Origin of the sequence: Arthrobacter sp. NPDC057013 (genome assembly GCF_042674585.1) — a bacterium.
Taxonomy (GTDB): Bacteria; Actinomycetota; Actinomycetes; order Actinomycetales; family Micrococcaceae; genus Arthrobacter.
The window spans coordinates 1-57,671 of the sequence record NZ_JBHUSE010000015.1 but is presented as its reverse complement, the minus strand read 5'-3'; the positions used below and the strand labels follow the sequence as shown (position 1 = coordinate 57,671).

At 66.7% G+C, this 57,671-nt stretch carries 49 protein-coding genes, 5 tRNA genes and 1 riboswitch (1 of these 55 running past the window's edge); of the genes, 13 read left to right on the top strand and 41 right to left on the bottom strand.

What is annotated here, in order from left to right; genetic code table 11:
- Positions 1-79 carry the 5' portion of a TetR/AcrR family transcriptional regulator gene (locus tag ACFTSA_RS17430; protein WP_377952857.1) on the bottom strand. The gene continues 515 nt to the left of window position 1, outside the view, so the window shows 79 of its 594 coding nt (coding positions 1-79); it begins with the start codon at positions 77-79; its stop codon lies beyond the left edge, outside the window.
- Positions 80-433: 354 nt separating this feature from the next.
- Here ACFTSA_RS17430 and chvE point away from each other — a divergent pair, with 354 nt between their 5' ends.
- Entirely contained in the window at positions 434-1,558 is a 1,125-nt protein-coding gene (gene chvE / locus ACFTSA_RS17425) for a multiple monosaccharide ABC transporter substrate-binding protein (RefSeq protein WP_331572515.1), read from the top strand.
- An 82-nt stretch (positions 1,559-1,640) separates the two neighbouring features.
- On the opposite strand, the gene metE is transcribed toward chvE, so the two are convergent.
- Both metE and ACFTSA_RS17415 read right to left on the bottom strand, forming a co-directional pair.
- On the bottom strand, positions 1,641-3,983 hold the full coding sequence (gene metE, locus ACFTSA_RS17420; RefSeq protein ID WP_377952856.1) for a 5-methyltetrahydropteroyltriglutamate--homocysteine S-methyltransferase: 2,343 nt from the start codon (positions 3,981-3,983) through the stop codon (positions 1,641-1,643).
- A gap of 67 nt (positions 3,984-4,050) precedes the next feature.
- Positions 4,051-5,016 carry a methylenetetrahydrofolate reductase gene (locus ACFTSA_RS17415; RefSeq protein ID WP_377952855.1) on the bottom strand — a complete coding sequence of 322 codons (966 nt, stop codon included), beginning with the start codon at positions 5,014-5,016 and terminating at the stop codon, positions 4,051-4,053.
- A gap of 681 nt (positions 5,017-5,697) precedes the next feature.
- On the opposite strand from ACFTSA_RS17415, the gene ACFTSA_RS17410 reads away from it, so the two are divergent.
- Complete coding sequence (locus ACFTSA_RS17410; protein WP_377952854.1) at positions 5,698-6,777, top strand: hypothetical protein; 1,080 nt, start codon at positions 5,698-5,700, stop codon at positions 6,775-6,777.
- A gap of 91 nt (positions 6,778-6,868) precedes the next feature.
- Positions 6,869-7,066, top strand: coding sequence for a hypothetical protein (locus ACFTSA_RS17405; protein ID WP_003800990.1), 198 nt, complete (start codon positions 6,869-6,871; stop codon positions 7,064-7,066).
- Positions 7,067-7,085: 19 nt separating this feature from the next.
- Here ACFTSA_RS17405 and ACFTSA_RS17400 read toward each other — a convergent pair whose 3' ends face one another.
- The 18 genes from ACFTSA_RS17400 to ACFTSA_RS17315 all read right to left on the bottom strand — a co-directional run bounded on the left by ACFTSA_RS17400 (position 7,086) and on the right by ACFTSA_RS17315 (position 26,001).
- A complete protein-coding gene (locus ACFTSA_RS17400) occupies positions 7,086-8,339 on the bottom strand; it encodes an ROK family protein (RefSeq protein WP_377952853.1) in 1,254 nt (417 codons plus the stop codon).
- 120 nt (positions 8,340-8,459) lie between these two features.
- Positions 8,460-9,608: a class I SAM-dependent methyltransferase gene (locus tag ACFTSA_RS17395; protein ID WP_377952851.1), complete on the bottom strand. Its 1,149-nt coding sequence runs from the start codon at positions 9,606-9,608 to the stop codon at positions 8,460-8,462.
- A gap of 57 nt (positions 9,609-9,665) precedes the next feature.
- Entirely contained in the window at positions 9,666-10,823 is a 1,158-nt protein-coding gene (locus ACFTSA_RS17390; RefSeq protein WP_377952849.1) for an NAD(P)-binding domain-containing protein, read from the bottom strand.
- A gap of 163 nt (positions 10,824-10,986) precedes the next feature.
- Complete coding sequence (locus ACFTSA_RS17385; RefSeq protein ID WP_377952847.1) at positions 10,987-11,583, bottom strand: hypothetical protein; 597 nt, start codon at positions 11,581-11,583, stop codon at positions 10,987-10,989.
- Between the two features lie 177 nt (positions 11,584-11,760).
- The gene (locus ACFTSA_RS17380) at positions 11,761-12,273 is read right to left on the bottom strand and encodes a hypothetical protein (protein ID WP_377952846.1); all 513 of its coding nucleotides are present in this window, start codon (positions 12,271-12,273) and stop codon (positions 11,761-11,763) included.
- Positions 12,274-12,410: 137 nt separating this feature from the next.
- Positions 12,411-12,486: transfer RNA gene (locus ACFTSA_RS17375), tRNA-Ala, on the bottom strand.
- Between the two features lie 188 nt (positions 12,487-12,674).
- A tRNA-Ala gene (locus ACFTSA_RS17370) sits at positions 12,675-12,747 on the bottom strand.
- A gap of 100 nt (positions 12,748-12,847) precedes the next feature.
- Positions 12,848-13,249: a ribosome silencing factor gene (gene rsfS / locus ACFTSA_RS17365; RefSeq protein WP_377952845.1), complete on the bottom strand. Its 402-nt coding sequence runs from the start codon at positions 13,247-13,249 to the stop codon at positions 12,848-12,850.
- A gap of 48 nt (positions 13,250-13,297) precedes the next feature.
- Positions 13,298-14,599, bottom strand: coding sequence for a hypothetical protein (locus ACFTSA_RS17360; protein ID WP_377952844.1), 1,302 nt, complete (start codon positions 14,597-14,599; stop codon positions 13,298-13,300).
- A 7-nt stretch (positions 14,600-14,606) separates the two neighbouring features.
- Entirely contained in the window at positions 14,607-15,263 is a 657-nt protein-coding gene (gene nadD / locus ACFTSA_RS17355) for a nicotinate-nucleotide adenylyltransferase (RefSeq protein ID WP_377952925.1), read from the bottom strand.
- A 13-nt stretch (positions 15,264-15,276) separates the two neighbouring features.
- On the bottom strand, positions 15,277-15,501 hold the full coding sequence (locus tag ACFTSA_RS17350) for a hypothetical protein (protein WP_331573004.1): 225 nt from the start codon (positions 15,499-15,501) through the stop codon (positions 15,277-15,279).
- A gap of 78 nt (positions 15,502-15,579) precedes the next feature.
- Positions 15,580-16,929: a glutamate-5-semialdehyde dehydrogenase gene (locus tag ACFTSA_RS17345; protein ID WP_377952843.1), complete on the bottom strand. Its 1,350-nt coding sequence runs from the start codon at positions 16,927-16,929 to the stop codon at positions 15,580-15,582.
- A gap of 26 nt (positions 16,930-16,955) precedes the next feature.
- Entirely contained in the window at positions 16,956-18,053 is a 1,098-nt protein-coding gene (gene proB / locus ACFTSA_RS17340) for a glutamate 5-kinase (protein ID WP_377952924.1), read from the bottom strand.
- Between the two features lie 64 nt (positions 18,054-18,117).
- Entirely contained in the window at positions 18,118-19,707 is a 1,590-nt protein-coding gene (gene obgE / locus ACFTSA_RS17335; protein WP_377952842.1) for a GTPase ObgE, read from the bottom strand.
- Positions 19,708-19,825: 118 nt separating this feature from the next.
- A complete protein-coding gene (rpmA, locus tag ACFTSA_RS17330) occupies positions 19,826-20,089 on the bottom strand; it encodes a 50S ribosomal protein L27 (RefSeq protein ID WP_003803426.1) in 264 nt (87 codons plus the stop codon).
- 59 nt (positions 20,090-20,148) lie between these two features.
- Positions 20,149-20,457, bottom strand: a complete 309-nt coding sequence (rplU, locus tag ACFTSA_RS17325) for a 50S ribosomal protein L21 (protein ID WP_003803420.1) — start codon at positions 20,455-20,457, stop codon at positions 20,149-20,151.
- 327 nt (positions 20,458-20,784) lie between these two features.
- Complete coding sequence (locus tag ACFTSA_RS17320; RefSeq protein ID WP_377952841.1) at positions 20,785-22,380, bottom strand: bifunctional hydroxymethylpyrimidine kinase/phosphomethylpyrimidine kinase; 1,596 nt, start codon at positions 22,378-22,380, stop codon at positions 20,785-20,787.
- Positions 22,363-22,459: riboswitch (TPP riboswitch) on the bottom strand. (Overlaps the previous gene by 18 nt.)
- Positions 22,460-22,635: 176 nt before the next feature.
- A complete protein-coding gene (locus ACFTSA_RS17315) occupies positions 22,636-26,001 on the bottom strand; it encodes an Rne/Rng family ribonuclease (protein ID WP_377952840.1) in 3,366 nt (1,121 codons plus the stop codon).
- 456 nt (positions 26,002-26,457) lie between these two features.
- Between ACFTSA_RS17315 and ACFTSA_RS17310 the strand changes: the two genes are divergently transcribed.
- Positions 26,458-27,141 (top strand): vitamin K epoxide reductase family protein, encoded by a 684-nt coding sequence (locus tag ACFTSA_RS17310; RefSeq protein WP_377952839.1) that lies wholly within the window; start codon positions 26,458-26,460, stop codon positions 27,139-27,141.
- A gap of 91 nt (positions 27,142-27,232) precedes the next feature.
- Here ACFTSA_RS17310 and ndk read toward each other — a convergent pair whose 3' ends face one another.
- The 4 genes from ndk to ileS are packed head-to-tail and all read right to left on the bottom strand — an operon-like array spanning position 27,233 to position 32,909.
- Positions 27,233-27,652 (bottom strand): nucleoside-diphosphate kinase, encoded by a 420-nt coding sequence (gene ndk / locus ACFTSA_RS17305; protein WP_003803412.1) that lies wholly within the window; start codon positions 27,650-27,652, stop codon positions 27,233-27,235.
- 41 nt (positions 27,653-27,693) lie between these two features.
- A complete protein-coding gene (locus tag ACFTSA_RS17300) occupies positions 27,694-28,215 on the bottom strand; it encodes a DUF4233 domain-containing protein (protein WP_377952837.1) in 522 nt (173 codons plus the stop codon).
- Positions 28,215-29,576, bottom strand: a complete 1,362-nt coding sequence (locus ACFTSA_RS17295; RefSeq protein ID WP_377952836.1) for a bifunctional folylpolyglutamate synthase/dihydrofolate synthase — start codon at positions 29,574-29,576, stop codon at positions 28,215-28,217. The genes ACFTSA_RS17300 and ACFTSA_RS17295 overlap by 1 nt, the downstream gene beginning before the upstream one ends.
- A gap of 3 nt (positions 29,577-29,579) precedes the next feature.
- Positions 29,580-32,909, bottom strand: coding sequence for an isoleucine--tRNA ligase (gene ileS / locus ACFTSA_RS17290; protein ID WP_377952835.1), 3,330 nt, complete (start codon positions 32,907-32,909; stop codon positions 29,580-29,582).
- A 349-nt stretch (positions 32,910-33,258) separates the two neighbouring features.
- Here ileS and ACFTSA_RS17285 point away from each other — a divergent pair, with 349 nt between their 5' ends.
- The gene (locus tag ACFTSA_RS17285; RefSeq protein ID WP_377952833.1) at positions 33,259-34,347 is read left to right on the top strand and encodes an endonuclease/exonuclease/phosphatase family protein; all 1,089 of its coding nucleotides are present in this window, start codon (positions 33,259-33,261) and stop codon (positions 34,345-34,347) included.
- A gap of 1 nt (position 34,348) precedes the next feature.
- On the opposite strand, the gene ACFTSA_RS17280 is transcribed toward ACFTSA_RS17285, so the two are convergent.
- On the bottom strand, positions 34,349-35,128 hold the full coding sequence (locus ACFTSA_RS17280) for an SDR family oxidoreductase (protein WP_377952832.1): 780 nt from the start codon (positions 35,126-35,128) through the stop codon (positions 34,349-34,351).
- A 60-nt stretch (positions 35,129-35,188) separates the two neighbouring features.
- Positions 35,189-35,563: a DUF488 domain-containing protein gene (locus ACFTSA_RS17275; protein ID WP_377952830.1), complete on the bottom strand. Its 375-nt coding sequence runs from the start codon at positions 35,561-35,563 to the stop codon at positions 35,189-35,191.
- 83 nt (positions 35,564-35,646) lie between these two features.
- On the opposite strand from ACFTSA_RS17275, the gene valS reads away from it, so the two are divergent.
- Positions 35,647-38,268, top strand: a complete 2,622-nt coding sequence (gene valS, locus ACFTSA_RS17270; protein WP_377952829.1) for a valine--tRNA ligase — start codon at positions 35,647-35,649, stop codon at positions 38,266-38,268.
- A gap of 338 nt (positions 38,269-38,606) precedes the next feature.
- On the opposite strand, the gene ACFTSA_RS17265 is transcribed toward valS, so the two are convergent.
- From ACFTSA_RS17265 to ACFTSA_RS17240, 6 genes are all read right to left on the bottom strand, one after another.
- Positions 38,607-39,221, bottom strand: a complete 615-nt coding sequence (locus ACFTSA_RS17265; RefSeq protein ID WP_377952828.1) for a DsbA family protein — start codon at positions 39,219-39,221, stop codon at positions 38,607-38,609.
- Between the two features lie 119 nt (positions 39,222-39,340).
- Entirely contained in the window at positions 39,341-40,627 is a 1,287-nt protein-coding gene (gene clpX / locus ACFTSA_RS17260) for an ATP-dependent Clp protease ATP-binding subunit ClpX (RefSeq protein WP_377952827.1), read from the bottom strand.
- 223 nt (positions 40,628-40,850) lie between these two features.
- A complete protein-coding gene (locus ACFTSA_RS17255; protein WP_377952825.1) occupies positions 40,851-41,510 on the bottom strand; it encodes an ATP-dependent Clp protease proteolytic subunit in 660 nt (219 codons plus the stop codon).
- Positions 41,511-41,548: 38 nt separating this feature from the next.
- On the bottom strand, positions 41,549-42,163 hold the full coding sequence (locus ACFTSA_RS17250) for an ATP-dependent Clp protease proteolytic subunit (RefSeq protein ID WP_003803391.1): 615 nt from the start codon (positions 42,161-42,163) through the stop codon (positions 41,549-41,551).
- Between the two features lie 243 nt (positions 42,164-42,406).
- Positions 42,407-43,798, bottom strand: a complete 1,392-nt coding sequence (gene tig / locus ACFTSA_RS17245) for a trigger factor (RefSeq protein ID WP_377952824.1) — start codon at positions 43,796-43,798, stop codon at positions 42,407-42,409.
- 79 nt (positions 43,799-43,877) lie between these two features.
- Positions 43,878-43,952 (bottom strand) — tRNA-Pro (locus tag ACFTSA_RS17240).
- Between the two features lie 154 nt (positions 43,953-44,106).
- On the opposite strand from ACFTSA_RS17240, the gene ACFTSA_RS17235 reads away from it, so the two are divergent.
- Positions 44,107-44,180, top strand: a tRNA-Gly gene (locus tag ACFTSA_RS17235).
- 74 nt (positions 44,181-44,254) lie between these two features.
- On the opposite strand, the gene ACFTSA_RS17230 is transcribed toward ACFTSA_RS17235, so the two are convergent.
- The 4 genes from ACFTSA_RS17230 to ACFTSA_RS17215 form a co-directional block, all read right to left on the bottom strand.
- On the bottom strand, positions 44,255-45,412 hold the full coding sequence (locus tag ACFTSA_RS17230; RefSeq protein WP_377952823.1) for a winged helix DNA-binding domain-containing protein: 1,158 nt from the start codon (positions 45,410-45,412) through the stop codon (positions 44,255-44,257).
- 25 nt (positions 45,413-45,437) lie between these two features.
- Positions 45,438-46,367 carry an Fpg/Nei family DNA glycosylase gene (locus ACFTSA_RS17225; protein WP_377952822.1) on the bottom strand — a complete coding sequence of 310 codons (930 nt, stop codon included), beginning with the start codon at positions 46,365-46,367 and terminating at the stop codon, positions 45,438-45,440.
- Positions 46,367-46,861, bottom strand: coding sequence for a ribose-5-phosphate isomerase (locus ACFTSA_RS17220; protein WP_377952821.1), 495 nt, complete (start codon positions 46,859-46,861; stop codon positions 46,367-46,369). Before ACFTSA_RS17220 ends, ACFTSA_RS17225 begins: the two co-directional genes overlap by 1 nt.
- 140 nt (positions 46,862-47,001) lie before the next feature.
- Positions 47,002-48,015 carry a hypothetical protein gene (locus tag ACFTSA_RS17215; protein WP_377952820.1) on the bottom strand — a complete coding sequence of 338 codons (1,014 nt, stop codon included), beginning with the start codon at positions 48,013-48,015 and terminating at the stop codon, positions 47,002-47,004.
- A 212-nt stretch (positions 48,016-48,227) separates the two neighbouring features.
- On the opposite strand from ACFTSA_RS17215, the gene pepN reads away from it, so the two are divergent.
- The 4 genes from pepN to ACFTSA_RS17195 all read left to right on the top strand — a co-directional run bounded on the left by pepN (position 48,228) and on the right by ACFTSA_RS17195 (position 52,506).
- Complete coding sequence (pepN, locus tag ACFTSA_RS17210) at positions 48,228-50,780, top strand: aminopeptidase N (RefSeq protein WP_377952818.1); 2,553 nt, start codon at positions 48,228-48,230, stop codon at positions 50,778-50,780.
- 3 nt (positions 50,781-50,783) lie between these two features.
- Complete coding sequence (locus ACFTSA_RS17205) at positions 50,784-51,263, top strand: OsmC family protein (RefSeq protein WP_377952817.1); 480 nt, start codon at positions 50,784-50,786, stop codon at positions 51,261-51,263.
- A 107-nt stretch (positions 51,264-51,370) separates the two neighbouring features.
- Entirely contained in the window at positions 51,371-52,030 is a 660-nt protein-coding gene (locus ACFTSA_RS17200; RefSeq protein WP_377952815.1) for a mechanosensitive ion channel family protein, read from the top strand.
- 2 nt (positions 52,031-52,032) lie between these two features.
- Entirely contained in the window at positions 52,033-52,506 is a 474-nt protein-coding gene (locus ACFTSA_RS17195; protein WP_377952814.1) for a globin, read from the top strand.
- Between the two features lie 18 nt (positions 52,507-52,524).
- Here the strand turns inward: ACFTSA_RS17195 and ACFTSA_RS17190 are convergent, their stop codons facing one another.
- Entirely contained in the window at positions 52,525-53,187 is a 663-nt protein-coding gene (locus ACFTSA_RS17190) for a hypothetical protein (RefSeq protein ID WP_377952813.1), read from the bottom strand.
- Positions 53,188-53,250: 63 nt separating this feature from the next.
- Here ACFTSA_RS17190 and ACFTSA_RS17185 point away from each other — a divergent pair, with 63 nt between their 5' ends.
- Positions 53,251-54,222 carry an acyl-CoA thioesterase gene (locus ACFTSA_RS17185; protein ID WP_377952812.1) on the top strand — a complete coding sequence of 324 codons (972 nt, stop codon included), beginning with the start codon at positions 53,251-53,253 and terminating at the stop codon, positions 54,220-54,222.
- A gap of 104 nt (positions 54,223-54,326) precedes the next feature.
- Here ACFTSA_RS17185 and ettA read toward each other — a convergent pair whose 3' ends face one another.
- The 3 genes from ettA to ACFTSA_RS17170 all read right to left on the bottom strand — a co-directional run bounded on the left by ettA (position 54,327) and on the right by ACFTSA_RS17170 (position 57,291).
- Positions 54,327-56,009: an energy-dependent translational throttle protein EttA gene (gene ettA, locus ACFTSA_RS17180; RefSeq protein WP_377952811.1), complete on the bottom strand. Its 1,683-nt coding sequence runs from the start codon at positions 56,007-56,009 to the stop codon at positions 54,327-54,329.
- Positions 56,010-56,070: 61 nt separating this feature from the next.
- Positions 56,071-56,661, bottom strand: coding sequence for a DUF6993 domain-containing protein (locus tag ACFTSA_RS17175; protein WP_377952923.1), 591 nt, complete (start codon positions 56,659-56,661; stop codon positions 56,071-56,073).
- Between the two features lie 60 nt (positions 56,662-56,721).
- Entirely contained in the window at positions 56,722-57,291 is a 570-nt protein-coding gene (locus tag ACFTSA_RS17170; RefSeq protein ID WP_377952809.1) for a single-stranded DNA-binding protein, read from the bottom strand.
- 208 nt (positions 57,292-57,499) lie between these two features.
- Here ACFTSA_RS17170 and ACFTSA_RS17165 point away from each other — a divergent pair.
- Positions 57,500-57,572, top strand: a tRNA-Arg gene (locus tag ACFTSA_RS17165).
- The last annotated feature ends 99 nt before the right edge of the window (positions 57,573-57,671 follow it).

Sequence of the window (57,671 nt, the reverse complement as noted above, 5' to 3'; positions counted from 1 at the left end):
CATAGAAGAGCCTAGCCGCAGCCTCCAGGAGGGATGCGCGGGCAGGCCGCTTTACGGACCTTCCTTCAGGTGAAACCACAGGGAACCTCCTATGAGAAACGGCGAGTAGGTAGTCCAGTCTACCTACTCGCCTGACGGACGTAAATCACCCCAGATGGCGGGTCATAAAGCACTGCCGGGCATCGCCGTCGTTCTCTTCAATTTGTGTCTTGCTTCACAGCCCCGGCGGGGATAACATAGTCCATGATTGTTAGCGCTAACAGTGATGTTGGGGCAACCGGGGTCTCTGCTCCGGTGATGACAGCCTCCGGCGCCGGTCCTCAGGATCGGCCTCGGTACGCCGGACACCAGTGGCCGGCCCTGGCGGAAAGTACATACGCTTTCCGCTCAAGCACCGATTCGTGGCTTAACCAGGCCACGGAAGGAGAATAACGTGAGAATCAAGAAACTCCTGGGCGCCGTCGCCGTCGTCCTGGCTGTGACGGTGGGAGCCACCGGCTGCGGCAGCCGCCCCGGCGCCGCCACCAGCTCCAGCAGCGCCGATGCTGCCGGTGCCCTGGTAGGAATCTCCATGCCGACGCAGACATCGGAACGCTGGATCGCGGACGGCAAGAACGTCTCCGAATCCCTGGCCAAGCTCGGCTACAAGACTGACCTGCAGTACGCCAACGACGACATCCCCACTCAGGTCTCGCAGATCGAGAACATGCTGACCAAGGGCGCCAAGTCCCTGATCATTGCGGCGATCGACGGCACCACGCTGACGGACGTCCTGGCCAAGGCCAAGGAGCAGAACGTCAAGGTCATCGCCTACGACCGGCTGATTAACGGCACCCCGAACGTGGATTACTACACCACCTTCGACAACTATGAGGTGGGCGTCCAGCAGGCCACATCGCTGCTGACCGGGCTGGGCCTGGTGGATGCCTCCGGCAAGAAGGTCGAGGGCAAGGGCCCGTTCAACGTCGAACTTTTCGCGGGCAGCCCGGACGACAACAACGCCAACTTCTTTTGGACCGGCGCCATGGACACCCTGAAGCCGTACCTGGACGCCGGCACACTGAAGGTGCCCAGTGGCCAGACCAAGTTTGAGCAGGCCGCCATCCTGCGCTGGCAGGCGGCCACCGCCCAGAAGCGGATGGAAGACATCCTCACCGCCGCCTACGGCTCGGGCAAGAAGCTCGACGGCGTGCTGTCACCCTATGACGGCCTCTCCATCGGCATCATCTCGGCACTGACCAGCACCGGCGGCTACTCCAAGGGCGCCCTGCCTGTGGTGACCGGCCAGGATGCGGAAAAGGGCTCGGTGAAGTCCATCGTCGCCGGCGAGCAGTACTCCACGATCTTCAAGGACACCCGCAAGCTCGGCGAGCAGGCCGTGAAGATGGTGGACGCTGTCCTGAAGGGCCAGCAGCCCGAGACCAATGACACCAAGACCTACAACAACAAGGTCAAGGTGGTCCCGGCCTTCCTGCTGAAGTCCGTCATCGTCACCAAGGACAATTACAAGAAGGAACTCATCGACTCCGGTTACTACACCGACGCCGACATCAAGTAGCAGCGCTCCTCCCAGTAGCACGGCGGTGGGGGGGGGGGCCCCCCGGGCCCCCCCCCCCGCCGTCGTACGTGGTGCCTTTTTACTACTTGGCTTCCTGCAGCAGTTCGGCGCGGACCGTCCTGGTGGCCGCTACCAGATTGCGCAGGGACGCTTCGGTCTCAGCGTAGCCGCGGGTCTTCAGACCGCAGTCCGGGTTGACCCAGAGCTGGCGGGACGGAACGTGCTTCACGGCGGTGCTCAGCAGTTCGGTGACTTCCTGCTCGCCCGGAACGCGCGGCGAGTGGATGTCGTAAACGCCGGGTCCGACGCCGCGGCCGAAGCCGTGGGACTCGAGGTCGTGGACGACCTCCATGCGGGAGCGGGCGGCCTCGATCGAGGTCACGTCGGCGTCCAGGCCGTCGATCGCGTCGATGATCACGCCGAACTCGGAGTAGCACAGGTGGGTGTGGATCTGCGTTGCGTCCGCTGCACCGGCGGTGGCCAGGCGGAAGGAGTTGACGGACCAGTCCAGGTACGCGGGCTGGTCAGCCTTGCGCAGCGGGAGCAGTTCGCGCAGGGCAGGCTCGTCAACCTGGATGATCTTGATGCCGGCAGCTTCGAGGTCGGCGATCTCGTCGCGCAGCGCCAGGCCCACCTGGTTGGCGGTCTCGCCCAGCGGCTGGTCGTCGCGGACGAAGGACCAGGCCAGGATGGTGACTGGACCGGTCAGCATGCCCTTCATCGGCTTGCTGGTCAGCGACTGGGCGTACTCGGCCCAATCCACCGTGATGGGGGCGCTGCGGGTGACGTCACCCCAGAGGATGGACGGACGGGTGCAGCGGGAGCCATAGGACTGGACCCAGCCGTGGACCGTGACGTCAAAGCCTTCCAGGTTCTCGGCGAAGTACTGGACCATGTCGTTGCGCTCGGGCTCGCCGTGCACCAGGACGTCATAGCCGAGCTCTTCCTGCAGTTCGACGACGCGCTTGATCTCGTCCTTCATGAGCTGCTCGTACTGCTCGTTGGTCAGGTCGCCCTTGTTGTTGCGGGCGCGGGCCGAACGGATTTCCGAGGTCTGCGGGAAGGAGCCGATGGTGGTGGTGGGCAGCGGCGGCAGCTGCAGTGCTGCTTCCTGGGCGGCTTCGCGGACCGAGTACTCGGAGCGGTTGAAGTCGGCCGGGGTCAGGGCCTCGGTGCGGGCGCGGACGTCGGCGCGGCGGACACCCTCGGCTGCGGCACGGGAGGCGATGATGCGGGTGGCCTCGTCGATGGCCGGCTGAACTGCTGCAGCGTCGGTCAGCAGGCCGGCGAGGGTAACAACCTCAACGGCCTTCTGGTCGGCGAAAGCCAGCCAGCTGCGCAGCTGCTCGGACAGCTGGACCTCTTCCTCGACGTCGTGCGGGACGTGCTGGGTGGAGGTGGAGGTGCTGATGGCCAGCTTGGCGACCCCCTTCTGCAGCTCGGCGATCTTGTAGGCCGAGGCCTGCAGGTCGTTGCGCCAGATGTTGTGGCCGTCCACGACGCCGGCAACGAGGGTCTTGGTGCCCAGCGCAGCCAGTGCTGCGGCGGAGGGAACCTCGCCCTTGAAGACGTCGATGTGCAGGGCGTCGATGTTGGTGGCGGCGAGCGTGCCGAGCTGGCCGTTCAGTGCGCCGTACGGCGTGGAGACGAACAGCTGCGGGCGGCCGGCGGCAGCGGTGAGGACCTCGTAGGCGCGGGCAACGGCGGCCTGGATTTCCTGCTCGGGGGTGTCCTGGTCCACAACCAGGGCAGGCTCGTCCAGCTGGACCCAGCTGGCGCCGGCAGCTGCCAGCTTCTGGAGCAGTGCGGTGTAGACCGGGAGGACGTCCTCGAGGCGGGACAGCGGGCTGAAGCCGGCGGGGGCATCGTCAGAAGCCTTGCTCAGCAGCAGGAAGGTGACCGGGCCCACGATGTACGGGCGGGTCTCCACGCCGTTGGCGAGCGCGTATTCGAACTCCTCAACGATGCGGTTGGAGGTGAGTGCGAAGTTGGTCTCCGGGCCGATTTCCGGCACCAGGTAGTGGTAGTTGGTGTCGAACCACTTGGTCATTTCCAGCGGCTGCTGTTCCTTGTTGCCGCGTGCCAGGGTGAAGTAGCCGTCGATGTCCAGCTGTCCCTCAGCGTTGAGGAGGTTGCCGAAGCGGGCCGGAACGGCGCCGACGTGGGCGGCGGCGTCGAGCACCTGGTCGTAGAAGGAGAACGTGCCCGGAACCGCAGCGGCTTCGGTGAGGCCGAGGCCCTGCAGGCGCTTGGCGGTGCCCAGCTGGATTTCCTTGGCGGCAGCGTCGAGGGCAGCGGCGTCGATCTTGCCGGCCCAGTATGCCTCCACGGCCTTCTTCAGTTCGCGGCGGCGGCCGATGCGCGGGTAGCCCAGGATCGAGGCGGACGGGAAGGGCGTGCTCTGCACGGGAGTCTGTTCAGTCATGTGAAATTCCTTAAATCGTTGCGAAAAATCGTTGCGAAAGCTGAGAAGGTCTCGGGGAGGAATGCTGTCAGCTGGCGAGCTGGCGACGGGCGAGCGCGTTCAGGCGGCTGGTGGAGCGGGCCGGCCGGGCGAGCTGCAGCTTGTCCAGCACCTCGAGCGCGCTCTGGTGCTCGTTGAAGGTGTAGATGTGGAGCCCGGGCGCTCCGGCGTCCAGGGCCGCGTTGGCCAGGTCCACCGTTGCGCTGACGCCGATCCGGAGCCGTTCAGCGTCCGTATCGGCCGCCGCCATGCGCTCGATGAGCTCCGGTGCGGGTTCGACGCCGGTCAGCTCGCCGAGGCGCTTGAGCCTGCGCAGGCTGGTGAGCGGCATGACGCCGGGGATGATCGGGATGGTGACGCCGGCCCGGCGTGCCCTCGTGAGAAGGTCCGCGTACTGGTCCCTGTGGAAGAACACCTGGGTGATCGCGAAGTCGGCACCGGAGCGCTGCTTGGCGAGCAGCACCTCGACGTCGTGGGCCTCGCTTGGCGATTCCGGATGCCGCGTCGGGTAGGCCGCCACACCAACGGCAACCTTTCCGGCGCACAACAGCGCGGAACGCCGCTGCTCGACCCTGCGGATGAGCTCAATCAGGTCCTGGGCGTAGCGCAGCGAACCGCTGACCGGTGCACCACTGTCCTTTGGCAGGTCGCCGCGGAGGGCGAGGATGCCGCGGACGCCGGCGTCGAGCAGTTCACCGATGATTTCGGCGAGCTCCGTCGGCGTGTTGCCGACGCACGTCAGGTGGGCCAGCGGGCGGAGGGTGGTCTCCAGCACCAGGCGGTTGATGAGTTCGACGGCCGTGTCCCGGTTGGAGCCGCTGGCACCGTAGGTAACCGACACGTAATCGGGATCGGTGGCTTCCAGTTCCCGGATGGTGGTCCACAGGGTTTCGGCTGCAGCAGGCGAACGCGGCGGAAAGAGCTCATAGGAGAGCGCCACCGGTGCGGTCTCGGAAAGATTTGGGTGCGTGTCAATAAGGCTTGGCGGTGACATTTGCGTCCTTGGCTATGGGCCATTGAAGGCTGCGCTGCCTGGCGGTTGGCCCCGGCAGCATGCGCTCAATGAATTGAGTTTGGGGAACACGGGACGGACTTCAGCAGGGCGCAGCCGCGACTGTTACGCCTGGAAAGAAGTCCACCGTGAGCAAATGTCAGGCCCACATGGGGGCACCCACACCCTCCTTGGCGGCCGGCAGGCGGCTCACCGCAGCGGAGGATCGCTGACACGTTACCTCGGTAACTTGTATAGAACTCTAGAAGCCGTACCGGGACGCCTTCAAGTTGACGCCGAATTAAGACGCTGCTTTACGCCCGGTTGGACTGCCCGTTCAGAATTATCTTCGCCGAAAGGGACCCTGGGGTCGCCGGGCCGCCGGAAACCGGCCCGGCGAGGCCCTTTTCAAACCGCAGAAATTAGTCCATTCTTTTGTCACGTCGTATCGGATTCGGCAAGGTCTCAGGTTGAGGAGGCTGGATGCTTCTTCTGGTTCTTCCTCGGTGAATCGTCCCGAGTGAACATGATCCGCGCCCGTCTCCCGGCCTGCGTCGCACCGTCCCGAGACTCGCCCGCCGGCAGGGCGCGGTTTGCCAGCGTTCTGCCGCAGCCCGGGCACGGCACTGACGGCGCGGTGGAGTTGCTGGAAGCCAGAAATCCCTACGGCGAAAGGCCATCGAGATGTTCCAGCTTCACAAACCTCCGCTTTCCAAAGCACCGTCTGCCCCGGGCTCCGCCCTTGTACTCCTCCTGGCGCTGGCCACCATTACGTCCTGCGCTCCCCAGCAGAATTCCGCCCCGCAGGCCACCACCGGTTCTGCCGCACCGACAGCGACGTCGGCCGCGGCTTCGCCAACCGGCGCTGCGGCTTCAGGATCCGCCACCCCCGGTTCAACCGGGACAGCCGGCGCGGACGAGCTCTGCGGTCCCGGCTCCGCGATCAACTTTGACATCTCCGAGTTCCAGTCAACCCCCAACGTGGACAACAAGTGGTTCCCGCTCAAGCCCGGCATGCAGTACACCACCACGGGCGACGTCAAGAGCGCCGACGGAGACATCAAACGCACGGTGGTGCATACCATCACCGGACTGACCAAGGTCATCGACGGCGTGAAGACCCAGGTCATGTGGGACCGGGACTATGCGGGAGATGAGCTGGTGGAATCCGAACTGGCGTTCTTTGCCCAGACCAACAGCGGCACCGTCTGGCTCTTCGGCGAATACCCAGAGGAATACGAGAACGGGAAGTTCACCGGCGCGCCCTCCACCTTCATCCACAGCCTGGATGAGGCCCAGGCTGGCATCGCCATGCAGGCGGACCCCCAGACCAATACGCCCAGCTATGTCCAGGCGCACGCGGCGAGCGTCGACTTCCTGGACTGCGGGCAGGTCGTCAAGCAGAACGACCATGTGTGCGTCGCCACGGGCTGCTATGACGATGTGCTGGTGATTGACGAACGCAACCCGCTCGAACCCGCTGTGGGCCACCAAAGGAAGTACTACTCGGCCGGAACCGGTCTGGTGAAGGTGACTGCCGTAGGCGGCAAGGATCAGGAGACGCTGGAGCTCGCCAAGATCGAACAGCTCACCGATGCCAAGCTGAAGGAAATCAACCAGGAGGCCCTCAAGTTGGACCGGCATGGCTACCAGGTCAGCAAGAACGTGTACGCCAAGACGGAGCAGGCTCAGGTTGCCACGGATACGTCTGCGCCCGTCAGCAGCCCTGGCACCGATAAGCCAACGGTTCAGCCCGGCTACTAGTACGCAGCAGCGTCCGATGCGGGAAAGGGTGCCCGGCAGGAGGTTCCCGGGCACCCTCCCTTTAGCCCATGATCCGGTCTATTCTGATGCCATGATCCAGCTACCAGCCAGCTACGAGGAATACCTCGTTGGCAAGGACCCGAGCTTCGTTGACATGGTCCGTCCGGTTCTCCTCCAGTCGGCAGCGGACCAATTGCATGGCGTCCGGGTGCTCTTTGTTCCCCGGGGACACCAGGCACACCTGGACGACACGATCCCGTACGGGACCATCGTCGAAGACATCGACTGAGGGTTAACGTCCAGCAGGATTAGCCTTCCAGCAGCAGCCGCTGGGCCCTGGGCGCAAGGGTGTGCTCAAGGACCAGGCAGGCAGCGCCCACGGCTCCCACGTCCTCCCCCACGCCCGTGCCCACAACTTCGACGGCATGGATGTTGCCGGCGTCGCTGCTTTGCTGGATCAGGCCGGGGACCTTCTCCAGGTAGCGCCCGGCCAACAGCGGCCAGAAGGGGCCGCCAAACACCACCCGGTCCACGTCCAGGGTGTTGGCCACGGCTGACGCCGCCCGGGCCACGAGTTCGGCTGACTTGTCGATGATGGCAGCCGCTGCGCCGTTGCCGGCCTCGGCGGCTTCACAGAGCAAGGCGAAGCGTTCCTGCACGGCGGAGCCGCTTGTGGCGGTGCCGGGCTCATCCAGGATGCCCGCCGCCTGCGCCTGCGCGACCAGGACCTGGGGAATGCAGGTGGACTTGACGCAGCCGCGCAGCCCGCAGTCGCACGGGGCTCCGTCCGGGTCGACGATGATGTGGCCGATCTCGCCGGCGTTGCCCGAAGTTCCGCGCACAACCTCGTCATTGAGGACGATGCCGCAACCGATGCCCGTGCCCATGTACATGAAAATGAAGCTGCCGGCGCCTGAGGCACCCCCGGCCCAGGTTTCGGCGACCGCGGCGCTCGTGACGTCCTTGTCCATCAGTACGGACAGGCCTGTGGCTTCGGCCAGCGCGTCCCGGAGCGGAACACTGTCCCAGCCGTCAAGGAGCGGGGGCTCCACCACCGTTCCGTTGTCATGGTCGATGGGCCCCGGTGCCGCGACGCCCAGACCGGCAATCTTGGTCCGGTCCACGCCCGAGGCCTCGATCAGCTTGTCGATTTCGGCGGCGATCGCGGCGATGACCGCTTCGGGGCCGGAGCTGTCCGGTGTTTTCACGCTCGAATGCTGGACTACTGCGCCCAACAGATCCAGGACGACGAAGGTGGCCACGGCCGGGTCCAGGTGCACGCCGACCGCGTACATGCCGGCGGGATTCAGGCGCAGAATGGTTCGCGGCTTGCCGGGCCCTGTGCCCTCTTTGCCCGCCTCGACGATGAGGTTCTGGTCCAGCAGCCGGCGGGAGATATTTGAAATGGTTTGCGGGGACAGGCCCACGATCTGGGCCAGTTCCACGCGGCTGAGCCCCGCGGCGGCACGGCGGATCGCATCAAGGATGACAGTGAGGTTGAAGTCGCCCATCCGGGGCAGGTTGGTTCCGCGCCTCGGCGAGGGCTGGCGGATCTCGGTCAAGGATTCCCCTATCATCTGCTGTTGGCCACTATCAATGTCTGAATGGTACGTTACGCACCTTCCAACGGGTACGCCCCACGCGCAGGGGGCACAGGGTGGTTCGACGGCGGGCCGCGGGGCTCAGACGGCGGCCCGCCGGACGCTGGCGGCCACCGTGAATTTGGTGTTCCGCCCCCGCACCGCGGTGGGACCAACCAGCCGCTCCAGCGCCGGCACGTAGCGCAGGTGGCTGTTGAACACGGTCCAGAGCTGGCCTCCGGGCGCCAGCACCCGGCCCGCTGCCTCGAACAGCTTCAGGCCCGCACCGGCATGAACGCTGGAGCCAAGGTGGAAGGGCGGGTTCAGCAGAATCAGGTCCGCGCTTGCGGCCGGAAGGGTGCTCATGGCATCGTCCTGGACAGCCGTGATGCTGGGAGCCAGGCCGTTGGCCCGGGCGGTCGCTGCCGCCGATGCCACCGCGGCCGCGGACCGGTCCGTGGCGAGGACGTCGGTTCGGGGGTGCCGGCGCGCATACATGGCCGCCAGGATCCCGGTGCCGCAGCCCAGGTCCACGGCCCTGGCCGCGGCAGGGATCTCCGGCAGGAACGTCAGCAGGAACCGGGTTCCAATGTCCAGGCGGGTGCCCGCGAAAACGGCCCCGTGTGCGCAGATGTCGAGATCGAGTTCGGCGTTGTGTTCCGTCACGGGGTAGGGCGGTGTTCCTTCCGCACGCTTGAGGCCCGAGGCGATGAGTAACCGCGATTTTTGCCGGGCCAGCTGCGGCTGGACTGTATCAAAGTACTTGCCCAGCACGTCATTCATGCCGAGGGACATGTGCTTGACCCGGCCGCCTGCAATCAGAACTGCACCGCCGGGCGCATGCCGGGCAACGGCGTCGGAAATCTCTTCGAGTTCAGCGAGCGTCTTGGGCAGCTGCAGCAGCACCAGGTCCGCGCCGGCCAGCAGTTCGGCGCCGAGCGGCAGCTGGGCAAAGCCGGCCGCGACTCCCAGCGCTGCCGCATTGTTGCGCAGCGCCCGCTCCCCCGTGATCAGGTCCTGGTGCACCTTCACCCCGGCCGGCACCGGACCGGCACCGCCGGCCAGCAGCCCGAGCGTGAGCGCCCCGTAGTTGTCCCCGATGACGGCAACCGTGCTGTCCGGGGTGAGCAGATCCGATGCGGCTTCCAGAAGGAGGGCGTCGGTGGCGTCCCACGCCTGAAGGTTGGCGGCCTCGACATCCGGGTGCCTTCGAAGCAAGCCCAGGACCTGCCCAAGACCGTTTTTTGTCACGTGTCGCCGCCGCCTCTTCCTTGCTGGTTACCCGGGCGGAAATCCGCCTGTGCAAATCTACCGTGGATCCGCCGCGGCTGCGGGGACCGCCAGGAGTTTGAGGATTTCGGTCACCGCGGCTCGGCCGGCGCGGTTCGCGCCGATGGTGGACGACGACGGGCCGTAGCCCACCAGGTGCACCCGGGGTTCCGCCGCCACCTGCGTTCCTTCCATGGCAATCCCGCCGCCCGGGCCCCGCAGGTGCAGCGGTGCCAGGTGCTCCAGCTCGGCGCGGAAGCCGGTGGCCCACAGGATCACGTCCGCTGCGAGGAACCCGCCGTCCGCCAGCCTGACGCCGCCGGGCTCGATCGCGGTGAACATCGGCCGGCGGTCCAGCACGCCGCGTGCGGCTGCCGCCCGGAGCACAGGCGTCCAGATGAGTCCGGTGGCGGCCACGACGCTTTGCGGCGGCAGGCCCAGCCGTACCCGTTCTTCCACCAGGGCAACGGCGTCGTGCCCGGCCTGCCGGTCGAACCCCTCCCGCCATACGGGCTCGCGGCGCGTGAACCAGCTCGTCGATGTGACCTTGGAGATTTCGTCCAGCAGCCCGACGGCGGAGATCCCGCCGCCCACAACGATGACGTGCAGGCCCCGGAACTCCTCGGCGGAGACGTAGTCGGCCACGTGCAGCTGACGGCCGCCGAACGTGAACTGGCCCGGATAAATCGGCCAGAATGGCCTGGTCCACGTGCCCGTGGCGTTGATGACGGCGCGTGCTGTCCATCCGCCGTCGGACGTGGTGATCCTGAGCCGTCCAGCCGGGTCAGCATCTTCGCGTTCTACGGCGAGCACCTTGACCGGCCGCTCGACGGCCAGCCCCACCTGCCGCTCGTAGGCGGCGAAGTACCGGCTGAGGAATGCCGAGCTCGGCTCCCTTGGGTCGACGTCCGGCTGCGGTATGCCGGGGAGGTCGCTGATGCCGTTGACTGTGGCCATGAGCAGGCTCTTCCACCGGTGCCGCCAGGCTCCGCCCGGGCCGTCCTCTGCGTCGAGCACCGCGTACGTCCGTCCTGGACCTACTGCCGTCGCCGCGCCAACTGGCTGCTCTGTGGCGGCAGCGGGCGTGAAGCCGCGGCGGCGCAGGTGGAACGCGGCGGAGAGTCCCGCCTGCCCTGCACCGATGACCACGACGTCGGCGTGCCGGGTTCCTCTGCTCGTTACCGTTTCACCGCTCAACAGTGCTGCTCCCCCGGTTTGCCTATCCGCTCCACATTTTCATCCTAGGCGCCCGCCGTCCGTGGTACGCGCGGGCCTGGCTGCTGCCCGCGGAAACGGGGAAGGTCCTCCTGCACACCGGGTGCAGGAGGACCTCCGGGCCTTCGGTTGATGGTCTCGTGTGTCAGTCGTCGCTGCCGTGGCCGCGGCTGCCTCCGCTGTCGTCGCCGGGTTCGGTGGCCTTGTGGTCTCCACCCTTGTCGTCGCCGGCTTCGGGCGCCGTCCGCAGCCCCCCGTGGTCATCGCCCGGCTCAGCAACCCGGGGTGCCTGGTCTGAGCGGAGACCGCCGTTGTCGTCGCCGGGCTCCGCGCTGCTCCTCAGACCGCCCCTGTCGTCACCCGGCTCGACGGAGATGGAGCCGCTGCCCACGAAGTTCTGCACCGGCGCTGCCACGGTTCCGCCGGCGTCGTCGCCGGGCTCGGTGGCGGTACGTTGGCCTCCGTTGTCGTCGCCTGCTTGCGCTGGCTTGGGGGCCTTCTTTGCCGCTGATGCCTTCTTGTCCCCGGCCTGCGGGTCATCGGTTGTCTTCGCGGTTGCCTCGGCGGAACTGACGGCGGGGGCCGGTGTTCTGGTGGCGGAGTCGTCCGCTACGAGGACGCTCTGCGTGTCGTCACTGGTACCCGAGCCGGTGTTGCTCAGCGTCTGGGTGGTGGCGAAGGCGGCACCTCCGGTGAGGAGGATGCCGGCGACGGATAGTGCGAGGGCTGCTCTTGTCTTCATGGCTCCACAGTAGAAATTCGCCGTCGAGGATAGGTGCAGAGGAAATCCAAGACTTGTCCAAGATTGCCCTCGCTGTTCTCCCGGCAATCCCACGGCGGGGCGGGCGGAAGCGGCGTGCACAGGAAGGGCACGCGCAGGAAAGGGTAAAGCGGGCAGGGAGACGCAATACGGGCGGGGTCAGTCGTCGGCGCCGTGGCCGCCGCTGCCGCCGCTGCCATCGCCTGGCTCCGGCGCCTTCCGCAGGCCGCCCTTGTCGTCCCCGGGCTGAACCGGGACCACCACAGCCGGCGCGGGAGCGGGCTGAAAAGTCACCGTTCCCCCGCCGGGGCCGGATGATGACGGTGCAGTCGCGGAACCGGCCGCAGTCCCGGGCGCGGTGACCGGGGCGGACTTCGCCGGATTAGGTTTGGCGGCGGTTGATGCCGCTGCACCGGCTTTCGGGGAGCCCGGCTTTGCGGGGCCGGACTTCACCGGAGTGGCCGTTTTCTGAGCGCCGGTCGCCTGTGGGGTGGCCTTTGGTGCTGCGGTGGCGGCAGGACCCGGCACGGGAACGTTCGGAAGGAGGACCAGGTTTGCATTTCCGGTCCCGGTGGGCGAAACGCTAAGCACCTGTGTATTGACGGCAAGGGCCGCCGAGCCCGCAGCGAGTATCCCCGCGACGGACAGCACCAAGGCAGCTCCCGTTTTCATGGCTCCACTTTAGAGGCAAAGCGGCTACGAAGGGCCCAACGAATATCCAAGATTCGTCAAAGATTCGGGGCGCCGGGAGTGCGGGCTTAACGAAAAAAGCCGCCGGTTCATGGTTACACCATGGACCGGCGGCTACTTGGTGGAGCTGAGGGGACTCGAACCCCTGACCCCCTGCATGCCATGCAGGTGCGCTACCAGCTGCGCCACAGCCCCAAACTGTTCCCTCCGAAACTTTGCGTTTCCCCGAAGCAACCCGACCAGCGTAGTCCAGAAATCGCCAGGATGCGAATCGAGGGCATGTGGCTTCCGTCACGTTCACCTGCGGCCCAAAAGCCCGGTGAACGCCCCTTTCGGGCAAAGAAAAATCCGCCGGAATCTTTCGATTCCGGCGGATTATCCGGTGGAGCTGAGGGGACTCGAACCCCTGACCCCCTGCATGCCATGCAGGTGCGCTACCAGCTGCGCCACAGCCCCATATTCTTGCCGCTTCAGATTTCGATCTCTCCGAAGCAACTCAAATATCTTAGAACAGCGTTTCCGAAAATTCCAAATCGGGCATATTCGGTCCCGCGGCCTACTCCTGTTCGGCGGTGACGGCGGCCTTGGCCGAGGCGTCATCTCCCAGCTGCAGGTCCACTACCGGGCAGTCCTTCCAGAGCCGTTCCAGGGCGTAGAAGACACGGTCCTCCTCGTGCTGGACGTGGATGACGACGTCGGCGTAGTCGAGCAGGACCCAGCGGCCGGCCGAACGGCCTTCCCGGCGGACCGGGCGGAGGTCCTGCTTGATGAGTTCCTCTTCAATGCCGTCGACGATGGCGTTGACCTGGCGTTCGCTGGGTGCCGAGGCAATGAGGAACACGTCGGCCAGGGCCAGGCGTTCGCTGACGTCCAGGGCGACGATGTTTTGGGCGATTTTGTCCGCCGCGGCCCTGGCTGCGTGCCGGGCTGTGGTGACGGACGATTCGGATGCAGTCACGGGACTCCTTGTGGTGATGAAAAGCGTAGGTGGTTGTACTGGTTGAAGTCAGCGTGAAAGGCCGCTGATAATCATGATGACGCCGGCAACGAGGGCGATGGCGCCGAGCGCCAGCACGCCAAGCTGGATCAGCTTCAGCCGGTTGGCCCGCGCGAGTCCGGCGGTGGCTGCGTCGAGGGGTTCCAGCCCGTAGGCGGACTTGGCAGACACCGGCGGCAGCGCCGAAACGTCGTCGCCGGACTCATGGGTCCAGGCAGGTTGGCGGGCACTGGCCGGAGGCGCAGCTGCCGAACGCGCGGCCGCTTCTGCCCGGGCGATGACCCGCGACCGCCCGGTGGACGGCCCGGCCGAGCGGGCCGCTTTGGCGGCCCGGTTGCCCCGGGCCGGGACCCGCGGACCGGGGTTGGTCACCACGGGAACATGCGACGTGGCCGGCCGCTTCATGACGGGACGGTCCACACCCGGAACCTGTTCAAATTCCAGCGGCGTCACCATGGCGAGGTTGCTGGCGGTGGACGGACCGTTGTGGCCTGTTTGGGGCGTGGTGTTCTGCTCGGCCAGCTTCTGCTTGGCCATGGCCCGTTTGTTGAGCACGGCGGCCCGTTCGGCCAGGGCAATCTGCTGGGCAAGGATTTCCGGATCCACGGCCTCAGGGTCCGTCGCCGCGATGTGCTCCATCTTGGCGATCTGGTTCTTGGCCTGCTCCGCCAGGAGGGCACGGGCCTCAAGGGCCTGCTCCACCGTCATGCCATCGGGCAGCTCGTCCCCCGCAGGCGCCGCTGGCCGCGGACCGGGACCTCCGGCCGGCTGAGCTGCCGGCTTGGGGCCGGCGGCCGGGGCACCTCTGCCGGACGTACCGGAAGAGGAGCCAGACGCAGAAGCGGGCGATTTCCCGGTGGAGGCACCGCCGTCGGCCGGTGGCACAATGGGCATCGCCGAAGTGACGGCCTGCTCCTTGAGCTGCATTAGCCGCAGCTGGCGGCGTGTGGGCGGCCCACCGCCGGAAAGCTGCTCTTCCTTTTCGGCCAGCTCCTTGATGGTCCGCAGTGCCGCACGGTCCCGGGCACGGATCTGTGACGAACGCTCGGCGGCTGAAACGGCCGGCGGGGAGTCCACGGGGCCCGGCGCTACCCGGCGCACTCGCCCGGTGTCTTCCTGGCTGGTGTCGCCGGCGGCCGGACGCTTCGAAGCAGGCGGGTTTGACACGGGACCTTTTGAAACAGGTGGTTTCGAGGCAGGGGCTTGCTCGCCGGCACCCGGAGGGGCGGCGTTCCGGTTCGTGGCCAGCGCTTCATCCCGGGCCTTGCGCAGTTCCCGGCGGCTGCGGATCGGTTGCTGTTCCTGACTCATCTCAAACTCATTCAGTACTGGCTGGATCGTTTGTCTCGGTAGTTTCGGACCTGCAGTTCCCCGCCGGTGCTGCGTAGAGCCCGTATTTCGCGATGTACTGCACAACGCCGTCCGGCACCAGGTACCACACCGGGTTATGGGCGGCAACGCGGGCGCGGCAGTCGGTAGACGAGATCGCCATCGCAGGGACCTCGAGCAGGCTGACGTCCTTGCGGCCCATGCCGTCGAGCTCATGGCCTGGCCGGGTAACTCCCACAAAGTGGGCCAGCGACCAGAGCTCGTCGATGTCCTTCCACGACAGAATTTGCGCCAGGGCGTCAGCGCCGGTGATGAAGAACAGGTCGGCGTCAGGCCGCTGCGTCCGCAGGTCGCGGAGGGTGTCGATGGTGTAGGTGGGACCGGGACGGTCCACATCGACACGGCTGACCGTAAACCGCGGGTTCGATGCTGTGGCGATCACCGTCATGAGATAACGGTGTTCGGGTTCGCTGACCTTCTTGCTGGACTTTTGCCACGGCTGGCCAGTGGGCACGAACACGACCTCGTCAAGTCCGAACTTGGCGGCCACCTCGCTGGCGGCCACAAGGTGGCCGTGATGGATGGGATCGAAAGTCCCACCCATCACGCCCAGCCGCAGCCGGCGCTGCGTATCCCTGTGGTGCAGTGCGGCGGAAATCTTAGTGGCCCTGGCCGTGGTCGTGCTTGTTGGGGTGCTGGCGGTGCGGGTCGGCGTGCTCGTCGACCGCGCTGTGGCGGTTGCCCAGGTTGGTGTAGGAGAGGGTGACGAACATCAGCACCACGAAGAGGGCAAACATCGAGACGCCGAAGACCCAGGGCTCGGCCCACAGGGGTGCCCTTTCCTCGTGTTCGGCAACTGACGCGGCAATCTGCTGGAGCAGCATTTTCTCCCCTAGGAATAAAAGGATGACGACGGCGGAAATTCCCGCCGGTCTGGACTTCTTTACTATGTTACCGCTATGTCAGGAGCGGACTTGGCCCTCGCCCTGGACAATCCACTTGGTGGTTGTCAGCTCGGTCAGGCCCATCGGGCCGCGGGCGTGAAGCTTCTGCGTGGAGATCCCGACCTCGGCCCCCAGGCCCAGCTCCCCGCCGTCCGTAAACCGCGTGGAGGCGTTCACGATGACCGCAGCGGAATCGATTTCCGCGATGAAGCGCTCGGCGTTCCGCAGGTCATTCGTCAGGATGGCCTCGGTGTGTCCCGTCGACCAGGTCCGGATGTGCTTCACGGCGTCGTCCAGGCTGTCCACCATGGCCACGGCGAGATCCAGGTCCATGTACTCGGTGGCCCAGTCCTCGTCCGTTGCCGGCAGGGCTTCCACCGACGCGGGGAGCGCGGCCCGCACACGGTCATCGGCATGCAGCCGGACGCCCGCCTTGCTCAGGGCCGCGGCGACCGCGGGCAGAACCGTGGAGCCGGAGTGCACGAGCAGCGTCTCCACCGTGTTGCACACGCTGGGCCGCTGGGTCTTGGCGTTGAGGAGGATCTCCACCGCCATGTCTTCGCTGGCCGACTCATCGATGAAGATGTGGACGTTGCCCTCGCCGGTCTCGATGACGGGCACGGAGGAGTTGTTGACGACGGTCTGGATCAGCTCACGGCCGCCGCGGGGAATCAGGACGTCGACGCGTCCGCGGGCACGCATGAGCACGTTGGCGCCCTCGCGGCCGTACCGGTCCACGGACTGCACGGCATCGGCCGGCAGGCCCACGGACTCCAGGGCATCGCGCAGCACGCGGATGAGGGCCTCGTTGGTGAAGGCCGCGGCCGAACCACCGCGGAGGATCACGGCGTTGCCGCTCTTGAGCGCCAGGCCGGCGATGTCCACCGTGACGTTGGGACGGGCTTCGTAAATGGCTGCCACGACGCCCATGGGGACGTTGACCTGGCGCAGGCGCAGGCCGTTGGGCAGGGTTTGTCCGCGCACCACATTGCCCACGGGATCGGGCAGGCCGGCCAGGTTCTCCAGGGCTGCGGCGAGGGCGGCAATGCGCGTGTCGTTGAGGGTCAGCCGGTCAAGGAGGGCGGCGGACGTGCCGTTGGCGCGGCCCGCTTCCACGTCCTTGGCGTTCGCGGCGAGGACCTGCTGCTTGTTCGCGAGCAGGGCGCTGCCGATGGCGCGCAGGGCCTTGTCCTTCCAGGCCCGGTTGGCGCGGCCCATGCTGCGGGCGGCCTGGCGGGAACGGTCGGCGACCGCGTAGACGGCGGCCTCGACGTCAGCCGGTGTGGGCTGGCTGTCTGCCGGCAGGGTGGGGACCGTCGTAGCGTCGTTGGATGTCTCAGCTGCTTGGTTCATCAGTGCCTCAGTCATCATTCAAGTCTAGGCGAGTCCGGCGGCTAGACCAGAACCAGGTCGTCAACGTGAACAACTTCACGGTCGAATCCGCGGCCCAGGGCCTCCCCCAGCTCCACGGTGGACCGTCCGAGCATCTGCGGCAGTTCCGCCGCGGAGTAGTTCACCAGGCCGCGGGCCACGACGGCGCCATCGGGCGAGACCATTTCGACGGCGTCGCCGCTTTCGAAGCTGCCTTCGACGGAGGTGATGCCGGCGGGCAGCAGCGAGGTGTGGTTGTCCCGCACGGCCCTGACGGCGCCGGCGTCAAGGAACAGCCGGCCCTGCACGTGGGCCAAATGCGCGAGCCACATCATCCGCACGGATTTGCGTGCCCCGTTGACGGTGAACCAGGTGCCAACGTCATCGCCGGCCAGCGCCGCGGCGGCGTTGCCGGTGGAGGTGACGAGCGCCGGGATGCCCGAATCTGCGGCCATGAGGGCGGCCTCGACCTTGGTCTGCATGCCGCCGGTGCCCACTCCGGCTTTGCCGGTCTTGCCGATGGAAACGCCGTCGAGGTCCTCCGGACCGTCCACCTGGGGAATCCGCTTGGCGCCCTGGGCGGGCGGGCCGTCGTACAGGGAGTCGACGTCGGACAGCAGCACCAGCGCATCGGCGCGCACGAGGTGCGCCACGAGGGCCGACAGGCGGTCATTGTCGCCGAAACGGATCTTGTGCGTGGCGACGGTGTCGTTCTCGTTGACGACGGGAACGACGCCGAGGTTCAGCAGCCGGTTGAGGGCACGGAATGCGTTCTGGTGATGGCTGCGCCGCATGAGGTCATCTGCGGTGAGAAGCACCTGGCTCACCGTGACGCCGTGGGCGGCGAAGGCGTGCGTGTACCGTGCCATCAGCAGGCCCTGCCCCACGCTGGCCGCGGCCTGCTGCGTGGCGAGATCCCGGGGACGCTTGGCCAGGCCCAGCGGCGCCAGACCGGCCGAGATGGCGCCCGACGAAACGAGGATGATCTCGGTTCCCGCGTTGCACTTGGCGGCCAGCACATCCGAAAGCTCGGTGAGCGCCTCCTCCGATATTCCGCCCTTGATGCTGGTAAGGGACGACGATCCTACTTTGACCACAATCCGTCGCGCCCTGGCGAGCATGCTGCGGTCGTCGGTCCTGGGTTCCTCGATGACAATTGCGGAAGAATCGGTCACGTGTGCGGGTTCACTCCTCATGTTCGGTGGTCAGTCCGCTCTCCTTCAGGGGCTGGGCAGCCCGGCGCGCGCTGACGGACTCGGTCCAGATGCCGGCTTTGCGCTCGGCTTCCAGCTCGGCCCGTGCCGCTGCCTTCGCCTCGCGTCGCTCGATCTGTTCCTCGCGCTTCTGGCTGCGGGTGGGACGGTCGCCGATGTCGGCAAAGCGGACGTCCGTGCCGCGCGGCGAGGCCAGCAGCTCGGCGCCAGCCATCATGGTCGGCTCCCAGTCGAACACCACGCCGTCGTCCTCGCCGATCACCACGGTGTCGCCGGGCTTGGCGCCCTGCTTGAACAGCTCGGTTTCGACTCCGAGCTTGGCCAGGCGGTCGGCAAGGTAGCCAATGGCTTCCTCGTTGGTGAAGTCCGTCTGCTTGACCCAGCGCACGGGCTTCTCACCCAGCACGCGGAACAGCGGCTCCAGGTTCTTCTCCTCGCGGCGGATCCTGAAACCGGTCTCGTTGACGGCGCGGGGCCGCAGTACCGGTGCGTGCACCTTCGGCGGCGTGGCTTCCACGCTGTCGCGGGCGGCCTGGACGATCTCTGCCATGGCGAAGCCCAGCTGGCGCAGGCCCTCATGGCTCGTGGCCGACACTTCGAAGACGCGGTAGCCGCGGGATTCCAGCTCCGGCCGGACAAACTCTGCCATGTCCTTGCCGTCCGGCAGGTCGACCTTGTTAAGTGCCACGAGCCGGGGGCGGTGGTTGAGCGGAACAACTGCGCCGTTCGCGCCGGCGTAGCTCATGTCCACCGCGTACTTTTCGAGCTCGGTTTCGATAATTGCGAGGTCGGAGAGCGGATCTCGGTCAGATTCCAGCGTACCGCAGTCCAAAACGTGCACCAAAGCTGCGCAGCGCTCGACGTGTCGCAGGAAGTTGTGGCCCAGGCCCTTGCCTTCGCTGGCGCCTTCGATGAGGCCGGGGACGTCGGCAATGGTAAAGCGGACGTCACCGGCCTGGACCACGCCAAGGTTCGGGATAAGGGTGGTGAAGGGGTAGTCGGCGATCTTCGGCCGCGCGGCGGACATGGCCGCGATCAGGCTGGACTTGCCGGCGGAGGGGAAACCGACCAGGGCGATGTCGGCGATCGACTTGAGCTCCAGGACAATATCGCTGGCGTCACCCTCGATGCCGAGCAACGCGAAACCAGGCGCGCGGCGCTTCTGGGAGGACAGCGCGGCGTTTCCGAGCCCGCCCTGTCCGCCGGAGGCTGCGACGAATTCGGTGCCTTCGCCCACGAGGTCGGCCAGGACCTTGCCGTCCTTGGTCTTGACGACGGTGCCGTCCGGAACGGGAAGGACCAGGGTTTCGCCGTTCTTGCCGCCGCGCCAGTCACCCATGCCGGGGCCGCCGTTGGTGGCGTGCCGGTGCGGTGCGTGGTGGTAGTCGAGCAGCGTGGTGGTCTGCGAGTCGACGCGCAGGATGACGTCGCCCCCGTCGCCGCCGTTGCCGCCGTCGGGTCCGCCCAGCGGCTTGAACTTCTCACGGTGGACGGAGACACACCCGTGGCCGCCGGTACCGCCGGATACGTGCAGTACTACCCGGTCTACAAAGCTCGCCACGGTGAATCTCCTCTGTTGCTGAATCCGGCCGTCCTGGACGTCCAAATCGATTGTAATGCGGTTAAAAGAACAGTGGAGCGAGCCATCATGGCCCGCTCCACCGCTTCAGAACTGGTTGTTACTCTGCAGCTGCAGCAGCAACGATGTTGACGACCCGACGGCCGCGGCGCGTGCCGAATTCAACGGCACCTGCCTGCAGTGCGAACAGGGTGTCGTCGCCGCCACGGCCAACGCCCGCACCGGGGTGGAAGTGGGTGCCGCGCTGGCGGACGATGATTTCGCCAGCGGAAACTACCTGGCCGCCGAAGCGCTTGACGCCGAGGTACTGGGCGTTGGAGTCACGACCGTTGCGAGTGGAGCTCGCGCCTTTTTTGTGTGCCATTTGGAATGCCTGCCTTTAATTCTGGAAAACTGTTGGGAACCTGTTCAGTAACCCGGAGGTTACTTGATGCCGGTGATCTTGACCTTGGTCAGTTCCTGACGGTGACCCTGGCGCTTCTTGTAACCGGTCTTGTTCTTGAACTTCTGGATGACGATCTTCGGACCACGGAGGTCCTGGAGGATCTCAGCCGTAACAGTTACCTTGGCCAGGTCCGCAGCTGCGGAGGTGACCTTGTCACCGTCTACCAGGAGCAGCGCGGGCAGCTCAATGGTGCTGCCAGCTCCACCGGCGACGCGGTTCAGGGTAACGAAGTCTCCAACGGAAACCTTCTCTTGGCGGCCGCCTGCGCGGACAATCGCGTACACCACTTGGGAACTCACTTCTCTCGACGTCTATTACTAAATTTGCGTGCGGAACCCGGGTCCGGAAATTGGCCTGGTTCTCGCTGTGCCTCAACGCCGTGGATTCCCCGGGGGAACCCGTGAGCTATCCCAGGAATAAGTCCGACTGGACGATCCCGGGTCATAACCCAAGTGTTGGCGTAAGCACCGAAGATCTAGAATACGCTAATTCCGTCGTCGGCCGCAAATGAGGCTGGCACCGGCGGTTTGCCCGTGACAGGCGCCACAGGGGCGCTGTTCCGGACATCCAATGCCGTGCGCTGCCATCATACCGGGCGCGGCGCACGTTTCCGCTCAGCTGTGGCGGCCCGGCGCGTCGAAGAATTCCACCTCGTACCGGCAGGAGTGCCGGAAGGCGGTGATCATCGCTTCGCGCTCTGCCGCGGACGCGGCCCGGCCGGCGGCGTCGGCGATTTCGATCGCCCGCTGGGTGGCGGCAGCGAAGTCCTCGTCGGCGTACGTCCGCAGCCACTCGGCGTACGGGTGCCCACCGGGCGCGCCGGCAGCCACATATTCGGCGTGCAGGGTCTCCCCCACCTCGGCGTACAGCCAGAAGCAGGGCAGGACCGCGGCCACCAGCACCGCGTAGCTGCCGCCGGCCGAGGCCGCCACCAGATGGTCTACGTAGGCCTTCGTGACCGGGCCCAGCTCCGTCTGCACGGTGCGCGTGCTGAGCCAGTTGCGGTGCAGCTCGGATTCAACTTCCAGGCACTGCTGGGCGGAACGTGCCCAGAACAGCTGCTCGGACTCGGTTGGCGCCAGCGCACTGGCCCGGGCCAGGACACGGGAGTAGCCGTTGAGGTAGATGGCATCCTGCGCGAGGTAGTACGCGAATTCCTTCTCCATCAGGGTTCCATCGGCCAGCCCGCGGATGAACCCGAGGCCATAGATGGCTTCCAGGTCGGCAACAGTCTCGGCGCGCAACAGCTGCGCGAACCCGCCCTTGCGTTCGGGCGTGGCAGTACTGCCTGTCCGGGCCAGGTGGTGGAAGTGGTTGATCGGTCCGTTGCCGGCGCCGACTACCAGCTGCCCGGACGTGCGAAGGGCCCCGGCCAGCCAGGGCTTGACCGCCCGCAGTGACGCCTCCCAGTCGCCCAGGCGCGCCTGGGCCGTGGCCATGGCCGAGGAGAGCGAACACCCGGTGCCATGGCTGTTCCGCGTGCTGATCCGCTCGCCCGCAACCTCCACCACCTCTGCCGACAGCAGCCCGGCCGTGTTCACGAGGGCATCCGGGCAGGTTGAGCCGTTCAGGTGGCCGCCCTTGACGAGGACCGTGGCGCCGGTCTGGTCCGCGAGCCGCCTGCCCTGCTCAAGGGCAACGGCCCAGTCGGCCGCTTCAGGCTCGCCGAGCAGCATGGCCAGCTCGGGAAGGTTGGGGGTGATCAGGTGCGCCAGCGGCAGCAGCTTCCGGAGGGCTGTCTCCGCAGACTCCTGCAGGAGCCGGTCACCACTGGTGGCCACCATCACCGGATCCAGGACCACGACGCCGGGCCGCACCTCTTCGAGCCAGCTGCGGACCGCGGCAATCACCTGCGCATCGCCCAGCATGCCGATCTTCACGGCGTCCACGTGGATGTCGTCGCTGACCGCGTCGAGTTGCGCTGACAGGAAGGAAGCCGGCGGAACATGCACGCCCCGCACGCCGGTGGTGTTCTGGGCGGTGAGGGCGGTTATTGCGGCCATCCCGTACCCGCCGTGGGCCGCGATGCTTTTCAGGTCCGCCTGGATGCCTGCGCCGCCGGATGGGTCCGAGCCGGCGATGGCCAGGACCCGCGGAACGTCGCGGGAGGTCGGAGCGGCCAGGGCCGCGGTTTCCCTGAGGGAGCCGGCGGCAGCCGCGGGTGCGGGCAGGAGTGATGCTGATGACGATGTTGATGGCAAAGAAGACATCCCTTCGCCGGTGCTAACCGGACAGGTTCAACGGGTTTGAATCTCAGCCGGCCCGTGCGCGGCACCCCGTGTCAGTGCTCCAGCCTAGCGTGTGGACCGGCGCCGGGCACGGAATTATGCCGTCTGCGTCAGGCTGTCCGGCGCCAAACAGGACGGAACCAGAAAGGCCCGGCACCGCAACCGCGGTACCGGGCCTTAACCCGTGGGCTCGGAGGTCAGTCAGCCTGGAGCCTGTCGGCCCGGGACCTGTTCGTCCTACAGTTCCGAGGCGGGTACCCCGACGCCCAGAATGATCGGTTCACTGGCTGCCTGCGGAGCCGGCTTGGCCGCCTGCGCATTGCCCGCTTCCGGCGCCTTGGCCTCGTGCGAGTGTCCGGCGGCAGCAGCCGGCGAAACCTCGTGGTGTTCCACGGATGTCTCGTTGGCTGCCCCCTGGGCGCGGCTGGCACTGCGGTTACGGCGCGGACGGCGGCTGCGGGACGGCGCAGCGGGGCTCTCCACCGGCTGTCCTGCCGCCGGCTGCTGGATTTCCTGCCGGACCGCCGCGGGAACCTCCTCCGGAGCCTCCTCTTCGGCGGGGGCAACCGGAGCACCAAGGTGCGCGAAGGCTTCCTCCAACCGATCCAGCGTCAGGGCCGGCGTTTCCCTGGCCGGCTCGTCGCTGTGATCAACAAACGGGAGAACGACCTTTTCCCCGCCAAAGGTGAGCACTGCGCCGGGCCGTCCGGAGACGCTCTCAGTCTCCGGAGCGCGGTGCACCACCGGGCTTTCCGGTGCGGCGGCCGCGGGTGCGGCAGGCCGGGCGGCCTCACCCGATGCTGCGGCACTGTGGGCCGCTTCCTCGTGCAGATGCGCCGCGTGGGCCGCTGCCGCGATGTTGGCGAGGGCAGCACGGGTCGCTTCAGCCTTGGCATGGCGTTCAGCTTCCGACGGTTCCGGGTGGTGCGGCGCAGCAGGGGCGGCCGGAGCAGTCTCGGAGGACGGCTGCCCGCCCTTGCCCCGGCGTCGCTTCCGCTCTGACCGGGCAGGCGGCTGGACCTCGGCACGGTGCACGTGGTGCTCCGCGGCCACGGTGTTGGCGCGGCGGTGTTCCACCGGCTCGTCATGGGTGACGACGCCCCGGCCGGCACATGCCTCGCACTGCTCGCCGAAGACTTCCAGGAGGCCGGTGCCCATGCGCTTGCGCGTCATCTGCACGAGCCCCAGGGACGTCACTTCGGCCACCTGGTGCTTGGTCCGGTCGCGGCCCAGGCATTCCACCAGGCGGCGCAGGACCAGATCGCGGTTGGACTCCAGCACCATGTCGATGAAGTCGATGACGATGATGCCGCCGATGTCGCGCAGGCGCAGCTGGCGGACAACTTCCTCGGCTGCCTCAAGGTTGTTCTTGGTGACAGTCTCTTCGAGGTTGCCGCCGCTGCCGGTGAACTTGCCGGTGTTGACGTCGACCACCGTCATGGCCTCGGTCCGGTCGATGACCAGCGAGCCGCCGGACGGCAGGAAGACCTTGCGGTCCAGTGCCTTATGGATCTGCTCATCAATTCGCCAGGCAGAGAAAATGTCCTCGTCCTTGGTCCACTTTTCGAGCCGGCCCACCAGGTCCGGGGCAACGTAGGTGACGTACGCCTCGATGGTGTCCCACGCCTCGTCGCCGGAGACGATCAGCTTGGAGAAGTCCTCGTTGAAGACGTCACGCACAACCTTGATGGTCAGGTCCGGCTCGCCGTAGAGCAGCTCAGGGGCGAGGACCTTGGTGGACTTCGCCTGGCTCTCGATCCCCTCCCACTGGGCACGGAGGCGGTTGATGTCGTGGGTCAGTTCCTCCTCGGAGGCGCCTTCAGCGGCCGTGCGCACAATGACGCCCGCGTCCTCGGGAAGCCGGTCCTTGAGGATGCGCTTCAGGCGGTTGCGTTCGACGTCGGGCAGCTTGCGGGAGATGCCGGTCATGGAGCCGCCAGGGACGTACACGAGGTACCGGCCGGGCAGGGAGATCTGGCTGGTGAGCCGCGCACCCTTGTGCCCCACCGGGTCCTTGGTGACCTGGACCAGGACGGAGTCGCCGGACTTGAGCGCGTTCTCGATCCGGCGCTGCTTGCCCTCGAGGGTGGCTGCGTCCCAGTTGACTTCACCGGCGTACAGCACGGCGTTGCGGCCGCGTCCGATGTCCACGAAGGCAGCTTCCATCGACGGCAGGACATTCTGGACCTTGCCCAGGTAGACGTTGCCGATCAGGGAGTCCTGCTGCGTCTTGGAGACGAAGTGCTCCGCCAGTACGCCGTCCTCCAGGACACCGATCTGGATTCTGTCGTCGCGCTGGCGGACGATCATCTGCCGGTCCACCGATTCCCGGCGGGCCAGGAACTCGGCCTCGGTGATGACGGTGCGGCGGCGGCCGGTGTCCCGCGATTCGCGGCGGCGCTGTTTCTTGGCCTCCAGGCGGGTGGATCCCTTGACGCTGGTCACCCGGTTGCTCGCCGGCGCCTCGCTGATGGCCCGGGGGGCGCGGACGCGGGTGACCGTGTTGGGGGGATCGTCTTCTCCCCCGCCGGTCAGTTCCAGGTCCTGGTCACCGCGGCGGCGGCGACGGCGACGGCGGGACGTCACGCCGTCGTCCGGCTGCCCACCTTCGTCTTCGAGGGCTTCCTCGGAAACGTCCGTTTCCTCATCGCCGTCGGTGATCTCACGGTCGGTCCGGCTGCGGCCGCGGCGTCCGCGGCTGCGCCGCCGGCGCCGGCCGCCCTCATCCTCAAGCTCGTCCTCGCCCTCCTCGGCAACCGCGTCCTCTTTGGCGGGAGCGGCAGGACGGACCACGGTGTTCAGGTCAGGGGCCTGGAAGATGATCGACGTAACTGATGCCGGCTCCAGGAAAAGCGATCCCAGGGGTGACTGACCCGCGGGCTCTACTTCGGCCTCTTCCTCGGCAGCAGCTTCCTCGGCAGCGGCTTCCTGTGCAGCCGCGGGTTCGGCGGGGGCTGCGTCGGATGCAGGCGCCGGGGCAGCTAGAGGGGCCGGGGAGGCGGCAGGTGCCGCAGCCGCTTCGGTGGGAACTTCGGGCTGGCCGCCGGACGGCAACTCGGTGGCAGCGACGGCGGCGGGTGCCTCCGCAGATTCCTCGGACTCTGCAGGGCTTTCAGCCGGCTCGGCGGCTTTCGCCTTGGTTGTCCGGCGGCGGCGCACCGGCTTGGACTCGGCGGCCGGTTCCTCAGTGGCCTGCTCGGCCGCATCCGGAACGGCGGCTGCCTCAGCGGCCGGCTCTATGGCGGCCGCCTGCGCACCTTCCGGCACACTGGCCTCCGGCACGCCGACTTCCGCCCCGGCACCTTCGGCAAGGGCGGGCAGCGGCTCTTCGGCGACCTTCTTCCGGGCGCGGGTCCGGCGGACCGGAGCCTTGGCCGGTGCTTCTGCCTCCTCGGCGGCCAACTCAGGCGCTGCGGTTTCAGATACTGCGCGTTCCGAGGTCAGGGTTTCCGGGGGCTCCGGCGTAACGGACTCCGCGTCCGCCGCTTTGGCCTGGGGCGTGGCCTTGCGCCGGGTCCTGGTGGTTTTCTTGGGAGCCTCGGCGGCGGCTTCGCCGGCGGCAGCCGGTTCAACATTGTCGGCTATAACCTGGTCATTATCCATATGTGGCAACACTCCTGCCCCTGACATGCCGCCACATTCGGCACCCATTGGGGCACATATTGTCAAAACCCGCAGGCATTGACAGAAGTCAATTGGATACCAGCAGGCTCGCACCGGCAGTGGGGTGCGGCAGGCCTGACAGGCCGGCGGGCTTGTTACTGGAACCCGTTGTTTCTGACAACCACAACCAGGTGCCGTCCAATGGAGGGTGGGAGGCTGGATCTTCTTTCCGAAGCCTGCACCACTGCTCATTGGCGGTCTTGGGAACAAGCCACCGGACTGGAGTTCGAATGTGGTTCGCGCTCCAGCCACGTTCATTCTCTCATATTGCCGTTCAAATACGCTGTAATTGTGTGACAAAGCCGGTCAATACGGCCGTGGGCCGCGGGTACAGGCTGGCTCAAGCTGGCGGCGATACAATCTGGGCAGGAGCACCCCAGACAAAGGACGCCATCCATGCCACGCACTTCGCCCCCCACGGGCACGGACTATGAACAGGATCGCCAGGACGGTGCCGGGCTGGCATCGGCTTCGGCCGCTGCCGCCGTACCGGCCATGACACGCGACCGCCCCTTCGGCTGGCTGCTGGTCATCACCGGCATTGTGGGCTGGCTGGCCTCCGGCATCCTGGTGCTGGAAAAACTTGAGGTCCTCAAGGATCCCAACCACGCCACCGTCTGCGATGTAAACCCCTGGATTTCCTGCGGGCAGGTCATGCAGACGTGGCAGAGTTCAGTCTTCGGCTTCCCGAACATGTTCATCGGAATTGTTGCCTTCGCCATCACCACCACCGCGGGTATGGCGCTGCTTGCCGGCGCCCGGTTCGCCCGCTGGTACTGGCTTGGGCTGCAGGCCGGCATCACCCTCGGCTTCATCTTCGTGGTGTGGCTGTGGTCCCAGGCTCTGTACTCCATCCGCATCCTGTGCCCGTTCTGCATGATTGTCTGGGCAGCAATGATTCCGCTCTTCGTCTGGGTCACAGTGCGGAACGTCGTCCACGGCGTGATTCCGGCGCCGGCACGCCTGGCCCGGATCCTGGGCGACTCCGGCTGGATCATCTCGGCACTGCTCTACGTGGCCGTGATCGCCACGATCTTCTTCGCTTTCATCCAGGTGTTCGCCGGCACCTCGGGGTTCTAAGCCAAAGAAAAAGCGCGAACTGGCAGGTGACGCCCTCAAAACCAACTTTTGGGGGCATTACCTGCCAGTTCGCGCTTAACCTGCGGGAGGTTCAGGCCTGGAACCAGATCTTGATTTCGCGCTCGGCCGAGTCCACAGAGTCCGAGCCGTGGACCAGGTTCTGCTGGACCTTCAGGCCCCAGTCGCGGCCGAAGTCGCCGCGGATGGTGCCGGGGGCCGCCGTCGTGGGATCGGTGGTGCCCGCCAGCGAGCGGAAGCCTTCGATGACACGGTGGCCTTCGAAGATGGCCGCGACCACGGGGCCGCTGAGCATGAACTCCACGAGCGGCTCGTAGAACGGCTTGCCGACGTGCTCCTCGTAGTGCTGCTCGAGCAGTTCCCGGCTGGCGTTGGTCTTCTTGAGTTCGGCCAGGGTGTAGCCCTTGGCTTCGATCCTCTTGAGGATTTCGCCCGTCAGGTTGCGGGTGACGCCGTCCGGCTTGATCAGGACAAGGGTGCGCTCAATGCTCACAGTTGCTCCAATGAGGTTGGTTGTGGGTTTCGACGGTAAGTCTACGGGGTCTGGCCGTTGCCTTGGGTGCCAGTGCCTTCGGTGCCTGCGCCTTCAGTGCCGGCAACTTCATTGCCGGCGGCTTCATTGCCCGCGGCCGCGTGCGCGGCATCCCATTCGGCCTGCTCGCGTTCCCGTTGGGACGATTCGCGGTCGATGCGGATTCCCGCCCGGATGCCGTACCACCAGGCGAGGGCGAACAGCGCGCCCACGAGGAACATCATGGGTTCGGCGAAGCCGGTGAGAATGAGCACCAGCTGAAGAACCCAGCCCAGCCCCACGCCCCACGGCTTGGACAGCACGGCGCAGGCGAGGATCAGCACAACGCTCAGCCCGATGCCCACGGTGAGGATCAGCGCCGGGGAGATTTCGGCGCGGCGCAGACCGAACACCGCCAGGGTCGCGAAGAAGACCACGAAGGCCTCCAGCAGCAGGACCGTCGAGGCGAACATGACCTTGGTGGACCGCCGCTTCTTGGGCATGCCGGGGCGCCATTCGCGCTGGGCCTTGGTGAGCCGCGCCATCAGGCGGCCGCCTTTCCAAGCAGGATGCGGGCGTCCGCCACCAGCGTGATGGAGCCGGTCACCAGCACACCGCCGGCGAGGTCGTCATTCGCTTCGGCGCGCTCAACGGCCCACTCCAGCGCGTCGTCCAGCTTCTCGGCGATGTGCACGTTTTCCTCGCCAAAGCCGAGGTCGACGGCGAGCTCCGCCAGTTCCGCTGCCGGCACCGCCCGCGGGGAATTGGACTGGGTGAAGCAGAATTCCTCCGCGAGGTCGCCCAGTGACTCCTTGAGCTGGCGCAGGATCTCCTCTGCGTCCTTCTCCTTGAGCACCCCCACCACCACTACCAGCTTGCTGAAGCTGAAGGCCTCCTGGATGGCCTCGGCTGAGGCGCGGATGCCATCCGGGTTGTGCGCGGCGTCGACGATGATGGTCGGTGCTGTGCGCAGGACTTCCAGTCGGCCCGGGGATGAGACGGTGGCGAAGGCCTCCTGCAGGACTTCCAGGGACAGCTCCTTCTCGCCGCCGCCAAGGAATGCCTCCAGCGCGGCCACGGCCACGGCCGCGTTCTCGGCCTGGTGGGCACCGTGCAGCGGAACCATGAGGTCGGGGTAGCGTCCGGCGATGCCCTGGACCGTCACCACCTGGCCGCCGACCGCGACCTGCCGGGATTCGACGCCGAACTCCACCCCTTCGAAGCGGAACGGCACCTGCACCTCTTTGGCCTTCTCCAGCAGTACCTGGGCGGCGTCCAGGGGCTGGGCTGCGCTGACGAGGAAGCCGCCGGGCTTGATGATGCCGGCCTTCTCGTAGGCGATGTCCTCGGTGGTGTCTCCCAGCAGGTCGGTGTGGTCCAGCGAGATGGGTGTCACCACGGAAACCTGGCCGTCGCCGACGTTGGTGGCGTCGGTGATGCCGCCGAGGCCCACCTCCATGATGGCGACATTGACCGGCTGGTCGGCGAACACGGCGAAGGCCAGGATGGTGAGGCACTCGAAGTACGTCAACCGGGGCTGGCCCTCGGCGGTGAGTTCGTCGTCGACGATCTGCAGGTACGGGCGGATCTCGTCCCAGATGCGCACGAACGTCTCGTCGGACACGGGCGCGCCGTCCAGGCTGATCCGCTCCGTCACCTTGGACAGGTGCGGGCTGGTGTAGCGGCCGGTGCTGAGGCCGTGGGCGCGCAGGCCCGCCTCGATCATCCGGGCCGTCGAGGTTTTGCCGTTGGTGCCGGTGATGTGGATGATCGGGTAGGCCTTGTTCGGCTCCCCCAGCACGTCCATGGCGCGGAACAGCGGCGCAAGCCGGGGCTCCATCTTGTTTTCCGGCGCCCGGCCCAGCAGTTCGGCGTAGACGCTCTCCACGGAGAATTCGTCGGTCATCTCTCAGGCCCCCACTTTTTCGACAGTGATGCGCGGTTCCGCGGCGTCCGCCGGCAAAGCCTCCAGCTCGAGCGTCAGCGTTTCGGTCTTCACCAGTTCGGCGTTCGCCAGCAGGGCGTCGATGACGTTCTGCGCGGCGTTCACCGTGGTCCGGATCCGGTCGCTCACGTTCAGCGCGGCGTCCTTGCGGGCCTGCTGGATGGCCCGGACCATGTCACGGGCGAGGCCTTCGGCCTCGAGTTCGGGGGTGACTTCGGTGTTCAGGACCACGAAACCGCCGGTGGGCAATACCGCGGCAGCAGAAGACGCAATTGCCGAACCGCCGTCGGACTCTGCCACGACCGTTTCCAGCGTGTATTCCTGCGGTTCCAGCTCAAGGCCGCCCGCGGTGACCACACCGGCGTCGGAGACTGACCAGTCGCCGGACTTGGAACCCTTGATGGCCAGCTGCACGTTTTTGCCGAGGCGCGGACCGGCGGCGCGGGCATTGACCACGAGCTTCTGCTCGATGCCGAACTCCTCCGGCGAGGCGCTGGCGGCATCCAGCAGGCGGACCGAGCGCAGGTTCAGTTCGTCGGCGACAACGGCGGCAAAGCCTTCCAGCGCGTCCGCGCCGGGTGCCACCACGGTGAGTTCCTGCAGCGGCAGGCGGACACGCAGGTTGGCGGCCTTCCGCAGCGAGGAGCCGGTGGAGCAGATCTGCTGCACGCGGTCCATCGCCTGTACCAGGGCTGCGTTGGAGGGGAACAGCTCGGGGTCCGGCCAGTCGGCGAGGTGCACGGAGCGCCCGCCTGTGAGGCCGCGCCAGATCTCCTCGGATACAAGCGGCAGCAGCGGGGCGGCGACGCGGCACACGGCTTCCAGGGCTGTGTACAGGGCGTCGAAGGCGTCGGCGTTCTCGTCGAAGAAGCGCTGGCGGCTGCGGCGGACGTACCAGTTGGTGAGCATGTCCAGGTAGCTGCGGAGTTCGTCGCAGGCGCCTGAGATGTCGTAGGCGTCCAGCTGGGCGGTCATGTTGCGGACGAGGTCGCCGGTGTTGGCCAGCAGGTACTGGTCCAGCGTGTCCGTGTAGCCGTCGTACCGCAGTTGCGCGTCGTAGCCCGCACCGCCGGCCGCTGCATTCGTGTACAGCGTGAAGAAGCTGTACACGTTCCACAGCGGCAGGATGACCTGACGGACGCCGTCGCGGATGCCCTGCTCGGTGACCACGAGGTTGCCGCCGCGCAGGATGGGGCTGGACATGAGGAACCAGCGCATGGCATCGGAACCGTCGCGGTCCAGGACCTCGGACACGTCCGGGTAGTTGCGCAGGCTCTTGGACATCTTCTGCCCATCAGAGCCCAGCACGATGCCGTGGCTGATGACGTTCCGGAAGGCGGGGCGGTCAAACAGCGCGGTGGACAGGATGTGCAGCATGTAGAACCAGCCGCGGGTCTGTCCGATGTACTCCACGATGAAGTCGGCCGGGTTGTGGGTGTCGAACCAGGCCTCGTTTTCGAACGGGTAGTGCACCTGGCCGTAGGGCATGGAGCCTGAGTCGAACCAGACATCCAGCACGTCCTCCACGCGGCGCATGACGGACTGGCCCTCTTCGGGGGTGCGGGGGTCGTCCGGGTTGGGCCGGGTCAGCTCGTCGATGAACGGCCGGTGCAGGTCAACCTGGCCGTCCTTGTTCAGCGGCAGCCGGCCGAAGTCGGCCTCGATGTCCGCGAGTGAGCCGTACACGTCGGTGCGCGGGTACTCGGGATCGCTGGACTGCCACACCGGGATGGGGCTGCCCCAGTAGCGGTTGCGGCTGATGGACCAGTCGCGGGCGTTGGCGAGCCACTTGCCGAACTGGCCGTCCTTGACGTTGCCGGGGATCCAGTTGATCTCCTGGTTCAGTTCGGACATCCGGTCGCGGAACTTGGTGACCTCCACGTACCAGGAGGAGACGGCACGGTAGATCAGGGGGTTGCGGCAGCGCCAGCAGTGCGGGTAGCTGTGCTCGTAGCTGGCCTGGCGGACCAGGCGGCCCTGGGCGCGGAGCACCTGGGTGATGGGCTTGTTGGCGTCGAAGACCTGGAGGCCGACGATGTCGTGCAGGTCGCCGTGGGCGAAAAGGTGCAGGAACTTGGCACCCTCGTCCACGGAGAGGACCACGGGGATGCCGGCCTCCTCACAGACCTTCTGGTCGTCCTCACCGTAGGCGGGTGCCTGGTGGACGATGCCGGTGCCGTCGGTGGTGGTGACGTAGTCCGCCACGAGGAACTGCCAGGCGTTCTGGGTGCCGTACTTTTCCGTGTCGGCGAAGTCGTGCCACAGCGGCTCGTAGGTGAGTCCTTCGAGCTCGGCGCCGGTGTGGGTGGAGACCACGGCGGCACCCGCGGCAGCGGCGTCGTCGTAGCCCAGGTCTTTTGCATAGGTGCCCAGCAGGTCTTCGGCGAGCAGGAAGCTTCCGGTGACGGGCGCTTCCGCCGAGGCGGCCTTCACGCCGTTCGGCCCGGCGGGCAGCACGGCGTAGCTGATGGCAGGCCCGACGGCGAGCGCCAGGTTGGTGGGCAGCGTCCAGGGCGTGGTGGTCCAGGCCAGCGCCTGCACACCGGCAAGCTGCCTGGACAGTTCCGACTCCCCGGCCTTGACCGGGAAGGTCACGGTGACGGTCTGGTCCTGGCGGTTCTTGTAGACGTCGTCGTCCATGCGCAGCTCATGGTTGGACAGCGGCGTCTCGTCCTTCCAGCAGTACGGCAGCACGCGGTAGCCGTTGTAGGTCAGGCCCTTCTCGTGCAGCTGCTTGAAGGCCCAGAGCACGGACTCCATGTACTCGACGTTGAGCGTCTTGTAGTCGTTGTCGAAGTCCACCCAGCGGGCCTGGCGGGTGACGTACGCCTGCCACTCGTTGGCGTACTTCATCACGGAGGCGCGGCAGGCATCGTTGAACTTGTCGATGCCCATGGCCTCGATCTGGGTCTTGTCCGTCATGCCCAGCTGCTTCATGGCTTCCAGCTCGGCGGGCAGGCCGTGGGTGTCCCAGCCGAAGCGGCGTTCAACGCGCTTGCCGCGCTGTGTCTGGTAGCGGCCCACCAGGTCCTTGGCGTAGCCGGTCAGCAGGTGGCCGTAGTGCGGCAGGCCGTTGGCGAAGGGCGGGCCGTCGTAGAAGACGAATTCGTTGCTGCCGGGGGCGCCGCCGGGAAGGTCGGCGCTGCGCTGGTCGATGCTGGCCTGGAAGGTGCCGTCCTGGTCCCAGTACTTGAGGATCCGTTCCTCGATCTCCGGGAACTTCACGGAGGCGGAGACTCCTGCGGAGGAGCCCTGACCGGACGGGGCTGCTGAGGCCTTGGGGTAATACGTCATCTCGAACATCCTGGGTTGAGCTGGTGAACAAGTGGATCATTCAGGATGCGAGGACGGCGCATGGGCGATCATCCAACAGCGTTGGATAAAACACCTCGGCACCGCGGTACCACCTCACTTACCGCTGCCCAACCCCAAGGGAGTTCGACGGCGGCCGCTCATTGCTGCTGTGACGGGCTTACCCGTCCGGTTCTACTGGCCTCGTCCCGCGGTCGGTTGTCCGCCGCGCGGGCCGGGTGTTCTTCCGGAAGCTCACCGGTGATGGCCGGGTCAAAGCTGTTGGCTCCAGTCTAACTGCTGCTGCGGCGGCGGCCATAACCATGCGGCAGCCCCGGCCTAGACTCGATCCATGACTGCTTCGGCCCGCCGCGCGCAAACCGTCTGGCTGCTGCTGGCGCTCTGCATCCTCCTGCCGGTCACCGTGCTTTCACTGTTCCGTGCCGTTCCGGCGGAGTGGCCCACACAGGTGGTCCAGCTGCTGTCCTTCACCCCGTGGCTGGTGATTCCCGCGGGGACGGCCTTTCTCCTGGCGCTGCTGGGGCGGCGTCTCCCGGTCACGGCCGCTGCCGCACTGCTTCTCGGTGCGCAGCTGTTCTGGCTCTGGGCCCCCGACGCAGGGCAGGCTGACGCGGGACAAACGGACGCCGGTCGGGCGGAGGCCGGGCAGGCGGAGGCGGGCCCGTCCGGTTTCGGCAGCAGCGTTCCGCTGACGGTGATGACCATCAATTCCCGCTTCGGCAAGGCCGATGCCGCGGAGATCGTCCGGCTGGTCCGGGACAACCGCGTGGAACTGCTCGCCATCCAGGAGCACACGCAGGCGGTGGAGGACCGGCTGGCCGCCGAGGGGCTGGGGAGCCTCCTGCCCCACAGGATCAGCAGTCCCGCCGAAAACGGCTCCGGCACCGCAACCTACTCAAGACACCCGTTCGAAGCCGTCGGGCTGATTCCCGACACCCCGTTCCAGATGCCGACCTTCCGGCTTACCCTGCCCGTTGCGGGTGCCGGCAGTGCGGGCGCCGGCCATGCAGCGGCCACGCTCGAGGTCACCAACGTGCACACCTTCCCGCCGGTGGATGTCCGCGTCGGGCAGTGGCGCAGCGACCTCGCATCACTGGGCCGGCTGGTGGCCCGAAACGGTGCCGTCGGCCAGGCCAACCAGCTGCTGCTTGGGGACTTCAACGCCACCTATGACCACGCGGAGTTCCGCAACCTGCTCGACGGCGGCCCGGGTGGCCGGAAGCTGGTGGATGTCGGAACGGCATCCGGGGCGCGGTTCACGCCCACGTGGCCAATGGACGGCCAGGCACTGCCCGGCATCACCATCGACCACGTGATCACCAGTCCGCGCATTCCGGCGTCGGGCTATGCCGTGCACCGCGTTGCCGGGACGGACCACGCGGCGGTGACTGCCACGCTGGCCGTCCCGGTGGACGGTTAGCTCAGGCCTGTTTGCGGATCAGCTTGAAGGTTGAGGCCTGCGCCACCGGGCGGATGACGATCTGGTCAAGGTTCACGTGGTGCGGCGCGCTCACGGCGTAGCGCACAACATCGGCCACGTCCTCGGCCGTAAGCGGCTTCTCCACGCCCTGGTACACCCGGCCGGCCGATTCCGCGTCACCGAGCCGGTTGAGGGCGAATTCCTCGGTCTGGACCAGGCCGGGCGCGACCTCGATGACCCGGACGTTGTGATCTGCCTCTTCCAGCCGGAGCGCCCCGGTGAGGGCATGCTGGGCGAACTTGGCGGCGTTGTAGCCGCCGCCGCCTTCGTAGGCATCCAGCCCGGCCGTGGAGGTCAGGTTCAGGACGGTGCCCTCGCCGTGTTCGCGCAGCATCGGCAGAAAGGCGCGGGTGAGCTTCATGGTGCCAAGGACGTTCACGCGGTACATCCACTCCCAGTCCTCTGTCACGGCCTGGCCCACACGGTCCGCGCCGCGGGCGCCGCCGGCGATGTTGACCAGCGTGTCGATCCCGCCGCTGGAGGTCACGTCAGCCAGGAGGTGTGCGACGTCCGCATCCTCGGAAATATCGGCGGCGAGGGCAACGGCGCCGGTCTCGGCCTGCAGTGCGGCCAGTCGTTCCTGGCGGCGGGCGACGGCGTACACGGTCCAGCCGTCGGCCCGGAGCGCGCGCACGGTGGCTTCGCCAATGCCGGAGCTGGCGCCCGTCACGAGGGCTGATTTGCTGGTTGACACGTTGGAGCTTGCGGAAACCTCAGTCATGGCACCACCCTAGCGCCAACGGTTCGCGCCCCTGTCCAATTCTTACCTCCGCCCAAGCCGTCACTTTCCCGGAGCAACAGCTGCCAGGAATTCCAGCAGCACCCTGGCGTGGTTCACCTCAGGATCCCGGGCCGCGTAGAGCAGCGTCACTTTTCCCTGCTGTGCCGCCAGCTCGCGGAGCTGGTCCACCGCAGCGTTGCCCGCCAGCTCTTCCTCATACTGGGCACGGAAGTCCTCGAACCGCTCCTGCATGTGGGCGAACTCCTTGCGCAGCGGCGGCGACGGCGCAATCTCCTTGAGCCACAGGTCCAGCCGGGCCCGTTCCTTACTGACCCCGCGCGGCCAGAGCCTGTCCACCAGGACCCGGCAGCCGTCGTCGTCAACGGGTTCCTCATAGATGCGTTTGATCGCAAAAGAAGCGCCTGCTTTCGCCATAGCCCGCATGCTACTCCGCTCGTCCCGCGGCGGCGCCCGCCGCCGGGCAGGAAACAACTGCCCGGCATGAAACAATTGGGACCATGGCTGAATCAACGCAGGGTACAGACACGCCCGCCACCGCCCCGATCAACGTTCCCGACAAGCCGGCCCTGGAAGGCCTGGAGGCTGCCCTCACGCAGCGCTGGCTCGCGGAAGGAACCTACCGGTTCGACCCGGATACCACCCGGGAGCAGGTCTACTCGATCGACACTCCCCCGCCCACCGCTTCCGGTTCCCTCCACGTGGGCCACATGTTCTCCTTCACGCAGACCGACGTGCAGGCCCGCTACATGCGCATGACCGGCAAGAACGTCTTCTACCCCATGGGCTGGGACGACAACGGCCTGCCCACCGAGCGCCGCGTCCAGAACTACTACGGTGTCCGCTGCGATCCCGCCATCCCGTACAACCCGGATTACCAGCCGCCGGCACAACCGGCGAAGAACCAGCGGGACTTCGACGTCGTCTCCCGCCAGAACTTCATCGAACTGTGCGAAGAGCTGGCCGTCGAGGACGAAAAGGTCTTCGAGAACCTGTTCCAGACGCTTGGCCTGTCCGTCGACTGGAACCTCACCTACCGCACCATCGACGACACCTCCCGGGCCGTCTCCCAGCGCGCGTTCCTCGCGAACCTGGCCGCCGGCGACGCCTATATGGCCGAGGCCCCCACGCTCTGGGACGTCACGTTCCGCACCGCCGTGGCCCAGGCCGAGCTTGAGGACCGCGAGGTGCCGGGCGCGTACTACCGCTACCCGTTCTTCACCGCCGACGGCGAGAAGATCTACATCGAGACCACCCGCCCCGAACTTCTCGCGGCCTGCGCCGCCCTGGTGGCGAACCCCGACGACGAGCGGTACCAGCCGCTGTTCGGCAAGACAGTGACGTCCCCCCTGTTCGACGTCGAACTGGAAGTCAAGGCCCACCCGCTGGCCAAGGCGGACAAGGGCTCGGGCATCGCGATGGTCTGCACCTTCGGTGACCTGACCGACGTCACCTGGTGGCGCGAACTCCAGCTCCCCACCCGCGCGATCGTGGGCCGCGACGGACGCATCCTCGCCGAGACTCCGGAATGGATCACCACGGACGCCGGCCGCGAAGCCTACGCCGCCATCGCGGGCAAGACGGTCTTCTCCGCCAAGGAAGCCGTGGTGGAGCTGCTCACCGCAGCCCACCTGCTCGACGGCGAACCCAAGAAGATCACCCACCCCGTGAACTTCTTCGAAAAGGGTGACAAGCCCCTCGAGGTGGTCACGTCCCGGCAGTGGTACATCCGCAACGGCGGCCGCGACGAGGACCGCCGCGAACGCCTGATCGGCCGCGGCCACGACATCGACTTCCACCCGTCCTTCATGCGCTCCCGCTACGAGAACTGGATTGCCGGCCTCAACGGCGACTGGCTCGTCTCCCGCCAGCGCTTCTTCGGCGTGCCGATCCCGGTCTGGTACCCGCTGGACGCCCAGGGCAACCCGGACTACGACAACCCTGTCCTGCCATCCGACGACCAGCTGCCGGTGGACCCTGCGGCCGACGCCGCACCGGGCTACGACGAATCCCAGCGCGACCAGCCCAACGGCTTCACCGGTGACGCTGACGTGCTGGACACCTGGGCCACCTCCTCCCTGACCCCGCAGATCGTGGGCGGCTGGAGCCGGGACGAGGACCTGTTCGCCAAGGTGTTCCCGTTCGACCTGCGCCCGCAGGGACACGACATCATCCGCACCTGGCTGTTCTCCTCCGTCGTCCGTGCAGACGCCCTGCAGGATGTCGCACCCTGGAAGCACGCGGCCATCTCCGGCTGGATCCTGGACCCGGACCGCAAGAAGATGTCCAAGTCCAAAGGCAATGTGGTGGTGCCGACCGATGTGCTGAACGAGTACGGCTCCGACGCCGTCCGCTACTGGGCAGCCTCCGCGCGCCTGGGCGCCGACACCGCCTACGAGATCGCGCAGATGAAGATCGGCCGCCGCCTGGCTATCAAGCTGCTGAACGCCTCGAAGTTCGTCCTGAACCTTGGCGCCACGGAGAACTCGGTGGTTACCACGGACCTGTCCGTCCTGACCAACCCCTTGGACCGTGCGCTGTTGGCCCAGCTCTCCGACGTCGTGGCCCAGGCCACCAAGGCTTTCGACAACTACGACTACGCCCGGGCGCTGCAGATCAGCGAATCGTTCTTCTGGCAGTTCACCGACGACTACGTTGAACTGATCAAGGACCGCGCTTACGGGGCCGCCGGCGAGGCTGAGCAGGCTTCCGTGCTCGCCGCCCTGGCCACCACGCTGGATTCGCTGCTGCGCCTCTTCGCGCCGTTCCTGCCCTTCGCCACCGAAGAGGTCTGGGGCTGGTGGCGGACCGGTTCCGTGCACCGCGCCGCCTGGCCGGCGCCGATGGAGATCACCGACGGCGACACCGGCATGCTGGGCACCGTAGGCATCGCGCTCAGCGGCATCCGGAAGGCCAAGTCCGAGGCCAAGGTCAAGCAGCGCACGGAGGTGCTCTCGGCGACCATCACTGCGACTGAGGCGCTCGTGGCCCAGCTCCAGGCAGGGCTCGGGGACCTCAAGGCCGCGGCCAACGCCCAGGACATCGCGCTCACCACCGGCGAGGGCGAGCTCACGGTCAGTGACGTGCAGCTGGCCCCGGCCGAGGAGCCGGCACAGGCCTGATTCGAAGGGGCCCGGATCTATCTGGGCAAAGGGGAAGCCCCATCAGCGTTTTGCCGTTGGTGGGGCTTCGACTTTTCGGCTGTCTGGTGACATCTTTGACAGTCTGGCAAGATCCTCAGAAGTTTCAGGTCTTCCTACCTTGTCACCGGTAGCCTGCTTCTAACTTTGCCGAAGGCTGCGTTGGAAGCATGTCACTGAATCTTTGGTTCTTGCGTCTCACTTCTTTCGAAGTGGGTAAGTTCTATATTTGTCCTCCGGTTCCGGATGCGCAAGAGCCCCGGCAGAACTACTCTCATGTAGTTCTGCCGGGGCTCCGAACGATCAGTCGAATGCGCAGATCAGTCGAATGCGGGGCTTTCGGTCCGGCTGCGCTTGATCTCAAAGAAGTGCGGGTAGGCCGCGAGGGTCACCGACGCGTCCCAGATTTTCCCGGCTTCCTCTCCCCGCGGAATGCGGGTGAGCACGGGTCCGAAGAAGGCGGTGCCGTTGAAGGCCACCACGGGGGTTCCCACGTCCTGGCCGACCAGGGAGATGCCCTTTTCGTGACTGGCCCGAAGCTGGGCATCGTACTCGTCGGAGTCGGCGACGGCTGCCAGTTCGGCCGGGAGGCCGCAGTCGGCGAGGGCCTTGCTGATGACGATCGAGAAATCCTTCTGGCCGCCGTCGTGGATCTGCGATCCCATGGCGTCGTACAGCGGCTTGACCACGTGGTCGCCGTGCTGTTCCTGGGCGGCGGTGATGACCCTCACCGGTCCCCAGGCCTTGTCCATGGCTTCGCGGTACTTCGGATCGAGGTCGCGTCCTTCATTCAGCACAGACAGGCTCATGACGTGCCACTCCGTCTTGATGTTGCGGACGGTTTCCACCTCACCGATCCAGCGGGAGGTGATCCAGGCGAACGGGCAAAGCGGGTCGAACCAGAAGTCGGCCTTGTCGGCAGCGGTTTCAGACACAGCAAATCTCCTCAGGGAAGTCTTCGGGGTGTGGCGCGCCGCTAACACACTCGCCGGGCACGCTTCAGGGACAGCGTCGGACCGGGTGGATTTATTCCGACCAGCCCAATTCAGTCCGATTAGGCGGACTTGTTCCGGCGTTTAGCCACGACGTCGTGCGTGATCATGGTGGGCTGGGCCTTCTTGGCCACCACGTCGGCGGTGATGACCACGCTCGCGATGTCGTCCCTGCTGGGCAGGTCGAACATGACGGGGAGGAGGACTTCCTCCATGATGGCGCGCAGTCCGCGGGCTCCGGTTCCCCGCTCCAGCGCCTGGTCTGCAATCAGGTCCAGGGCGGCGTCGTCGAACGCCAGCTCCACCCCGTCCAGCTGGAACATCTTCTGGTACTGCTTGACCAGGGCGTTCTTGGGCGTGGACAGGATCTGGATCAGGGCGGGACGGTCAAGGTTGGACACCGTGGTGATGACCGGCAGCCGGCCGATGAACTCAGGAATGAGCCCGAACTTGAGCAGGTCTTCCGGCATCACTTCGCCGTATGAGTCGGTGTTCTTGACCTCGTTCAGCGGCGCACCGAAGCCGATACCCTTGCGGCCGGAGCGGGAACCGATGATGTCCTCCAGGCCGGCGAAGGCGCCGGCCACGATGAAGAGGACGTTGGTGGTGTCGATCTGGATGAATTCCTGGTGCGGGTGCTTGCGGCCGCCCTGCGGCGGAACTGAGGCGACCGTGCCTTCAAGGATTTTCAGCAGCGCCTGCTGCACACCCTCGCCCGAAACGTCGCGGGTGATGGAGGGGTTTTCGCTCTTGCGCGAGATCTTGTCGATCTCGTCGATGTAGATGATGCCCTGTTCGGCCTTCTTGACGTCGTAGTCGGCGGCCTGGATGAGCTTGAGGAGGATGTTCTCCACGTCCTCGCCCACATACCCGGCTTCGGTCAGGGCGGTGGCGTCGGCGACGGCGAAGGGGACGTTCAGCCGGCGCGCCAGGGTCTGTGCAAGATAGGTCTTCCCGCAGCCGGTGGGGCCAATCAGGAGAATGTTGGATTTCGCGATCTCAACGTCGTCGTGGTGGACCCCGTCGGCCAGTGTGCCGCTCTTGGGCGCATGGCCGGCCTGGATCCGCTTGTAGTGGTTGTAGACTGCGACGGCCAGCGAACGCTTGGCCGGTTCCTGGCCAATGACGTATTCCTGCAGGAAGTCAAAGATCTCGCGGGGCTTGGGGAGTTCGAAACTCCCCAGATCGGCGACCTCTGCGAGCTCTTCCTCGATGATCTCGTTACAGAGCTCGATGCACTCGTCGCAGATATAGACGCCAGGCCCGGCAATGAGCTTGCGCACCTGCTTCTGGCTCTTGCCACAGAAAGAGCACTTGAGCAGATCCGCGCTCTCGCCAATCCGAGCCATATGTGAACCCCTTAGTATCTTGCCGCAAGGGCAGCTTTGCTCCGGTTGCTGGAATCACGGCCTTACCTCGCGGATCCGGCAATGATTACATCCACTCTAGGTCACATTCGGCCCGAGGGGTGGAAACCGGACGCCGGTGCGGTTCAAAAATCTAAACCCCACCGGCGTCCGTTACTGCTGTTTGCCCGACATGTGCCAGTATTCGGCGGGCGGGCGCCTGTATCTAGCGGGCCAGCGCCTGGGGCTTGATCTTGCGGGAATCGAGGACCTGGTCGATCAGGCCGTAGTCCTGCGCCTCGGCGGCGGTGAGGATCTTGTCACGCTCGATGTCGTTGTTGACCTGTTCCGGAGTGCGGCCGGAGTGCTTGGCCAGGGTTTCCTCCAGCCAGGTCCGCATGCGCATCACTTCAGCGGCCTGGATCTCCAGGTCGGATGCCTGACCGCCCTGGCCGCCGGACAGCGCCGGCTGGTGGATCAGGACGCGGGCGTTGGGCAGTGCGAGCCGCTTGCCCGGCGTGCCCGCGGCCAGCAGCACGGCCGCGGCACTTGCCGCCTGGCCCAGGCACACGGTCTGGATCTCGGGGCGGATGTACTGCATGGTGTCGTAGATCGCGGTCATGGCGGTGAAGGAGCCGCCTGGCGAGTTGATGTAGATGGTGATGTCGCGGTCCGGGTCCGTGGACTCCAGCACCAGCAGCTGCGCCATGATGTCATCGGCGGAGGCGTCGTCGACCTGGACGCCAAGGAAGATGATGCGGTCCTCGAAGAGCTTGGTGTAGGGGTCCTGACGCTTGAAGCCGTACGGCGTGCGCTCCTCAAACTGCGGCAGAACGTAGCGGCTTGTCGGCAGGTTACCGGCAGACGATCCGAAATTGTAGTTCATGTTCATTGCTCCTGGATTCAGTTCTGTCTTGCTGCCGGTTAGCTCTGGCCGTTGGATGAAGCGTTCTGGGTTCCGCCGCCGCCGGCGACGGAACCTGCGTGGGCCGAGATCTTGTCGAAGAAGCCGTATTCGAGCGCTTCGGTGGCCGTGAACCACTTGTCGCGGTCGTTGTCCTTGAGGATGGTTTCCACGGTCTGGCCGGTCTGGTCCGCCGTGAGCTCAGCCATGACCTTCTTCATGTGGAGGATCAGCTCGGCCTGGATCTTGATGTCCGATGCCGTGCCGCCGATGCCGCCTGAAGGCTGGTGCATCAGGATGCGGGCGTTCGGGGTGGCGTAGCGCTTGCCCTTGGTGCCGGAGGACAGCAGGAACTGTCCCATGGAGGCAGCCAGGCCGGTGGCGACGGTCACGACGTCATTGGGGATGAACTGCATGGTGTCGTAGATAGCCATGCCGGCCGTCACCGAGCCGCCGGGCGAGTTGATGTAGAGGTAGATGTCCTTGTTGGGATCCTCGGCGGAAAGCAGCAGCAGCTGTGAGCAGATGGCGTTCGCGTTCTCGTCGCGGACCTCGGAGCCAAGCCAGATGATGCGCTCTTTCAGCAGGCGGTTGTAGATGTAGTTGTCCTGGGCTGCAGGATCGACGGTTGCCATGCGGGGGGCCGCTGCTTGCTGTGACATTTGTACTTACCTCTCGCTGGTGACGGTGACGTTACGGTTCGACATCACTGAACTTCACTACTTGGACACTAACCGCTTTCGGAGCGGATTTGTTCGTCGGAATCGCGCTGTTCGCTGACGGCGCACCATTGCCCGCGGGAGCCGTACACCGGCCGTTAACGCGCCAGCCCCCGGATCCGAGGACCCGGGGGCTGGCGTCACTGATGCGTGCAGCTGCTAGAACTTCACGGCCGCGGGATCGTCGTTCGCGACGGTCTCGCCGGCAACCTCATCGGCTTCGGTTTCTGCTTCGGCTTCGACGGCCGGAGCCTCTTCGCCGCCCGGGCGGACGAAGTCGCTCAGGTCAACCTTGTTGCCCTCGGAGTCGGTGACCTCGGCCTGGCCCAGGACGACGGCCAGCGCCTTGCGGCGGCGGACCTCGGAAACCATCATGGGAACCTGGCCGCTCTGGTCGATGATCTGGGCGAACTGGTTCGGGTCCATGCCGTACTGGCTGGCGGTGGTGACGATGTAGTCGATCAGCTCGTTCTGGCTGACGCCCACTTCTTCCTTCTCGGCGATGGCGTCGAGGATGATCTCGTTCTGGAAGGCGCGCTCGGTGTTGGCCTTGACCTCGGCACGGTGCTCTTCGGTGTCGTGTTCGCCTTCACCGTGGGAGTTCTCTGCCTTGAAGTGCTGCTCGAGCTGCTCTTCGACGACGGAGTCCGGAACCGGAACCTCAACCAGCTCGACGAGCTTGTCCAGGACCTTGTCGCGGGCTTCGACGCCCTGCTCGACGACCTTGGAGTCGGCTGCCTGCTTGGCGAGGTCCTCGCGCAGTTCGGCCAGGGTGTCGAACTCGGAAGCCAGCTGGGCGAAGTCGTCGTTCGCCTCGGGCAGCTCGCGTTCCTTGACGGACTTGACGACAACCTTGACCTGGGCCGATTCGCCGGCGTGCTCGCCGCCCACGAGGGTGGTGTCGAAGATGGCGTCCTCGTCAGCGCTCAGGCCGGTGACGGCCTCGTCCATGCCCTCGAGCATGGTGCCAGCGCCAACCTGGTAGGACAGACCGGAGGCGGAGTCGACCTCGGCGCCGTCGATGCTGGCCGTGATGTCGATGCTCAGGAAGTCACCGTCGGCGGCCGGGCGCTCAACGGTCTTGAGCGTGCCGAAGCGGCCACGCAGTTCGTCCAGGGCCTTGTCGACGTCGGCCTCGGAGGATTCGGCTGCGGCAACCTCGACCTTGATGCCGGCGTAGTCGGGCAGTTCGATCTCGGGGCGGACGTCAACCTCGGCCTGGAACTTCAGCTCGCCGTCGGTGGCGGTGGGGTCCGGAACCTCGGTGATTTCAACCTCGGGACGGCTCAGGGGGCGGATGCCGGATTCCTGGACAGCAGCCTGGTACCAGCCGTTGAGGCCCTCGTTGATGGCGGTCTCCAGGACGTAGCCGCGGCCGACGCGCTGGTCGATCAGCTTGGCGGGAACCTTGCCCTTCCGGAAGCCAGGAACCTGGATCTGCGAAGCAACAGTCTTGTATGCCTCGTCGATGCTGGGCTTCAATTCCTCAAAGGGGACCTCAACATTGAGCTTGACCCGCGTGGGGGTGAGGTTCTCGACAGCGCTCTTCACGGTCTAAGTACTCCTGGTTTTGTTGGATGGTTTCTGCAAACGCGTTGTTGTGACCAGGCCTGGGGCCCGGGCCGCAGAGTCGGGGTGACAGGATTTGAACCTGCGACTTCCTGCTCCCAAAGCAGGTGCTCTAGCCAAGCTGAGCTACACCCCGTAATGCACAGGACAGTCTACGTTCATCCCTGCCGCGAATGCACATTTGACACTTGGGGCATGAATTAGGTTTAGTTATATCCGGCTTGAACAGCCGCCGAAGAAGAGCCCAAAGGCACGCGCCCCCAAAAGCCGGCGCCGCAGAGCTTTCCTCCGGGGACGTAGCTTAATGGTAAAGCCTCAGTCTTCCAAACTGATTACGCGGGTTCGATTCCCGTCGTCCCCTCCACCTGAAAGAGGCCCCTCGATGAGGGGCCTCTTTCGCGTTAAGCCGCTCCTGACCATGCCCGCAACCGGCCCTGCTTAGGCGTGGCCCCCGACGTCCACCCTGCCGAGGGTGACGCGGACTTCGGATTCCAGGAACCGGCCCATCCGCTCGGCCTGCTGCCTTAGCTCCTCCAGCCGCGATGACGCCGCCGGACCGAACAGTTCGGCGGTGATCTCAAGTTTCTTTCCGGAACGGCGGTGGTGCCACAGTCCGCGGACGACGCCGTCGACAAGTATGACGGGATAGTTCCCTGCCTGCCCCCGGGCAAGGGCACGGGTGCTTGCCTCGCCGGGGAACAGCCGCTCCCGGGGCTGGCCGGCCACCACGTAGGCATCGAAGTAGGGAAGAAGCCTGACGCCCGACGGTTCCGTCGTGATGGCCGCGGCGTCGTCCCGCAGCACCCAGGCCGGCGAGCCTTCCACGGTGACCGGGGCCAGATCTTCGCGATGGTCGCCAAAGAGGCCTGCGGCCCACCCGTGCGGAACTCCCAGCCACCGGGCAAAGTTGGGCGGCGTAGCGGGTCCGTACGCCTGCAGGTAGCTCCGGAGCAGCCAGCCGAGTGCCGTCCCGGCTTCGGCGGGACGGAAGCCGGGAGCCAGCTGCCCGGGGCTCAGATAGGTCGCTGCCCTGCCCCTGCCGGCCCCAAAGCACAGCGCTCCGCGGAATCCCGCGGTGCCCATCGCCGCGCGACAGCGCGGCCACATGGCCTGGAACGCGGGCATCACCGGCTCAGCCGCCCAGGACCCGGCTCTGGCGGCGATGGCGTCAGTGAGTTCGTCCACGGTCAGCTCGGCTGCCCGCAACGCATCTGCAATGGCAGCCACGACCTCGTCCGTCTGGGCAGGCGTCAGGAACTGTCCCAGGGCCGGGTTGGGCGGCATGGCACCCAGCGCCCCGGTCCACAGGGACAGGTCGGATGCCGGCAGCAGATGCACTGTGCCCCGCGGCCCGAAGGTCCTGACCAGGGTTCCGTCCTCCCGGAGGGAGCTGCGCACGTCCGCACGGGACAGCACGGTGCTCCGCATCCCCACGGACAGCTCGGCCGCCGTCATCACCTGGGCGTGCGCGCCACACATGGCCCGCACGATGTCGGACGGGGAGCCGGCCTGCGAAGGGGCCGCGAGCCACTGGCGCTCCAGGCGCCGGGCAGAGACCTGCGCCCACGAATACTCCCGTTCAGGCCCGTCGGTCACCGCAGGTCACTCACTGAAAGCCGGCTCAGGCGGGCTGCTGGCAGGACGGGCACCAGTACAGTTTGCGGGCGGCGTGCTCGGCCAGGGCAACCGGGGCACCGCAGACGCGGCAGGGCTGGCCGTGGCGCCGGTAGACAAAGTGCGCCTCCTCCCCCGGCGGCAGCTGATCGCTCCGGGTCCAGAAACCGTCGGTGGTGGTGATGATCCGCCCGTCGCGGACGCCGTCGGCCATCACCGCCGCCGTGTCGTCCCAGAGGAGGCCGGCGGCGTCCTCGCCGAGCGCGCGGCCGGGAAGCAGGGGGTCGATCCTGCCGCGGAACAGCACTTCAGCCCGGTAGACGTTCCCGACGCCGGCAATCACCTTCTGGTCCATCAGCAGCGTGGCCAGCGGTGTCCGTTTTGCCAGGATGCGCCGGATGAAGTCGTCCCGGCTGCCGCCGGTGTTGTGCAGCGGATCGGGGCCGAGCCTGTCCAGCACTGCTGCCGCCTCGGCGTCGGTGATGGCGGCGCACGTGGTGGCGCCGCGGAGGTCGGCCCAGCCGTGGTCACTCACCAGCCGCACCCGCACGGCGCCGACCGGCGCCGGCGGCCCGGCGTACCCGGCCGGGGCGGCACCGCTTGTGGTCCCGGTGACATCGGCGGGACCGCCGTCATCGGCCAGCTCCCGCTCCCCCACCCTGCGGGGCGCGCCGATGCTGGAGGCCCCGCGGAACTGGCTGTCTCCGCCGAAGTCCCAGGCCCCGTAGAGGCCGAGGTGGACGTGCAGCACCAGCCCGTGCTCGAAGTGCAGGAACAGGTGCTTGCCGTGCGCGGACGCGTGCACCATGGTGTGCCCGTCCAGCAGGGCGGCGCCGGCGGAGAAGCGGCCCTGGGGGCTGCTGACAGCCAGCCGCTCGCCGCCGAACACGTCACCGAACTGGCGGGCCAGCCGGTGTATGGAGTGGCCTTCCGGCACTATTCGACGATCTCGCCGGTGGTTTCGTAGGTGGCGATCTTGCCGATGCGGCGGACGTGCCGCTCGTCGTTGCTGAAGGGCTCCTGCAGGAAGGCCTCGATCAGGGACGTGGCCTCCTCGACGCTGTGCTGGCGGCCGCCCACGGCCACCACGTTGGCGTCGTTGTGCTCGCGGGCCAGTGTTGCGGTGGCGTGGTTCCAGGCCAGGGCGGCACGGACGCCCTTGACCTTGTTGGCCGCGATCTGCTCGCCGTTTCCGGATCCGCCCAGCACGATGCCCAGGGCATGGACGCCGGCTTCCTGGTCCGCCACCACTGCGAGCGCCGCCTTGATGCAGAACGACGGGTAGTCATCCAGGGCGTCGTATTCCTTGGGGCCGTGATCCACCACGTCGTAGCCGTTCGCTGTGAGGTGCTTGACCAGATGGGCACTCAGTTCCATGCCGGCGTGGTCGGTGGCGATGTGGACCCGCGGAAAGGCAGGGTTTGTTGTCACGGTAGCTTCCGTTCAGTCATGAGCACCGGGGCGCGGCCGGGCTGGTACAGGTCAAATCAACAGATCCAAGAGTACTCGGTGCGCTCCCGCCCTCGGGTGCCGCCCGGGCCGTTACGCGGCAGTTACGCTTCCGCGTCGCCCTAAGCTGGCGGGTGGGTGTCCGGCGGGCTCGTGTCGCGGCGTGCCCTTGCGGCGACGCGCGTCAGGACCTCGGCGAGCAGGGCGGCGGAGGCGGGGTTTCCGCCGCTAACGGCGAGGCGGTGGCCGTCGGTCTTGCGGACAACGACGGCGGGGCCGCTGCTGACGAGCACGGCCGCGGTTCCGTCGTGGTTGCGGTAGCCCCACCCGCCGTAGTCGGCGGCGCGGACGTCAGCCGGCTGGGCGGCAGAGATGGCGGTGGCGGGGACGTCGATGACGCGGAGGATGCCGGCGAGGAAGACCCGCAGCCCGCTGCGGTCTGCGGTGATCCTGGCAAACAGGAACGCGGCCCCAACCAGGGCGGCCGCCACCAGCAGGGCGCCAAGCCACGGCACGACGATCGCAATCAGCGAAGCGGGAAACAGGCTGGCGATGGCGATCATGACAAAGACGGAGCTGCGGGCATGCACCCAGAACCGTAGGGAATCCCCGGCCAGGTCCGGGTCGAGCTCCTGCTCCAGCGCCCGCTGGAGGGCACGGTCATCCTCCGGCGTCCACTGGTGGTCCGCCTTGAAGACGAACCCGATGATGACCCCCAGGGAAAGTGCGGCCCCGCTGCCGGAAGCCAGGACAATCACGTCCACACTGGACTCCCGGGCGTCCGCCACCCCGGCCTGGCCTACGAGGGCGGCCGCCAGCACTGTGGTGATGAACAGGCTCACCGTCAGCCCGGCGCCCATCATGATCCGGCGCATCACGGTCGGCCGCGAAAGCGGCACGGACTGCAGCAGCACCAGCCAGCCGACGAGGACAATCAGGCCCGCCCCGCAGCCGACGAAGGCGGGGAACGGCGCAAAGGCGGTACCGCCGTCGTTGTTCCACATGACCGCCAGCGGTTCCGGCAGATCCGGCCGCAACAGCACGGCACAGACCGCGAACCCCGCGGCAAGCAACACTGGGAAGCCGATCGCGAACCGCAGCGCCTTGGTGTCCACAGCATCGAGGATCTTTCCCATGCCTTAACGCTACCCCCGCGCCGGCCGGCTCGTGAGGGCTCCCGCAGCGAACCGCGGGCCGGCCCCCTGAAAGTGAGCCACGCAACTTGCCAAGCGGCGACGGAATGAAACAATGGCTTCACAGTGATGCATCCGCGCGCGTGAACCCCGCGCGCAGCAGCCGGCGGGCCGGTCCGGCCGCCACAACCTCTGGAGGCACAACCTTGCCAGGCATGAACCTGACCCGCGCCGAAGCACGCGAGCGCGCCGCCCTGATCGCCGTCGACTCCTACGACGTCAGCCTGGACCTGACGAAGGGTGAGACAGTCTTCGGTTCCACCACCACCGTCAGGTTCACGGCGGCGCCGGGATCGTCGTCGTTCATCGACGCCGTGACGGACGCTGTCCACAGCGTGACGCTGAACGGCCGCGAACTGGACCCGGCCGAGGTGTCCGACGGCGTGCGGATCCAGCTGCCGGACCTGGCTGCGGACAACGAGCTGACAGTCGTGGCGGACGCCCCCTACATGAACACCGGCGAAGGCCTGCACCGCTTCGTGGACCCCGTGGACGGCGAGGTGTACCTGTACACGCAGTTCGAGGTGCCTGACTCGCGCCGGATGTTCGCCGTCTTTGAGCAGCCCGACCTCAAGGCCACGTTCCGGTTCCGTGTGACCGCACCGTCGCACTGGGACGTCATCTCCAATTCCCCGACGCCCGAGCCCGTTGCGGCTGAACCGACGAACGACGGCCGCGCCCGCTCGGTCTGGGACTTTCCGCCCACGCCCCGCCTCTCCTCGTACGTCACCGCGCTGATCGCAGGTCCGTACCAGTCGGTGCGCAGCGACGTCACCAGTTCGGATGGCCGTGTGGTCCCGCTGGGCGTCTTCGCCCGCAAGTCACTCATGCAGTACCTGGACGCGGACAACATCTTTGAGCTCACCCGGCAGGGATTCGAGTTCTTCGAGGCAGAGTTCGGCTGCCCCTACCCGTTTGAGAAGTACGACCAGCTGTTTGTACCGGAGTTCAACGCCGGTGCCATGGAGAACGCCGGCGCGGTCACCATCCTCGAAGGCTACGTTTTCCGCGGCAAGGTCCCGGAGGCGCAGGTGGAGCGCCGCGCCATCACCGTGCTGCACGAACTGGCCCACATGTGGTTCGGCGACCTCGTGACCATGCGCTGGTGGAACGACCTCTGGCTCAACGAATCCTTCGCCGAATACATGTCGCACCTGGCCGCGGTGGAGAACACCAAGTTCCAGAGCGCCTGGACCACGTTCGCCTCGGTGGAAAAGTCGTGGGCCTACCGGCAGGACCAGCTCCCCACGACCCACCCGATCTTCGCCGAAATCAACAACCTGCATGACGTCGAGGTGAACTTCGACGGCATCACCTACGCCAAGGGCGCCTCCGTGCTCCGGCAGCTGGTGGCCTGGGTGGGGCCGGACAAGTTCATGGCCGGCGTGCGCGAATACTTTGCCAAGCATTCCTGGCGGAACACCGAGCTGGGTGACCTCATGGTCGAGCTGGAGAAGGCCAGCGGACGCGACCTGGACCAGTGGGGCCGCCTGTGGCTGGAAACGGCGGGCGTGAACTCGCTCAAGCCAGAGCTGGCGGTGGACGCGGACGGCACCATCACGTCCTTCGCCATCCTGCAGTCAGCGCTTCCCGAGCAGCCCACCATCCGCCCGCACCGCCTGGCGGTGGGGTTCTATGACCTCACCGGCGAAGGCACGCTGGAGCGTGTGCACCGTGAGGAGCTGGACGTCGACGGCGAACGCACCGAGGTGCCGGAACTGGCCGGACTGAAGAGGCCGGACCTGATCCTGCTCAACGACGATGACCTCGCCTACGCCAAGGTGCGGCTGGATGAGCAGTCCCTCGCCACCGCCACAGCCCACCTGAAGGATTTCCGGGAAAGCCTGCCGCGGACCCTGGTGTGGGGCTCCGCCTGGGACGCCGCGAGGGACGGGGAAAGCCCGGCCCGCGGTTACGTCGACCTGATCCTGGCCAACATCGCCTCCGAGTCTGATTCGTCGGTGATCCTCGTCCAGCTGCGGCAGCTGGCCACCACGCTGACCTTCTACGTTGCCGAGGAGCACCGCGAAGCCACCACCGTTGCCGCCGTCGACCGGCTCTGGGAACTGGCCTCGGACGTGCCGGGCGGCTCCGACGCCCAGCTGCAGTTCATCAAGTCCTTCGCCCTCCTGGCCCGCAGCAGTGAGCAGCTGGACCGGGTCGCCGGGCTGCTGGACGGCTCGGCCACCCTGGCCGGGCTGACCGTGGACCAGGACCTTCGCTGGGAGCTCGTGGCCGCCCTCGTGGCCGGCGGCAGGCTGGGCCAAGCGGGCATCGACGCCGAACTGGAACGGGACAACACCTCCAGCGGCCAGAACGCGGCAGCCCTGGCGAAGGCTGCCATCCCCACGCCGGAGGCGAAGGCGCAGGCGTGGGAGTCGATCGTGGTCAAGGGCGATCTCTCCAACGCTATCCAAGCCTCGGCCGTGGCCGGCTTCACCCGTGTCCTGGACACCTCGCTGCTCGAGCCATACGCGGAGAAGTACTTCGAGGCCGTGCCCGGGATCGTCGCTGAACGGACTTTTGCCCTGGCGCAGCAGATCGTACTGGGACTGTACCCGGCGCAGCTGACCAGCCAGGCCACCGTCGACCGGACCGACGAGTTCCTGGCGTCGCTTCCGGAGGAGAGCGCCGCGCTGCGGCGGATGATGCTGGAAAACCGCGACGGCGTGGCCCGGGCGCTGCGGGCCCGTGCGGCGGACGTCTAGGCCGTGGCGCTCGACGAACACCACTATGCCCTGACGGTCCGCTGGACCGGCAATCTTGGAAGCGGCACGTCGTCGTACCGGGATTACTCCCGGAACCACGACATCGAGATTCCGGGGCTGCCGGTCCTGAAGGGCTCGGCCGACCCCACCTTCCACGGCGACCGCACCCGTTACAACCCCGAGCAGCTGCTGCTGACAGCGCTGGCGCAGTGCCACATGCTCTCCTTCCTGCACGTAGCAGTGAGGCATGGCGTGGTGGTCCTGTCCTATGAGGACAACGCCACCGGCATGATGCGGCTGAACCGCGACGGCAGCGGCCAGTTCGAAACCGTGACGCTCCGCCCGCAGGTGACGGTTGCGGACCCGGAGCACATTGCGCTGGCGGAACAGATGCACCATGAGGCCAACAGGGTGTGTTTCATTGCCCGTAGCGTAAATTTCCCCGTCCTGCACGCTCCAGTTACGACAGCCGGAAGTCCATAGCCAGCGGCAGACCCCGCTAGGCTTAAAGGCGACCAAAGAGCAGCCGGTCTCCACGGTAAACGCGGAGACCGGCCGCCGCCGGACAGCAGCAAGGAGCCTTCCTGCAGATGTACAGCATGTTCACAACGCCCTCGGCCTCACTGGAGCCCACCGGACTTGACCTGGCCGGCGTGGCCATCAGCCTCGGCGCAGGAATCGTCCTGTGGCTGATCGCGAGTTTCCTGATCGCCAGGATCACCCGGCGCGTGGCGAACGGCACGTCACTGTTCAAGAAACCGCACTTCCGCTGGGTGGCGCCTGCTTTGCGCGCCCTGGACCATGAACGGCGCGTGCAGCGGGCCCAAACCATCGGCTCGCTGCTGAAGAGCGGCATCGGCGTGGTCATCGCAGTCATTACCTGCATCTACATGCTGAAGAACCTGGACGTCGACGTGGCGCCGCTGCTCACCAGCGTGGGAATCCTCGGTATCGCCATCGGTTTTGGCGCGCAGCAGCTGATCAGGGACTTCCTTGCCGGGATCTTCATCACCATCGAGGACCAGTACGGCATCGGCGACACCATTGAGACCAGCGAGGTGGTGGGCGTGGTGGAATCCATCGGGCTGAGGATCACCCGCGTCCGCGACGAGAACGGCGCCATCTGGTACCTCCGCAACGGCGAGATCCTTCGCGTGGGTAACCGCTCGCAGGGAAACTACATCTCGCCCGCCGAGACCGACGATTCGGCAGAAGCCGAGCACGCACCCCAGCAGAAGGCCGGAGAGTAGCCATGACCATTCCATCCCTCCCCACCCCGCCGGAGCCGGGCGTCCGCAAACCGCTGATGCGCAACGACCCCTTTAGCCAGCCGGGCTACACCGACAACTTCTACGACGCCGTTGGCGGCCATGAGACGTTCGTGAAGCTGATCGACGTCTTTTACGACGGCGTGGCCGCCGATCCGCTGCTGCGCCCCATGTATCCCGAAGAGGACCTGGGCCCGGCCAAGCGGCGGTTCCTGATGTTCCTTGAGCAGTACTGGGGCGGGCCCACCACCTATGGCGAGGAACGCGGCCACCCCCGGCTGCGGATGCGCCACATGCCGTTCCGGGTGACGCCCGAGGCCAAGGACCGCTGGCTGCACCACATGCGGACAGCCGTCGACTCCCTGGACCTGCCGCCGCTGCATGAGGGAACACTCTGGGACTACATGGAACGCGCCGCGCTCTCGATGGTGAACAGCCCGTCCGACGCCCAAGGCTAAGGCCGTTGCGTCCCCGGCCTACAGCAGGCCTGCGCCCGTGCGCGCGAGCACGTGGCCGCGGCTGCCGCTGAGCCGGAACCAGCGCCCGGAGCGGTAGAGCGTCTGTTCGTCCCCGCCCAGGAACCCCAGGGCGAAGGCGGCGAACGCCGCTCCGGCCGGCACCCCGTGCCGCTCCTCCAGCCCGCGTCCCCAGACGGCGGCCCGGGCGTTGTTGACGATCAGGGCCCCGGGCTTGTCCGGAACGATCCCGGCCACCTCGGCAATGCCGGCTTCGGCAACCTGCCGCAGTTCGGCGTCGGGCACCGAGTCCACCAGTTCCCAGCCGCTGCGCGGCGCGCCCACGCCGGCCCACGATTCGGTGACGGCCGACGGCGGGACCGGAAGATCGGCGTCGTTCTCCCCTGCCCGGGCCAGCCGGTCCAGGACGGCCGCAAGCGGAACGGTCACGTCGACGGCGGACGGTTCTGCCAGCCCCATGGTGCGGAGGCCGAGGATCGTGGGCGTGGACTCCCCCAGGATCCGGGGCCGAAGCACGCAGACGTAGGCGGCCAGGACCGTGCCGGCGGCCTGCAGGCGGATAGCGCCGTCGTCGATGGCCTTGGCGCGGGTGACGAAGGTCTTCAGGTCGGCGAGGTCGCGGGGATCAGCGAAGCGGAAAGACTGGGTAAGGAGATCAGACACGTTAAGAACACTACCGGCTGAGGCCCGGTTGAGCGGTGCCGGGGCGCCGTCTAGAGTCAAACCATGACTGAAGCGGACGCCGGATTGCAGGCCTTGCCCACGAATGACCCCACGACTTCCCTCCTCGACCTGCTGGACCTCGGCGAGCTGGAAGGCGCCCGCACCGACGAGGACATTTTCATGGGTCCGTCGCAGCGCCAGCCGCACCAGCGCGTCTTCGGCGGCCAGGTCCTGGCCCAGTCCCTGATCGCGGGAATGCGCACGGTGGACGGCGACCGGACCGTCCATTCGATGCACGGCTACTTCCTGCGCCCCGGCGACGCGAACAAGCCCATCACCTTCGGGGTCCAGCGCCTGCGGGACGGCCGCTCGTTCTCGGCACGGCGCGTGCACGCCTATCAGGACGGCACGCCTATTCTGTCGATGATCGCCTCGTTCCAGGCCAGCGACGACGGCCTTGAGCACCAGTCCGACATGCCCGCCGGCATCCCCGATCCGGAGACCCTGCCCAGCACCGCAGACCTGCTGGGCAAGTTCGACCACCCCGTCGCCCGGCACTGGGCGTACGAGCGGCCCTTCGACATCCGCCACGTGGATCCCGCCCTGTATGTGGCGGCCACCGGGAAGAAGGAAGCACGCAACGCCGTGTGGATGAAGACGTTCAGCCCCATGCCGGACGACGCCAACATGCACCGCGCCGCGCTGGCCTACGCCAGCGACTACACGCTGCTCGAGTCGATCCTCCGCAGGCACGGGCTGAGCTGGATCACGCCGGGCATGAGCGTGGCGAGCCTGGACCACGCCATGTGGTGGCACCGTCCCGTGCGAGTGGACGAGTGGCTCCTGTACGTGCAGGAATCGCCCAGCGCCCAGGGAGCGCGGGGCCTCGCGACCGGCAAGATCTTCAACCGGGAGGGCCTGCACGTGGCATCCGTGGCGCAGGAGGGCATGGTCCGGGTGCCGACGGACATCAAGAGCAAGGTGGCCGGCGCCGTCCAGACCAAGATCCTGCAGCACCAGATGCGCAAGGCCTGACTTCTCCAGGCATGAAAAAGGCCGGCCCCGGGTTTTGATCCGTTCAACCAGATCAAACCGGGGCCGGCCCTTTTTGTGCTCAGCGCCTGGCTGCTCCGGCCCGCTTAGTCGCGGGTCAGGCGGCGGTGCGTGACGCGGTGCGGCTTGGCGGCGTCGGGGCCGAGGCGCTGCACCTTGTTCTCCTCGTAGGATTCGAAGTTGCCCTCAAACCAGTACCACTTCGACGGGTTCTCCTCGTCGCCTTCGTAGGCGAGGATGTGGGTGGCCACCCGGTCCAGGAACCAGCGGTCGTGGGAGACCACGACGGCGCAGCCGGGGAACTCCAGCAGCGCGTTTTCCAGGCTGCTCAGGGTTTCGACGTCGAGGTCGTTGGTCGGCTCGTCGAGCAGGAGCAGGTTTCCGCCCTGCTTGAGGGTCAGCGCCAGGTTCAGGCGGTTGCGCTCACCACCGGAGAGCACACCTGCCTTCTTCTGCTGGTCCGGTCCCTTGAACCCGAACGCCGCCACATAGGCGCGGGACGGCATTTCAACGTTGCCCACCTGAATGAAGTCCAGGCCGTCGGACACGACCTCCCAGAGGGTCTTGTTGGGGTCGATGCCGCCGCGGCTCTGGTCGGCGTAGGAGATCTTGACCGAGTCACCGATCTTCAGCTCGCCGCCGTCGAGGGGCTCGAGGCCCACGATGGTCTTGAACAGCGTGGACTTACCCACACCGTTCGGGCCGATGACGCCGACGATGCCGTTGCGCGGCAGGGAGAAGGACAGGCCGTCGATCAGCGTGCGGTCGTCGAAGCCCTTCTGCAGGTTCTTGGCCTCCAGGACCAGTCCGCCCAGGCGCGGTCCCGGCGGGATCTGGATCTCTTCGAAGTCCAACTTCCGGGTGCGGTCTGCCTCGGCCGCCATTTCCTCGTAGCGGGCAAGACGTGCCTTGGACTTGGTCTGCCGGCCCTTGGCGTTGGAGCGGACCCATTCGAGTTCCTCGGCGAGGCGCTTGGCCTGCTTGGCGTCCTTCTTGCCCTGGATTTCCAGGCGGGCGCGCTTCTTCTCCAGGTAGGTGGAGTAGTTGCCCTCGTACGGGTACAGGTGGCCGCGGTCGACCTCGGCGATCCATTCCGCGACGTGGTCCAGGAAGTACCGGTCGTGGGTGACGGCGAGAACGGCGCCCTCGTAGGTGGAGAGGTGCTGTTCCAGCCACAGCACGCTCTCGGCGTCGAGGTGGTTCGTTGGCTCGTCAAGCAGCAGCAGGTCCGGCTTCTGCAGGAGCAGCTTGCAGAGGGCCACACGGCGGCGCTCACCACCGGAGAGCAGGGTGACATCCGCGTCGGCCGGCGGGCAGCGGAGGGCGTCCATGGCCTGCTCGAGCTGGGAGTCAAGGTCCCACGCGTCGGCGGAGTCGATGGCCTCCTGCAGGTGGCCCATCTCCTCGAGGAGCGAGTCGTAGTCCGCGTCCGGGCTGGCCATCTCCTCGGAGATTTCGTTGAAGCGCTGGATCTTGCCGTAGATCTCGCCTACGCCTTCCTGGACGTTGCCCAGGACAGTCTTCTCCTCGTTCAGCGGGGGTTCCTGCAGCAGGATGCCAACGCTGTAGCCGGGGCTCAGCCGGGCTTCGCCGTTTGAGGGTGTGTCCAGGCCGGCCATGATTTTCAGGATGGTGGACTTACCGGCACCGTTGGGGCCAACAACACCAATCTTGGCGCCCGGGAAGAAGGACATGCTTACGTCGTCGAGAATAAGTTTTTCGCCAACAGCCTTTCGGGCCTTGGTCATTGTGTAGATAAATTCCGCCATGGTTCCAAATCTAGTGGGTTGGCGGGCATATCTCACATTCGCGTCAGGCCTGACATTCGCTTCAGGCGGGCGCGGCGCCTACGAAGCACTTCCCGTTCGACAGCGCCGGCAGCACGGCCACCGTCACCTTTCCGTCGCGGATCTGGCCGATCACGCATTCCTTCGCCTGGACCGCCGCCGCTTCCATGGAATCCACCTCGAGTCCGGTGGGAGTGCGACCTGCCGAGACCTCCAGGCTCCGCGCCGGAACGCCTGCCGCCGTGAGCGCCGCGGTGATGTCCGCCGTAGCAGGCTTGGGGTTGGCTGCCACCACGCGTCCCAGGACGTCGGTCATGGTCCGCTGCAGCGGGGCCGTGGCCCCGGCGGGAGCTTTGCTGGCCGCCGCAGTTGCCGAAGGCTTTGCCGACACTGAAGCTGATGCTGTACCGGCCGGCTGCGCGGCCGCGTGTTCTCCGGCGGCCTGTCCTTCCGCCGCCTGGTTCACGGTCGCCTGCTCTCCTGGTGCCGTGTCTCCTGTCGCCGTGCAGGCGGCCAGCGCCGACAACAACACAACCGCCAGTGCGAGCCGTCCGGCAACCCTCCGGGCGTTTTCCCGGGCACCAGTCGCATTGCCGCGGAACGTCCCGTTCCGCCGGAGTATCATCGCTCGCATCACGCTGCCATTCTGCCATGCGGCACCGCCAGGGGGTGCGGCGCCGCACGCCACCGGCGTTCAGGCGGCAGCTCCGGTGAGCTCTCCCGTTTCGGGATCGAGCTCCATCTCATCACCGGCGTCATCGACGAAGATTCCTGCCGCGGCCGCATCGTCACCGGTTTCGACATCGTCCAACCGGTCATCATCAGCATCGTCGTCGTCCGGGCCTGAGGGGCCGGATGCGCTGCCGTCGCCGTTCGCGGAACCGAACCCGTCAGACGCCTGCGGGTTGCCGGAATTGCGGATGAAGTTGGCGGTGCCCCACTTGAGATCGTGGCCCACGGCATCGGCATCGATCTCGGCGTCGTGGTAGACGCGGCCCTCCTTCTCCCAGCTGCGCATCTTCAGCTTGCCCACGATGATGACGCGCTGGCCCTTCTTGATGCTGCAGCCCATGTTTCCGGCCAGCTGCCGGTATCCCTGGACGGTGAACCAGTTGATGTTGCCGTCCACCCACGCGTTGGCGGCCTTGTCGAACCGACGTTCGGCTGAACCGAGGCGGAATGAGGCGGTGGGAACCCCTCCGGGAGTGGTGGAACTGCGGATCTCCGTGGCAACGAAGCCTCGGACGGTAATGGTGTCGGTCATCTTGATGTCCTGTCTCGAAGTGTCATGCCCTAGCAGGCATCTCAAGCATCAACCGGCAGCCTAGGGACAGCGAGAGGCGAAATTCCGTATGTGGAAAACCGGACGGCGGGGCTGAGAACGCGCAGGTGAAGCAGCCGGGTGCCTGACGGCGGCGGCGCGCAAGTCAATGTAGACTTTTTAGGCGCCAGCAATGTGCGGGCCAGCCATTGCCCCAGTAGCTCAGGGGATAGAGCAGCGGCCTTCTAATCCGCCGGTCGGGGGTTCGATTCCCTCCTGGGGCGCACGTGTGGTGAGTCGAGACATCCTTCACGGATGAGTCGAGTCATCGGTGACACCCCGGTCTTCGGACCGGGGTGTTTTTCTTTGCCGGGTTTTTCTGG

Coding starts and splice junctions, on each gene's coding strand:
- ACFTSA_RS17345 (WP_377952843.1), bottom strand. CDS start 16,929: ATGACTGAGGCACTGATGAACCAAGCAGCTGAGACATCCAACGACGCT.
- ACFTSA_RS17320 (WP_377952841.1), bottom strand. CDS start 22,380: ATGTCTTCTTTGCCATCAACATCGTCATCAGCATCACTCCTGCCCGCA.
- ACFTSA_RS17410 (WP_377952854.1), top strand. CDS start 5,698: ATGTTCCAGCTTCACAAACCTCCGCTTTCCAAAGCACCGTCTGCCCCG.
- valS (WP_377952829.1), top strand. CDS start 35,647: ATGGCTGAATCAACGCAGGGTACAGACACGCCCGCCACCGCCCCGATC.
- ettA (WP_377952811.1), bottom strand. CDS start 56,009: ATGGCGGAATTTATCTACACAATGACCAAGGCCCGAAAGGCTGTTGGC.
- ileS (WP_377952835.1), bottom strand. CDS start 32,909: ATGACGTATTACCCCAAGGCCTCAGCAGCCCCGTCCGGTCAGGGCTCC.
- ACFTSA_RS17310 (WP_377952839.1), top strand. CDS start 26,458: ATGCCACGCACTTCGCCCCCCACGGGCACGGACTATGAACAGGATCGC.
- ACFTSA_RS17200 (WP_377952815.1), top strand. CDS start 51,371: ATGTACAGCATGTTCACAACGCCCTCGGCCTCACTGGAGCCCACCGGA.
- clpX (WP_377952827.1), bottom strand. CDS start 40,627: ATGGCTCGGATTGGCGAGAGCGCGGATCTGCTCAAGTGCTCTTTCTGT.
- ACFTSA_RS17360 (WP_377952844.1), bottom strand. CDS start 14,599: ATGAGTCAGGAACAGCAACCGATCCGCAGCCGCCGGGAACTGCGCAAG.
- rpmA (WP_003803426.1), bottom strand. CDS start 20,089: ATGGCACACAAAAAAGGCGCGAGCTCCACTCGCAACGGTCGTGACTCC.
- ACFTSA_RS17255 (WP_377952825.1), bottom strand. CDS start 41,510: ATGAACTACAATTTCGGATCGTCTGCCGGTAACCTGCCGACAAGCCGC.
- ACFTSA_RS17415 (WP_377952855.1), bottom strand. CDS start 5,016: ATGTCACCGCCAAGCCTTATTGACACGCACCCAAATCTTTCCGAGACC.
- ACFTSA_RS17215 (WP_377952820.1), bottom strand. CDS start 48,015: ATGGGAAAGATCCTCGATGCTGTGGACACCAAGGCGCTGCGGTTCGCG.
- metE (WP_377952856.1), bottom strand. CDS start 3,983: ATGACTGAACAGACTCCCGTGCAGAGCACGCCCTTCCCGTCCGCCTCG.
- ACFTSA_RS17170 (WP_377952809.1), bottom strand. CDS start 57,291: ATGACCGACACCATTACCGTCCGAGGCTTCGTTGCCACGGAGATCCGC.
- ACFTSA_RS17295 (WP_377952836.1), bottom strand. CDS start 29,576: ATGACCGACGAATTCTCCGTGGAGAGCGTCTACGCCGAACTGCTGGGC.
- proB (WP_377952924.1), bottom strand. CDS start 18,053: ATGCTCGCCAGGGCGCGACGGATTGTGGTCAAAGTAGGATCGTCGTCC.
- ACFTSA_RS17350 (WP_331573004.1), bottom strand. CDS start 15,501: ATGCTGCTCCAGCAGATTGCCGCGTCAGTTGCCGAACACGAGGAAAGG.
- ACFTSA_RS17195 (WP_377952814.1), top strand. CDS start 52,033: ATGACCATTCCATCCCTCCCCACCCCGCCGGAGCCGGGCGTCCGCAAA.
- ACFTSA_RS17275 (WP_377952830.1), bottom strand. CDS start 35,563: ATGGCGAAAGCAGGCGCTTCTTTTGCGATCAAACGCATCTATGAGGAA.
- ACFTSA_RS17250 (WP_003803391.1), bottom strand. CDS start 42,163: ATGGCAACCGTCGATCCTGCAGCCCAGGACAACTACATCTACAACCGC.
- ACFTSA_RS17380 (WP_377952846.1), bottom strand. CDS start 12,273: ATGAAAACGGGAGCTGCCTTGGTGCTGTCCGTCGCGGGGATACTCGCT.
- ACFTSA_RS17300 (WP_377952837.1), bottom strand. CDS start 28,215: ATGGCGCGGCTCACCAAGGCCCAGCGCGAATGGCGCCCCGGCATGCCC.
- ACFTSA_RS17315 (WP_377952840.1), bottom strand. CDS start 26,001: ATGGATAATGACCAGGTTATAGCCGACAATGTTGAACCGGCTGCCGCC.
- ACFTSA_RS17385 (WP_377952847.1), bottom strand. CDS start 11,583: ATGAAGACAAGAGCAGCCCTCGCACTATCCGTCGCCGGCATCCTCCTC.
- ACFTSA_RS17175 (WP_377952923.1), bottom strand. CDS start 56,661: ATGCGAGCGATGATACTCCGGCGGAACGGGACGTTCCGCGGCAATGCG.
- ACFTSA_RS17405 (WP_003800990.1), top strand. CDS start 6,869: ATGATCCAGCTACCAGCCAGCTACGAGGAATACCTCGTTGGCAAGGAC.
- ACFTSA_RS17280 (WP_377952832.1), bottom strand. CDS start 35,128: ATGACTGAGGTTTCCGCAAGCTCCAACGTGTCAACCAGCAAATCAGCC.
- ACFTSA_RS17185 (WP_377952812.1), top strand. CDS start 53,251: ATGACTGAAGCGGACGCCGGATTGCAGGCCTTGCCCACGAATGACCCC.
- pepN (WP_377952818.1), top strand. CDS start 48,228: ATGAACCTGACCCGCGCCGAAGCACGCGAGCGCGCCGCCCTGATCGCC.
- ACFTSA_RS17285 (WP_377952833.1), top strand. CDS start 33,259: ATGACTGCTTCGGCCCGCCGCGCGCAAACCGTCTGGCTGCTGCTGGCG.